This window comes from Anoxybacillus sp. J5B_2022 (genome assembly GCF_026847645.1).
GTDB lineage: Bacteria > Bacillota > Bacilli > Bacillales > Anoxybacillaceae > Anoxybacteroides.
Genome location: NZ_JAPSMC010000015.1, coordinates 1 through 57,272 on the forward strand (window position 1 = coordinate 1; position 57,272 = coordinate 57,272).

At 44.8% G+C, this 57,272-nt stretch carries 62 protein-coding genes, 1 riboswitch and 1 other annotated feature; of the genes, 21 read left to right on the forward strand and 41 right to left on the reverse strand.

The features are described 5' to 3' along the window. Positions 1–357: 357 nt before the first annotated feature. Positions 358–1,440, reverse strand: coding sequence for a bifunctional 3-deoxy-7-phosphoheptulonate synthase/chorismate mutase (locus M4I42_RS06130; RefSeq protein WP_268851348.1), 1,083 nt, complete (start codon positions 1,438–1,440; stop codon positions 358–360). A 164-nt stretch (positions 1,441–1,604) separates the two neighbouring features. On the opposite strand from M4I42_RS06130, the gene pilM reads away from it, so the two are divergent. Next, complete coding sequence (gene pilM / locus M4I42_RS06135) at positions 1,605–3,755, forward strand: pilus assembly protein PilM (RefSeq protein ID WP_268851349.1); 2,151 nt, start codon at positions 1,605–1,607, stop codon at positions 3,753–3,755. A gap of 13 nt (positions 3,756–3,768) precedes the next feature. Here pilM and ytxJ read toward each other — a convergent pair whose 3' ends face one another. Genes ytxJ through M4I42_RS06150 form a run of 3 tightly spaced genes read right to left on the reverse strand, consistent with a single transcriptional unit; the run spans position 3,769 to position 4,878 of the window. Continuing rightward, positions 3,769–4,095: a bacillithiol system redox-active protein YtxJ gene (ytxJ, locus tag M4I42_RS06140; RefSeq protein ID WP_268851350.1), complete on the reverse strand. Its 327-nt coding sequence runs from the start codon at positions 4,093–4,095 to the stop codon at positions 3,769–3,771. A 5-nt stretch (positions 4,096–4,100) separates the two neighbouring features. After that, positions 4,101–4,463, reverse strand: coding sequence for a YtxH domain-containing protein (locus M4I42_RS06145; RefSeq protein WP_268851351.1), 363 nt, complete (start codon positions 4,461–4,463; stop codon positions 4,101–4,103). Next, positions 4,450–4,878, reverse strand: coding sequence for a DUF948 domain-containing protein (locus M4I42_RS06150; RefSeq protein ID WP_268851352.1), 429 nt, complete (start codon positions 4,876–4,878; stop codon positions 4,450–4,452). Before M4I42_RS06150 ends, M4I42_RS06145 begins: the two co-directional genes overlap by 14 nt. 143 nt (positions 4,879–5,021) lie before the next feature. On the opposite strand from M4I42_RS06150, the gene M4I42_RS06155 reads away from it, so the two are divergent. Continuing rightward, complete coding sequence (locus M4I42_RS06155; protein WP_268851353.1) at positions 5,022–6,137, forward strand: aminopeptidase; 1,116 nt, start codon at positions 5,022–5,024, stop codon at positions 6,135–6,137. 81 nt (positions 6,138–6,218) lie between these two features. Here the strand turns inward: M4I42_RS06155 and murC are convergent, their stop codons facing one another. From murC to M4I42_RS06205, 10 genes are all read right to left on the reverse strand, one after another. Beyond that, a complete protein-coding gene (murC, locus tag M4I42_RS06160) occupies positions 6,219–7,520 on the reverse strand; it encodes a UDP-N-acetylmuramate--L-alanine ligase (RefSeq protein WP_268851354.1) in 1,302 nt (433 codons plus the stop codon). A 238-nt stretch (positions 7,521–7,758) separates the two neighbouring features. Further along, positions 7,759–8,856: a nicotinate phosphoribosyltransferase gene (locus M4I42_RS06165; RefSeq protein ID WP_183184394.1), complete on the reverse strand. Its 1,098-nt coding sequence runs from the start codon at positions 8,854–8,856 to the stop codon at positions 7,759–7,761. Positions 8,857–8,929: 73 nt separating this feature from the next. After that, complete coding sequence (locus tag M4I42_RS06170; RefSeq protein WP_268851355.1) at positions 8,930–11,035, reverse strand: DNA translocase FtsK; 2,106 nt, start codon at positions 11,033–11,035, stop codon at positions 8,930–8,932. Positions 11,036–11,129: 94 nt separating this feature from the next. Then, entirely contained in the window at positions 11,130–11,735 is a 606-nt protein-coding gene (gene ytpR / locus M4I42_RS06175; RefSeq protein ID WP_268851356.1) for a YtpR family tRNA-binding protein, read from the reverse strand. 21 nt (positions 11,736–11,756) lie between these two features. After that, positions 11,757–12,554 carry a DUF1444 domain-containing protein gene (locus M4I42_RS06180; RefSeq protein ID WP_268851404.1) on the reverse strand — a complete coding sequence of 266 codons (798 nt, stop codon included), beginning with the start codon at positions 12,552–12,554 and terminating at the stop codon, positions 11,757–11,759. Positions 12,555–12,574: 20 nt separating this feature from the next. Then, entirely contained in the window at positions 12,575–12,886 is a 312-nt protein-coding gene (locus M4I42_RS06185; protein ID WP_268851357.1) for a thioredoxin family protein, read from the reverse strand. 25 nt (positions 12,887–12,911) lie between these two features. Continuing rightward, on the reverse strand, positions 12,912–13,442 hold the full coding sequence (locus tag M4I42_RS06190; RefSeq protein ID WP_268851358.1) for a DUF84 family protein: 531 nt from the start codon (positions 13,440–13,442) through the stop codon (positions 12,912–12,914). Between the two features lie 23 nt (positions 13,443–13,465). Beyond that, the gene (locus M4I42_RS06195; RefSeq protein ID WP_268851359.1) at positions 13,466–14,539 is read right to left on the reverse strand and encodes a M42 family metallopeptidase; all 1,074 of its coding nucleotides are present in this window, start codon (positions 14,537–14,539) and stop codon (positions 13,466–13,468) included. Positions 14,540–14,585: 46 nt separating this feature from the next. Next, positions 14,586–15,002 (reverse strand): PIN domain-containing protein, encoded by a 417-nt coding sequence (locus M4I42_RS06200; RefSeq protein ID WP_268851360.1) that lies wholly within the window; start codon positions 15,000–15,002, stop codon positions 14,586–14,588. Next, the gene (locus M4I42_RS06205) at positions 15,003–15,314 is read right to left on the reverse strand and encodes an AbrB/MazE/SpoVT family DNA-binding domain-containing protein (protein ID WP_268851361.1); all 312 of its coding nucleotides are present in this window, start codon (positions 15,312–15,314) and stop codon (positions 15,003–15,005) included. A 217-nt stretch (positions 15,315–15,531) separates the two neighbouring features. Here M4I42_RS06205 and M4I42_RS06210 point away from each other — a divergent pair, with 217 nt between their 5' ends. Continuing rightward, a complete protein-coding gene (locus M4I42_RS06210) occupies positions 15,532–15,828 on the forward strand; it encodes a PepSY domain-containing protein (protein WP_268851362.1) in 297 nt (98 codons plus the stop codon). 23 nt (positions 15,829–15,851) lie between these two features. Here the strand turns inward: M4I42_RS06210 and M4I42_RS06215 are convergent, their stop codons facing one another. Together M4I42_RS06215 and trmB are read right to left on the reverse strand one after the other, a co-directional pair. Next, positions 15,852–16,697, reverse strand: a complete 846-nt coding sequence (locus M4I42_RS06215) for a YtnP family quorum-quenching lactonase (RefSeq protein ID WP_268851363.1) — start codon at positions 16,695–16,697, stop codon at positions 15,852–15,854. 84 nt (positions 16,698–16,781) lie between these two features. Next, a complete protein-coding gene (gene trmB, locus M4I42_RS06220) occupies positions 16,782–17,432 on the reverse strand; it encodes a tRNA (guanosine(46)-N7)-methyltransferase TrmB (protein ID WP_268851364.1) in 651 nt (216 codons plus the stop codon). Between the two features lie 151 nt (positions 17,433–17,583). Here trmB and M4I42_RS06225 point away from each other — a divergent pair, with 151 nt between their 5' ends. After that, complete coding sequence (locus M4I42_RS06225) at positions 17,584–17,853, forward strand: YtzH-like family protein (protein ID WP_268851365.1); 270 nt, start codon at positions 17,584–17,586, stop codon at positions 17,851–17,853. Here the strand turns inward: M4I42_RS06225 and M4I42_RS06230 are convergent. The 6 genes from M4I42_RS06230 to pepV form a co-directional block, all read right to left on the reverse strand. Continuing rightward, entirely contained in the window at positions 17,846–18,625 is a 780-nt protein-coding gene (locus M4I42_RS06230; RefSeq protein WP_268851366.1) for a phosphotransferase family protein, read from the reverse strand. The two genes, M4I42_RS06225 and M4I42_RS06230, sit on opposite strands and share 8 nt — an antisense overlap. 107 nt (positions 18,626–18,732) lie before the next feature. Next, entirely contained in the window at positions 18,733–20,874 is a 2,142-nt protein-coding gene (pulA, locus tag M4I42_RS06235) for a type I pullulanase (protein ID WP_268851367.1), read from the reverse strand. A gap of 155 nt (positions 20,875–21,029) precedes the next feature. Beyond that, a complete protein-coding gene (locus tag M4I42_RS06240; RefSeq protein WP_268851368.1) occupies positions 21,030–21,962 on the reverse strand; it encodes a nuclease-related domain-containing protein in 933 nt (310 codons plus the stop codon). A gap of 70 nt (positions 21,963–22,032) precedes the next feature. Then, positions 22,033–22,584, reverse strand: a complete 552-nt coding sequence (gene thpR, locus M4I42_RS06245) for an RNA 2',3'-cyclic phosphodiesterase (protein WP_268851405.1) — start codon at positions 22,582–22,584, stop codon at positions 22,033–22,035. Positions 22,585–22,625: 41 nt separating this feature from the next. Continuing rightward, on the reverse strand, positions 22,626–23,798 hold the full coding sequence (locus M4I42_RS06250) for an MFS transporter (protein ID WP_268851369.1): 1,173 nt from the start codon (positions 23,796–23,798) through the stop codon (positions 22,626–22,628). An 83-nt stretch (positions 23,799–23,881) separates the two neighbouring features. Continuing rightward, positions 23,882–25,294, reverse strand: a complete 1,413-nt coding sequence (gene pepV / locus M4I42_RS06255; RefSeq protein WP_268851370.1) for a dipeptidase PepV — start codon at positions 25,292–25,294, stop codon at positions 23,882–23,884. Between the two features lie 259 nt (positions 25,295–25,553). On the opposite strand from pepV, the gene M4I42_RS06260 reads away from it, so the two are divergent. Continuing rightward, positions 25,554–25,775, forward strand: a complete 222-nt coding sequence (locus M4I42_RS06260; RefSeq protein WP_268851371.1) for a DeoR family transcriptional regulator — start codon at positions 25,554–25,556, stop codon at positions 25,773–25,775. Between the two features lie 96 nt (positions 25,776–25,871). Here the strand turns inward: M4I42_RS06260 and M4I42_RS06265 are convergent, their stop codons facing one another. Further along, complete coding sequence (locus M4I42_RS06265) at positions 25,872–26,618, reverse strand: pseudouridine synthase (protein WP_268851372.1); 747 nt, start codon at positions 26,616–26,618, stop codon at positions 25,872–25,874. A gap of 105 nt (positions 26,619–26,723) precedes the next feature. Between M4I42_RS06265 and M4I42_RS06270 the strand changes: the two genes are divergently transcribed. Next, positions 26,724–26,978, forward strand: coding sequence for a hypothetical protein (locus M4I42_RS06270; RefSeq protein WP_268851373.1), 255 nt, complete (start codon positions 26,724–26,726; stop codon positions 26,976–26,978). 22 nt (positions 26,979–27,000) lie between these two features. Here M4I42_RS06270 and M4I42_RS06275 read toward each other — a convergent pair whose 3' ends face one another. Continuing rightward, positions 27,001–28,623, reverse strand: a complete 1,623-nt coding sequence (locus M4I42_RS06275) for a putative polysaccharide biosynthesis protein (protein WP_268851374.1) — start codon at positions 28,621–28,623, stop codon at positions 27,001–27,003. A gap of 117 nt (positions 28,624–28,740) precedes the next feature. Here M4I42_RS06275 and M4I42_RS06280 point away from each other — a divergent pair, with 117 nt between their 5' ends. Beyond that, entirely contained in the window at positions 28,741–30,009 is a 1,269-nt protein-coding gene (locus tag M4I42_RS06280) for an NAD(P)/FAD-dependent oxidoreductase (protein ID WP_268851375.1), read from the forward strand. An 11-nt stretch (positions 30,010–30,020) separates the two neighbouring features. Here the strand turns inward: M4I42_RS06280 and M4I42_RS06285 are convergent, their stop codons facing one another. The 5 genes from M4I42_RS06285 to M4I42_RS06305 all read right to left on the reverse strand — a co-directional run bounded on the left by M4I42_RS06285 (position 30,021) and on the right by M4I42_RS06305 (position 33,951). Next, positions 30,021–30,200, reverse strand: a complete 180-nt coding sequence (locus tag M4I42_RS06285) for a sporulation protein Cse60 (protein ID WP_268851376.1) — start codon at positions 30,198–30,200, stop codon at positions 30,021–30,023. Between the two features lie 84 nt (positions 30,201–30,284). Then, a complete protein-coding gene (locus M4I42_RS06290; RefSeq protein ID WP_268851377.1) occupies positions 30,285–30,596 on the reverse strand; it encodes a rhodanese-like domain-containing protein in 312 nt (103 codons plus the stop codon). Between the two features lie 49 nt (positions 30,597–30,645). After that, positions 30,646–33,063: a leucine--tRNA ligase gene (leuS, locus tag M4I42_RS06295; protein ID WP_268851378.1), complete on the reverse strand. Its 2,418-nt coding sequence runs from the start codon at positions 33,061–33,063 to the stop codon at positions 30,646–30,648. Between the two features lie 57 nt (positions 33,064–33,120). Then, positions 33,121–33,348, reverse strand: a binding site (T-box leader). 176 nt (positions 33,349–33,524) lie between these two features. After that, the gene (locus tag M4I42_RS06300; RefSeq protein WP_268851379.1) at positions 33,525–33,677 is read right to left on the reverse strand and encodes a glycogen biosynthesis protein GlgD; all 153 of its coding nucleotides are present in this window, start codon (positions 33,675–33,677) and stop codon (positions 33,525–33,527) included. A 10-nt stretch (positions 33,678–33,687) separates the two neighbouring features. Then, entirely contained in the window at positions 33,688–33,951 is a 264-nt protein-coding gene (locus M4I42_RS06305) for a YtzC family protein (protein WP_268851380.1), read from the reverse strand. Between the two features lie 415 nt (positions 33,952–34,366). Here M4I42_RS06305 and M4I42_RS06310 point away from each other — a divergent pair, with 415 nt between their 5' ends. Both M4I42_RS06310 and M4I42_RS06315 read left to right on the forward strand, forming a co-directional pair. Next, positions 34,367–35,329 carry a TIGR01212 family radical SAM protein gene (locus tag M4I42_RS06310; RefSeq protein WP_268851406.1) on the forward strand — a complete coding sequence of 321 codons (963 nt, stop codon included), beginning with the start codon at positions 34,367–34,369 and terminating at the stop codon, positions 35,327–35,329. Then, positions 35,326–35,898 (forward strand): class I SAM-dependent methyltransferase, encoded by a 573-nt coding sequence (locus tag M4I42_RS06315; RefSeq protein ID WP_268851381.1) that lies wholly within the window; start codon positions 35,326–35,328, stop codon positions 35,896–35,898. The genes M4I42_RS06310 and M4I42_RS06315 overlap by 4 nt, the downstream gene beginning before the upstream one ends. A gap of 31 nt (positions 35,899–35,929) precedes the next feature. Here M4I42_RS06315 and M4I42_RS06320 read toward each other — a convergent pair whose 3' ends face one another. Together M4I42_RS06320 and M4I42_RS06325 are read right to left on the reverse strand one after the other, a co-directional pair. Next, complete coding sequence (locus tag M4I42_RS06320) at positions 35,930–36,988, reverse strand: tetraprenyl-beta-curcumene synthase family protein (RefSeq protein WP_268851382.1); 1,059 nt, start codon at positions 36,986–36,988, stop codon at positions 35,930–35,932. 69 nt (positions 36,989–37,057) lie between these two features. Next, on the reverse strand, positions 37,058–37,849 hold the full coding sequence (locus M4I42_RS06325; RefSeq protein WP_268851383.1) for an alpha/beta hydrolase: 792 nt from the start codon (positions 37,847–37,849) through the stop codon (positions 37,058–37,060). Positions 37,850–37,932: 83 nt separating this feature from the next. Here M4I42_RS06325 and M4I42_RS06330 point away from each other — a divergent pair, with 83 nt between their 5' ends. Both M4I42_RS06330 and M4I42_RS06335 read left to right on the forward strand, forming a co-directional pair. Then, positions 37,933–38,451 carry a gamma carbonic anhydrase gene (locus M4I42_RS06330; protein ID WP_268851384.1) on the forward strand — a complete coding sequence of 173 codons (519 nt, stop codon included), beginning with the start codon at positions 37,933–37,935 and terminating at the stop codon, positions 38,449–38,451. Between the two features lie 84 nt (positions 38,452–38,535). Continuing rightward, complete coding sequence (locus tag M4I42_RS06335; RefSeq protein WP_268851385.1) at positions 38,536–39,381, forward strand: C39 family peptidase; 846 nt, start codon at positions 38,536–38,538, stop codon at positions 39,379–39,381. Here the strand turns inward: M4I42_RS06335 and asnB are convergent. Together asnB and metK are read right to left on the reverse strand one after the other, a co-directional pair. Then, on the reverse strand, positions 39,378–41,276 hold the full coding sequence (gene asnB / locus M4I42_RS06340; RefSeq protein WP_268851386.1) for an asparagine synthase (glutamine-hydrolyzing): 1,899 nt from the start codon (positions 41,274–41,276) through the stop codon (positions 39,378–39,380). The two genes, M4I42_RS06335 and asnB, sit on opposite strands and share 4 nt — an antisense overlap. Positions 41,277–41,448: 172 nt before the next feature. After that, positions 41,449–42,657, reverse strand: coding sequence for a methionine adenosyltransferase (gene metK / locus M4I42_RS06345; RefSeq protein ID WP_268851387.1), 1,209 nt, complete (start codon positions 42,655–42,657; stop codon positions 41,449–41,451). 159 nt (positions 42,658–42,816) lie between these two features. After that, positions 42,817–42,932: riboswitch (SAM riboswitch) on the reverse strand. A 222-nt stretch (positions 42,933–43,154) separates the two neighbouring features. Here metK and pckA point away from each other — a divergent pair. Continuing rightward, positions 43,155–44,741 carry a phosphoenolpyruvate carboxykinase (ATP) gene (gene pckA, locus M4I42_RS06350; RefSeq protein WP_268851388.1) on the forward strand — a complete coding sequence of 529 codons (1,587 nt, stop codon included), beginning with the start codon at positions 43,155–43,157 and terminating at the stop codon, positions 44,739–44,741. 41 nt (positions 44,742–44,782) lie between these two features. Here pckA and M4I42_RS06355 read toward each other — a convergent pair whose 3' ends face one another. Next, positions 44,783–45,025: a DUF2584 domain-containing protein gene (locus M4I42_RS06355; protein WP_268851389.1), complete on the reverse strand. Its 243-nt coding sequence runs from the start codon at positions 45,023–45,025 to the stop codon at positions 44,783–44,785. A 160-nt stretch (positions 45,026–45,185) separates the two neighbouring features. Between M4I42_RS06355 and M4I42_RS06360 the strand changes: the two genes are divergently transcribed. The 4 genes from M4I42_RS06360 (at position 45,186) to M4I42_RS06375 (ending at position 50,301) form a co-directional block, all read left to right on the forward strand. Further along, the gene (locus M4I42_RS06360; protein ID WP_268851390.1) at positions 45,186–47,579 is read left to right on the forward strand and encodes a trypsin-like peptidase domain-containing protein; all 2,394 of its coding nucleotides are present in this window, start codon (positions 45,186–45,188) and stop codon (positions 47,577–47,579) included. A 138-nt stretch (positions 47,580–47,717) separates the two neighbouring features. Then, positions 47,718–48,716 (forward strand): ABC transporter substrate-binding protein, encoded by a 999-nt coding sequence (locus tag M4I42_RS06365; protein WP_268851391.1) that lies wholly within the window; start codon positions 47,718–47,720, stop codon positions 48,714–48,716. 18 nt (positions 48,717–48,734) lie between these two features. Next, the gene (locus M4I42_RS06370; protein WP_268851392.1) at positions 48,735–49,508 is read left to right on the forward strand and encodes an ABC transporter ATP-binding protein; all 774 of its coding nucleotides are present in this window, start codon (positions 48,735–48,737) and stop codon (positions 49,506–49,508) included. Then, the gene (locus M4I42_RS06375; protein WP_268851393.1) at positions 49,492–50,301 is read left to right on the forward strand and encodes an ABC transporter permease; all 810 of its coding nucleotides are present in this window, start codon (positions 49,492–49,494) and stop codon (positions 50,299–50,301) included. Before M4I42_RS06370 ends, M4I42_RS06375 begins: the two co-directional genes overlap by 17 nt. On the opposite strand, the gene ytkD is transcribed toward M4I42_RS06375, so the two are convergent. The 6 genes from ytkD to M4I42_RS06405 all read right to left on the reverse strand — a co-directional run bounded on the left by ytkD (position 50,288) and on the right by M4I42_RS06405 (position 53,971). Then, on the reverse strand, positions 50,288–50,773 hold the full coding sequence (ytkD, locus tag M4I42_RS06380; protein ID WP_268851407.1) for an RNA deprotection pyrophosphohydrolase: 486 nt from the start codon (positions 50,771–50,773) through the stop codon (positions 50,288–50,290). The two genes, M4I42_RS06375 and ytkD, sit on opposite strands and share 14 nt — an antisense overlap. A gap of 91 nt (positions 50,774–50,864) precedes the next feature. Continuing rightward, complete coding sequence (locus tag M4I42_RS06385) at positions 50,865–51,860, reverse strand: sodium-dependent bicarbonate transport family permease (protein WP_268851394.1); 996 nt, start codon at positions 51,858–51,860, stop codon at positions 50,865–50,867. Positions 51,861–51,994: 134 nt separating this feature from the next. After that, the gene (locus M4I42_RS06390; protein ID WP_268851395.1) at positions 51,995–52,360 is read right to left on the reverse strand and encodes a DUF2294 domain-containing protein; all 366 of its coding nucleotides are present in this window, start codon (positions 52,358–52,360) and stop codon (positions 51,995–51,997) included. A 267-nt stretch (positions 52,361–52,627) separates the two neighbouring features. Continuing rightward, complete coding sequence (locus M4I42_RS06395) at positions 52,628–52,954, reverse strand: hydrolase (protein WP_268851396.1); 327 nt, start codon at positions 52,952–52,954, stop codon at positions 52,628–52,630. 62 nt (positions 52,955–53,016) lie between these two features. Next, a complete protein-coding gene (locus M4I42_RS06400) occupies positions 53,017–53,412 on the reverse strand; it encodes a phage holin family protein (RefSeq protein WP_268851397.1) in 396 nt (131 codons plus the stop codon). 121 nt (positions 53,413–53,533) lie between these two features. Next, positions 53,534–53,971 (reverse strand): Dps family protein, encoded by a 438-nt coding sequence (locus tag M4I42_RS06405; protein ID WP_328284592.1) that lies wholly within the window; start codon positions 53,969–53,971, stop codon positions 53,534–53,536. 153 nt (positions 53,972–54,124) lie between these two features. Between M4I42_RS06405 and ytzI the strand changes: the two genes are divergently transcribed. Continuing rightward, a complete protein-coding gene (gene ytzI, locus M4I42_RS06410; RefSeq protein ID WP_183256419.1) occupies positions 54,125–54,280 on the forward strand; it encodes a YtzI protein in 156 nt (51 codons plus the stop codon). 31 nt (positions 54,281–54,311) lie between these two features. On the opposite strand, the gene M4I42_RS06415 is transcribed toward ytzI, so the two are convergent. After that, on the reverse strand, positions 54,312–54,785 hold the full coding sequence (locus M4I42_RS06415) for an S-ribosylhomocysteine lyase (protein WP_268851399.1): 474 nt from the start codon (positions 54,783–54,785) through the stop codon (positions 54,312–54,314). A gap of 153 nt (positions 54,786–54,938) precedes the next feature. On the opposite strand from M4I42_RS06415, the gene yidD reads away from it, so the two are divergent. From yidD to M4I42_RS06435, 4 genes are all read left to right on the forward strand, one after another. Further along, positions 54,939–55,163, forward strand: a complete 225-nt coding sequence (yidD, locus tag M4I42_RS06420) for a membrane protein insertion efficiency factor YidD (RefSeq protein WP_268851400.1) — start codon at positions 54,939–54,941, stop codon at positions 55,161–55,163. A 250-nt stretch (positions 55,164–55,413) separates the two neighbouring features. Continuing rightward, a complete protein-coding gene (locus M4I42_RS06425) occupies positions 55,414–56,349 on the forward strand; it encodes a metal ABC transporter solute-binding protein, Zn/Mn family (RefSeq protein WP_268851401.1) in 936 nt (311 codons plus the stop codon). 114 nt (positions 56,350–56,463) lie between these two features. Then, positions 56,464–56,868: a hypothetical protein gene (locus M4I42_RS06430; RefSeq protein ID WP_268851402.1), complete on the forward strand. Its 405-nt coding sequence runs from the start codon at positions 56,464–56,466 to the stop codon at positions 56,866–56,868. 73 nt (positions 56,869–56,941) lie between these two features. Further along, a partial coding sequence (locus M4I42_RS06435) for a S1 family peptidase (protein ID WP_268851403.1) occupies positions 56,942–57,272 on the forward strand: 331 nt, incomplete at its 3' end.

The following is a 57,272-nucleotide window of genomic DNA, read 5'->3' on the forward strand; positions in this document are numbered from 1 at the left end:
AAGGGCTCTTCTTTTTGCACTTCGTTCGGAAGAGAAACGGTGTGGTCTTGGATAGGTTCTGTCACAGACGAAGAAGAGGCTTCCTCTGCCTTTACAAACGGCGTCCATGTCGAAATGGTTAACGTAAACGCAAGCACATACGAAAGAAATGCATAGCTTTTCCTTTTTTTCACCCGATGTCACCTCATAAGCTAGTAATATCCCATCGACGGAATATCGACGGCGGACATTATTATATTGGCAACTCCCACTTGAAAACGTCAATCCTTTTCTTCATGGTAAAATAACCCTAACATATTTCCTCACCGCCATTATAAAAACCCCCTCCACCTATGATACAAGTGGAGGGGGAAGAGGTTAGGCTCTTACCATTTGTCGTTGGAACGATTTTAGTTCTTCCATGAATTCGTTGAACTGACCGATGTCCATTTGTTGCGCAGAATCTGATAAAGCAACTGCTGGGTCTGGATGGACTTCGGCCATGACGCCGTCTGCACCGATTGCCAATGCCGCTTTCGCACAAGGAAGCAATAGGTCACGTCGTCCAGTGGAGTGCGTCACATCGACGAATACTGGTAAGTGCGTTTCTTTCTTCAAAATTGGCACTGCCGAAATATCAAGCGTATTTCGCGTCGCCCGCTCATACGTACGAATGCCGCGCTCGCAAAGGATGATTTGGTCGTTTCCTTGCGACATAATGTATTCCGCTGCATTAATAAATTCTTCAATCGTCGCCGCCAATCCGCGCTTTAACAATACCGGCTTTTTCACTTGCCCTGCTGCTTTCAATAATTCAAAGTTTTGCATGTTGCGGGCGCCGATTTGAATGACGTCAATGTAGTCGAGCGCAAGTTCAATATCTGCCGGCGTAACGATTTCGCTAATGACCGCTAACTCATACTCATCCGCGATTCGTTTTAAAATTTTCAATCCTTCTAACCCGAGCCCTTGGAAGTCGTATGGAGATGTTCGTGGCTTGTACGCGCCGCCTCGCAATAATTTCAGTCCGTGCTTTTTCACTGCTTTGGCAACTTCCGCTACTTGCTCGTAGCTTTCGACCGCGCATGGTCCCATGACAAAATATTGTTTGCCATCACCGATTTTTTCGCCTTTCACATCAACAATCGTATCTTCCGGTTTTTTCTTCCGCGAAACGAGGAGCGCTTTTCGATGGTCATCTTCTTGCAATTCTAACCCTGCTTTAAAAATTTCTTTAAAAATATGTTTCAATGTCGCCGTTTCAAACGGCCCATCGTTATGTTCGAGAATTAAATCAAGCATTTTGCGCTCACGAACCGGGTCGTACCGGTAAGTTCCTTGCGTTTCTTTAATTTTTCCGATTTCTTGAACAAGCCGCCCCCGTTCATTAATCAACTTCAAAATTTGCAAATTCACCTCGTCGACCCTTGCTCGTAACTCATCTAATCTTTCATTGCTCATGCTTTCTCATCCTTTCTTTATAAAAGCTGAAAAATATGATACATTTCTAATAATTAGACATTATTATAATGCAAACCATTTCGATTGTCACGAAAAAACTTTAATAATTAAACGCTTTTAAGCGATAAAGTATCATATGATATTTTCTAAAGAAGGTGAACGTGATGTCTACTATTTTTGCCCTCGACATTGGAACTCGTTCTGTTGTTGGAGTTATTTTACAAGAAATGAACGGAACTTATCAAGTAGTAGAAATGATACTCAAAGAACATCGCGAACGGGCAATGCTCGATGGACAAATTCATGATGTGCCGGCCGTTGCTTCTATCATTATGGACATGAAAAACGAATTAGAACAAAAATATGGCCCGCTAAAAAAAGTATCCGTCGCCGCAGCAGGAAGAGCGTTAAAAACCGTGCGGGCGGAAGCGACATTTTCCATTGCCGGCAAGCCAATGATGACGAAAGAAGATGTGACCCATTTAGAACTAAGCGCCGTGCAGCAAGCGCAAGCAATGCTCGCCGCACAACAAAACGAGCAAAGCCAACACTACTACTGTGTCGGCTACTCGGTCGTCCATTACATAATCGATGGCCAAGAAATTGGCAGCTTAATTGACCAACAAGGAACAGAGGCAACGGTTGAAGTCATTGCGACGTTTTTGCCAAAAATCGTCGTCGAATCGCTGCTAGCGGCTTTACAGCGAGCAGAGCTGGAAATGGAAGCGTTGACGCTTGAACCGATTGCGGCGATTAACGTCCTTATTCCACCAACGATGCGCCGCTTAAACGTCGCGCTTGTCGACATCGGGGCAGGCACTTCCGATATTGCCATTACCGACCTCGGCACTGTCGTCGCCTACGGAATGGTGCCAATTGCCGGCGATGAAATTACCGAAGCGATTTCCGATCAGTATTTGCTTGATTTTCCGCTTGCGGAAAAAGCGAAACGCGAACTTTCCGTCAACGAAACGGTGACGATTACCGATATTTTAGGATTTGAAACCGACGTACCGCGCGAAGAAATGATTGCGGCGATTTCGCCTGCCATTGACCGTCTTGCAGCGGCAATTAGTGAAGAAATTTTCGCATTAAATGGCGGAAAACCGCCAAAAGCAGTCATGCTCGTTGGCGGCGGCAGCTTAACGCCAGAACTTCCGAAGCGGCTTGCCCATCAACTTCAACTGCCAGAAAATCGCGTTGCCATCCGCGGCGTCGACGCAATTCAAAACTTAAACGTGACGCCAGAGCTGCAAGCGTATGGTCCTGGGTTAGTGACGCCAATTGGCATTGCTATTTCCGCTAAACAAAATCCAGTGCAATACATTAGTGTACATGTCAACGACCAACTCATTCGCCTATTCGACATGAAACAATTGACCATTGGCGACTGCTTGCTTGCGGCGGGCATTCCAATTCATAAACTGTACGGAAAACCAGGGATGGCGCTTGTTGTCACCGTCAACGGCCAACTTGTCACCATCCCTGGAACGTACGGCGAGCCGCCGCTGTTGCTGAGAAACGGAAAGCCGGCTTCTTTAGACACTCTGATTCAAAACGGGGATCAAATTATCGTAGAAAAAGGAAAAGACGGGGAGCAAGCCTCGATTCCGCTCAAAGAGCTAATCGACGAACTGCCGCGTAAAACGGTCACGATCAACGGGGAGAGATGTGAAATAAAAGCAACCGTTTACCAAAACGGACAGCCAGCTACTCTTGATCGCGAGGTGCATGACCGTGACATCATTGATATAAAAATGCCGGAAACGATTGCGGCGCTGCTAGAAGAATTACAACTTTCTCATTTATTGCAAACCGCTGTGCCGTATACGGTACATATCAACGGGACCACGACAGAAATCAAACCGTTTTCCGGCGCCCTTTATAAAAATCGAATGGAAGTCAAACCGTCTGCTAGTTTCGAAGATGGGGATGTTATTGAAGTTATTCCGCAAAAGACACCGACTGTTCAAGAGTTGGCTGACGCTAAACAGCTTCGTCTTACTTATTCCATCCCAGTTCGCTTTAACGGGGAAATCGTGACGCTTACAAAACGGGCAGTTCAAGTAATGAAAAACGGACAACCACTCAACGAGGACGACGTTATCGAAAGCGGGGCAACGATAGAAATCGTTGCGCAAGCAGAAGAATCCTTTATTTTCCAAGATGTTTTCAACTACGTGGAAGTCGATGTACCTTCTTCTGGAACATCGTTTCATTTATTAAAAAACGGCGAACGTGTCACGTTTTATGAACCGCTTGCGCCAGGCGATCATTTAGAAATTGTCTGGGAAAATGCCGTGCAAAAAGGCTGAACCATTTGTCGGTTCAGCCTGCTTGTTGTTTTAACGCTTCATACGTAATATTCCAATGCGACGCATGCCACACCACCGCTCCGTTTTCAAATAGAAGCGCCTGCGGAGATTCGTGCTTGACGCCCGACGTTTCTGCGATATAATTCGAAAGCGGTCGCGCTTCTTGCACAAATAAATAGTACGTCTCCATTTCCGGATGATCTTCTACAAATGCTTCATATTCCTCAAAAGCTGCGCGGCTAATCGGGCATGTCAAACTATGTTTAACCAGCAAAAAACGCGGTTTCCCAGCTACTATTTGCTCGAATTGTTCAATCGTTTCTAATTTTTGTTTCACCATCTGCCTCACTCCTCGTGCAACTTTTGTTCCGCCTCGTGAAACGCTGCTTCCGTTTCTTTCAATAGCTTTTCAATACTTTCTTTGTTGTCGATCGGAATCGGAATCGAGGTGATTTCTTCTTGTGGCGCTTCTTGTTTGTCTTGTTCTGTTTTCGATAGCGGAACGAATTTAGCGACTTCTTTCGTTTTTTCTCTTGCGATTTCTAGCCACTCGTTCGCTGTTTCCTTGATCGGTTCCAATGCTTCGTTTTCATTAAGCTCTGCCAGCCACTTTTTCCCTTTCTCACTCGTCAAAAAGATCGCTGTCGCCGCTCCAACAACGCCGCCAACAATCGCTCCGAATAAAAATCCGCCATTATTTTTTCCCATCTTCCACACCTTCCTTCGCTTTTCTTTTCTTTTTCTCTTTCCATTTTCCCCATATTTCAAAAAAAGCATTGCCCCATTGGATCGCTTGGATGAATTTTTGTTCGTTCGCAGTCCATTTTTTCGCTAATGCGTCGTTAAACGTTTGCACCGTCGAGCCAACTTGCTTGACCGCTTCAAACAGCACGTTTAAACTTTCTACTTTTTTTTGCACATCATCGGCAACCGCGTTCGTTTTATGAAGCAGCTGTGCCGTTTCCGTGCCGATGTCTTGAATTTGTTTTTCCATCCCTTCAATCGTTTTCGTCAAGCTTTGCAGCGTGCCTTGCACGGTTTTTAATGTTTTAATTAAATAGATGACTAAAATAAAAAAGGCAACCGCAATCAAGGCCACGCTTAAATACAAAATGATTTTCACGCCTTTTCCTCCTTGATGTAACATTCTAATCTACCCTATCATTCGACATGCGCTCGACAAATTCCTGCAAAAACATTTCATTCAACAAATCAAACGAAATCGGTTACAATAAGCTTGTACATAACCAATAGGAGGAAACATAGATGAAAGATCCGCGCATTGAACAATTAGCGAAAACGTTAATTCATTATTCCATCCGCCTGCAAAAAGGCGAAAAAGTATTAATCGAAAACTTCGGGCTGCAGCGTGAACTCGTGATCGCCCTCGTTCGGGAGGCGTACGCCGCTGGAGGCTTTCCGTTCGTGTTGTTAAAAGACCAGCAAGTCGACCGCGCCCTTCTTCTCGGCGCGCAAGAAGAACAGTTCGCCATGATGGCGGAATTCGAAGCGAACGTCATGGCGCAAATGGATGCGTATATCGGCTTGCGCTCAGGCGACAATATTAACGAATTAGCCGATGTTCCAGACGAAAAAATGAAGCTTCATGGCCGAACGATTATGCAAAAAGTGCACCGCGACATTCGCGTGCCGAAAACAAAATGGGTTGTGCTTCGTTATCCGAATCCGTCCATGGCGCAGCTTGCAAAAATGAGCACAGAAGCGTTTGAAGACTTTTATTTTAACGTATGCAACCTTGATTACAGCAAAATGGATAAAGCGATGGACGCGCTCGTCACCTTAATGGAAAAAACCGATCAAGTGCGCATTACTGGTCCGGGAACGGATTTGACGTTCTCGATTAAAGGCATTCCAGCGATTAAATGCTCTGGGCAAATGAACATTCCAGACGGTGAAGTGTATACCGCTCCAGTGCGCGATTCCGTCAACGGCACGATTTCCTTTAACACGCCATCGCCGTACCATGGGTTTACGTTTGAAAACGTCCAACTAACCTTTAAAGACGGGAAAATTATCAAAGCGACCGCCAACGATACGGAGCGCATTAACAAAATTTTTGATACGGATGAAGGAGCGCGTTACATTGGCGAGTTCGCGATCGGCGTCAACCCGTACATTCAACATCCGATGCAAGACATTTTGTTCGACGAAAAAATTGACGGAAGCTTCCATTTCACGCCAGGACAATGTTACGACGAAGCGTATAACGGCAACCATTCGAACATTCATTGGGACATGGTCATGATTCAACGTCCAGAGTACGGCGGTGGTGAAATTTATTTCGACGGTGTGCTCATCCGCAAAGACGGCCGCTTCGTCATTCCGGAACTTGAACCGCTCAATCCAGAAAACTTAAAATGATGCAAACGCCGGCCTAAAAAGGGCTGGCGTTTTTTGTGAGATGAACATGTTCACAAAAAACACCAAGGAGTAGCCTTGGTGTTACGAGTGGACAATTTGTTCGTATGCTTCTTGGAATTTTTGAATGTCGCCTGCTCCCATAAATACTAACACCGCATGCGGATGTTGTTTCAATACCGATGTATCGTTTTCTTCCACGAGGCGAGCTTGCGGAATTTTCGCCTGCAAGTCGTGAATGGATAGCTTGCCGTGATGCTCACGCGCAGAACCGAAAATGTCGCATAAGTACACGTGATCCGCCCGCTGCAAACTTTCCGCAAATTCTTGCAAAAACGTTTGCGTCCGCGTATACGTATGTGGTTGGAAAATCGCGACAATTTCTCGATCTGGATATTTTTGTCTCGCCGCTTCAATTGTCGCGACAATCTCGCGCGGATGATGCGCATAATCATCAATTAAAATTTGATCCCCGATTTGCTTTTCGCTAAAGCGGCGCTTCACTCCTTGGAACGTTTTCAGCCGCTCTTGAATAATGTGAACATCTATCTCTTCATAATGGCAAAGCGCAATAACCGCCAGCGCATTTAACACATTATGGTCGCCAAAGCGCGGAATTTCAAACGACGCAAAAAACGTATTGCGCACAAACACATCAAACGACGTTCCTTCCGTCGTTTTCACGATATTGCGTGCCTGGAAATCGTTGTCGTCACCCAATCCGTAAAACAATACCGGCACTTTCGCTTGAATTTTTTGCAAATACTCGTCATCGCCGCAAGCAATAATCCCTTTTTTCACTTGCAACGCCATCTCTTGAAACGCCGCAAACACGTCTTCAATATTGGCAAAATAATCAGGATGGTCAAAATCAATATTCGTCATAATCGCATAATCCGGAAAATACGATAAAAAGTGACGGCGATATTCACACGCCTCAAATACAAAATATTGGCTACCTTCGACTCCTTTTCCCGTGCCATCGCCAATTAAGTACGACGTCGGTTTCGCCCCTTGCATCACATGTGCTAAAAGCCCCGTCGTCGATGTTTTTCCGTGCGCTCCTGTCACCGCAATGCTCGTGAATTTTTGCAAAAATTCCCCTAAAAAGCGATGGTAGCGGATGACTGGAACCCCTAGTTCATGCGCTGCTTGAATTTCTTCATGTGTATCGGGAAACGCATTCCCGGCAATTACCGTCAAGCCCGGTCGAATATTTTCCTTGCGAAACGGAAAAATGGGAATTCCCCGCTCGTTTAACGCTTTTTCCGTAAAAAAGTGCTTTTCCACATCAGACCCTTGAACTGTATAGTTCATATCATGAAGAATTTGTGCTAATGCGCTCATTCCTGTTCCTTTAATGCCTACGAAATGGTAAACAGTCATAGCAAGACCTCCAACAATCGTCTATCTGTGGGGCTAGTACTGGAGAGTCCTCGTACGTAGAAGCCCCTTTTTTGACGCTTCTTCTGTAACACAGTATATGACATCGATGCAAATTTGCCATTTCCATATGTATTCTCACATTTCATCATTATATCATTGTTTTTCGTTCACGACTATGTGGAAAAAAGAAAACTGATATCTCTATCAGTTTTCCCGCAAATTGAAATTGTATTTCCGATTAGTCCACTTTTTCTAGTCGTGGATTCGGCCGGTATCGGCGTCCTGCTTTTGCTTGATGTTTGCCATTAAGCAAGACGTTATCCCCTGTGAAGCCGATATGAATTTTTAACAAGCTGCTTCCGACCCCGTACATATCGACCGGCACTCCTTGTTTTTCAAATTCAATGATGCGTTGCTCGTTAAAGCCGCCGCTCACCACAATTTTGACATGGTGGAAGCCTTCGCGGTCGAGCGCCTCGCGCAAGGCGAAAATAAGCGGAGGATTCACGCCGCGCGGATCGAACGTTCCGAGCACTTCCGGATGGCGAATAAAATATTGGTCGATCATCGTCCTTGATGTATCGACGCGCACCCCTTTCAATTTGTCGCCAAATTCGCGCGCTACTCGAAGCGCGTCGGTAATACAGTCGTTGTTATAATCAACAAGCACGATTAAATCGTCTTCTGGATATTTCGCATAGTACGCTTTCGCTGCCGCCACCACATCGCCATCAAACAGTTGAATGAGCGCATGCGGCATCGTTCCCATGCCTTGCTTACCCCACCATTCGTTCATCGCATGGGTCGCTTGTGCCGTTGAGCCGCCGATGAACGCCGCATATCCGTCTCCGGCTTGTTGCGTATAATGGTCATCGCGGTCACCCATAAAAATAATCGGTTTTTGCACGCCAGATAGTGCCGCTGCTTTCACAACGTTATAGACGTTCGTCGCCACCGACGTCCGGCGCGCTAAAATGCCGTCAATAATGCCTTCTAAATAACCAAAGTTTTGATAAGGTCCTGTAATCGTCAACACCGTTTCAAACGGGCTAATTTTATCGCCGTCTTTCAACGAATAAATTTCGAGCTTTTCTGGTTCGTCCGCAAATGTTTTCACAAGCGCAATCACTTCGTCCGTACCACATAACACCGCATGCTCTTTTTGGAAAAATTGCATCGTGACAATGTTGTTTGGACAAAATTCGCGCACAATTTCTCGCGTCTTTAAAAAATATACCGCAGAAAACCATCCGTCGCGAATACGTTCGTCAAATTTAAACGTTTTATTCGTTAACCGCTTAATTTTTCCTTGCAGCTTCAACTCAATTTCCTTCATATTCTCTGCTCCCTCGCCTATCAATGTCTTTCATCCCCACTTTGTTGTTTTTAAGAATACCACATTTTTTCATTTAAAGCGTACTATTTTCTTGCAGTTGTACTAGTTCTTCTTCGGTAATCAATACATCGCGCGGTTTACTGCCGCGGGCTTCAGAAATAATGCCTTGTTCCTCCATCATTTCGATAAGCCGCGCTGCCCGATTATAGCCGATGCGGAAACGCCGCTGCAAGCTCGACGTCGAGGCGCCTCCTTGCTGCACGACAAATTCGCACGCTTCATAAAACAGTTCATCGCCGTCATTCGCCAGCGCACTTTGCTTTAAAAAGTCTTCCTGCTCAAACAAATAAGCCGGTGGCATTTGCTCTCTCACATGCGCGACGACACGCTCAATTTCTTCATCGGAAACAAAATTTCCTTGGACGCGCACCGTTTTCGATGTGCCGTTTTCTAAAAACAGCATATCGCCTCTCCCGAGCAACTTTTCCGCCCCGTTTGTGTCGATAATCGTTCGCGAATCGACTTGCGATGAAACAGAAAAAGCGATGCGCGTTGGAATGTTCGCTTTAATTAAACCGGTAATAACATCGACCGACGGCCGTTGCGTCGCCACAATTAAATGAATGCCGCATGCCCTTGCTTTTTGTGCGATTCGGCAAATCGCCTCTTCCACATCTGCCGGCGCGACCATCATTAAATCAGCTAATTCATCAATAACGATCACAATATAAGGCAAATAATGCTCCGGTGTTTCCTCTTTTTTCACGAGCTCATTATATTTTTGAATATCGCGCACTCCGGCGTGGACAAACAGTTCATACCGCCGCTCCATTTCCTCGACGGCCCATTTTAAGGCCCCTGTTGCCGCTTTCGCATCCGTAATGACTGGACTTACTAAGTGCGGAATATGATTATATGGAGCCAATTCGACCATTTTCGGATCAATCAATAACAATTTGACTTCGTGCGGCGCTGCTTTATAAAGCAAGCTGACGAGCATCGCATTAATGCAGACGCTTTTTCCCGATCCGGTCGCTCCGGCGATTAATCCGTGCGGCATTTTCTTTAAATCCGTCACAACAGGCGCACCGGATAAGTCAAGCCCAAGCGCTACTGTGAGCGGGGAAGGATTCATTCGAAACGCTTCACTTTGCAAAATTTCGCGAATGAATACCGGCCGGCTATTGGCGTTCGGCACTTCAATCCCAATCGTACTTTTGCCTGGGATCGGTGCTTCCATTCGAATGTCTTTGGCTGCTAGGCTCAGCTTTATATCATCGGCGAGGCTCGTAATTTTACTTACTTTTACGCCCGGTGCCGGCTGAACTTCGAACCGCGTCACCGTCGGTCCTTGGGTAATGCCGACCACTTTCGCACCGATATGGAAGTTTTGGAACGTTTCGTCCAATCGTTGCCGTTGTTCATGTAACCATCGCTCGTCCACTTCTTTTCTTGCTTGCGGTGGCTGCAACAAATCAAGCGGCGGGAAGCGGTAGCGAGAATCCACTGCTTCTTTTTTCTTTTCTTCCAATTTTTTTCGGTCTTGTTTCAACATCATCACATTGTATGGAATGCGCGACGGCGTTTTTCGTTCTTCCGTTTTCGGTGCTTCTTGTTTTTGCGTCGGTGCTGCCAAACCGGCTTCGTTTTCTGGGGCGGTTTCTTCCTCTAGCGAAAGCGGTCGTTCTTCTTCACTTTCTTGTACCACTTCTTCGAAAAAGTGCTCCTCCTGTTGTTCATCGATCGTTGTTTCCTTCTCCGTTGGCAAGAGGTTCATTTCAACCTCATTTGGCGAGAAATCCATTTCGACCGAATCAGAAGAGAAAAGCCGCTCCGATTCGTCGTTCGCCGTTTCCGACGGTTTTGGACGCGCCTTATATCCGTAAACAGGCGACGGCACTTCTGTCGGCCGAAACGGGCGTTTCTCGGAGGCGGCCGTGCGTCGGTTCGGTGTTATTTCTATTGCTTCTTCTAACATAGCAGGCATATCATACGAACGCTGCGACGATAATTCGTCAGGAATAAGCGGGAAGCGAAATTTCCCAGACGGATATTGATATGCCACTTTTACGTCTAACTCTGGCGTCGATGTTGGAGGTGGCGAATCTCCTTGGTCCGGCAACTTCCTTTCCTCTTCTTCTTGGAAAAAATAACGAATAAGCCGTTTTAGCCATTTCATCTAAATTCCACTCTTTCTATTCTCTTTTCAACTCTCTATTTTACCAACTTTAGAAAAAAAGTCACTAGATTGGATTCTAGTGACCCTGTGATCGTTATTCCGTAAAAGGCTGCCCGACTTCGTATTCATCAGGCAACACGAGAATGCCTTTTTCTTGCGGAGCGTTTGGCAGTTCAAGCTCGCGGGCAGAGCAAATCATGCCGTACGAAGGAACGCCACGCAATTCCGCTTCTTTAATGACAAGACCGCTCGGCATGACTGCACCGATTTTTGCCACTACTACTTTTTGCCCCGCCTCTACGTTCGGCGCTCCGCATACAATTTGCAGCACTTCTGTTCCAACGTCCACTTGGCAAACGCTTAATTTATCCGCATTTGGATGTTTTTGTTTTTCCTTAACATACCCGACGACAAACTTTGGCGAAAAATCAGCTTCTATTTTTTCCGTAAAACCGTTTTTCACTAACAAATCGTTGATCACACCCACAAGTTCGTCGTTTGCCTCCACTGTACCAGTTCCAATGACAGCATCATATTGAGAAATATTAAAAATGTTGTATCCCGCTGTTTCATTCGTTGTTTCATCAAAAATGCGAACAACATCTCCCTTTCTCTCAAACGTACGTTTTTCTGGGTCAATTGGTTTTAAAGAAACAAGCAATACATCACCAATTCCATCGCGATTGTAAAATACGTTCATCGTTTTGCTTCCTTTCCCTGTTTATCGTTTGCGACGATTTTTGCCTAAGATGAAAATCGGTTCTAATCCACCGTCTTTATACAAAAAGGATAATGCGGTAATCGGCACGCGGCCGCTTGCGAAAAAGCTCATCGTCAGCTGCGCAAGCACATCATATCCCGTTTCATTTTGAATATCGGCAATCACTAGCACATCTTGATGAGGCACTGCGAGCACCATCGTTCCTTTGATATTTTTCGAAAATTTCTCCAAAAACGGCACGTTTAATATGCGGCTTGCATCATATCCGTCATTCGTATTGACAAAATAAAACGTGTTTCCTGCCACTGTATCTTCTTTAACCTTCACGTCGAGCGAGCGAACGTTAAAGCGGGCGATTTCTTTCATTCGGTGAACATCCCAATTTTCCTGTTCGACGAGCTTTTTGTCAATAAGCCGATAGGCACTTCCTAAATCAAGCGCATAGTAAATTCGCGTTTCCGCTGTATGTTCATCGTAAATAAGCGGAATGCCGTCGCTTGTTTCCGTCGGAAACGAGGTGGAGCGAATGACAGGATAAATATCTTTTTCTTTTCCGGATAACGTATGCGCCTCATGCATCGTGTGCAACGTTTGCTCGATGTAGTACACGACTTCTTGAATCGCCCCGTCCTTTTTTTCTTCCCATTTGGCAATAATGCCAGGCAAGGAAACGGTGACTCCTTTTTTTGTGCGGCGATCTTCAATGCGCAACGTATCTTTTTTGCTGTCGAAGCGAAACGTCCAATCGTTTCGCGCCAATCGTTTTTCGATTTCTTCCGCTATTCTTTTGCTGTCCAATTTCATGTACAGCTCCCTCGCTACAATCCGCGAATAAACTGCTCAATTTCTTCTTTCGTTTTTCGGTCTTTGCTGACAAAACGGCCGAGTTCTTTTCCGTTGTCGTAAGCGATAAAGCTTGGAATGCCAAAAACATTTTCTGCTTGGCAAACATCTAGCAATTGATCACGATCGACATAATAAAACTCGTAATCCGAAAACGTCTGTTCAATTTCCGGCAAAACCGGCGCGATAAACCGGCAATCTGGGCACCAATCCGCCGAAAAAACGAAAATAGCCTTTTTCGTATTTTTGATCTCTTCATATTGCGCTGCTGTTTCGATAGTTTTCATACATAGTCCCCTTTCTTTCTTTTTCCTAATCATAGCGCGAATCGTTCGCTTTGACAAAAAATTCGTATTGCCCTGCTAATAGTTTGACGATGTGACAAAACATATCTGTTCGATTGACATGCCCATTTGTAAAAACGCCGACTGCTCCTTCTTTTTGACGGATATTCCGCTTCCCAGTGTATTCATCCATAACCTCGCCCAACTCTTTGCCGTTCAGCACTTCTTCCGCTACTTCACAAGGCAAAGGAAAACGGGCGCCACCGGCACATATTACTGTACCGTTCCGGTCAACAAGTGCCCCCCAATTGCATACCCATAGCGCGCCGTCCATTTCGACGACGCCGCCCTCTAAACCGATGCCGACATCAGCCTGAGCTTTAGCGCACGCCTGTTTAGCACGGTGGATCGCCCCCATCCGCGTCTCTTCATCGGAAAACGGCTGCGCCGCTACTCCCGAATCGACGGCAACCGGCACGATCTGATCGCATTCATCGGCAAACACCGCTTCAACGGCCGCTACTTTCGCTCGGTTCGTCGTCCCTACGGCAATCATCATGCTTCTCATCCCTTCCCGAATCTTTAACTATTTTGGCGAATCGCCTCAACAGTCGAGCGATCGCATGCTTTAACAAGCTCGATTAAGAGCTGTTTCGCCGCTGCGTAGTCGTCGACGTGAATAATCGAAGCATGCGAGTGAATATAGCGGGAACAAATGCCGATGACTGCTGAAGGAATTCCGCTGTTGGCGATATGTACGCGCCCTGCGTCTGTTGCTCCCGGAGAAATAAAAAATTGGTATGGAATGCGATGCGTTTCGGCCATATCTAATACGAACTCGCGCATGCCTCGATGCGTCACCATCGAGCGGTCATAAATGCGAACGAGCGCCCCCTTGCCAAGATGACCGAATTCTTTTTGGCTCCCAGTCATATCGTTGGCCGGACTTGCATCGAGCGCAAAGAAAATATCTGGCTGAATCATGTTGGCAGCCGTTTGGGCGCCACGCAATCCGACCTCTTCTTGAACAGTTGCTCCGGAATATAAAATGTTTGGCAACGTTTCGTTTTTCAACTCTTTCAACAACTCAATCGCGAGCCCGCAACCGTATCGGTTATCCCACGCTTTCGCCAAAATTTTTTTCGGGTTTTCCATCGGCGTAAACGGACAGATCGGCACAATTTGTTGCCCTGGCTTAATGCCCATCTTTTGAGCGTCTTCACGGTCGTCGGCTCCGACATCGATGAGCATATGTTGAATGTCGATCGGTTTATTTCGCTGCTCTTCTTGAAGCAAATGTGGTGGAATGGAACCGATGACACCAATGACAGGGCCGTGATCGGTGATAATTTGTACGCGCTGTGCAAGCAGCACTTGATTCCACCATCCGCCCAGCGGCTGAAAGCGAATCATTCCATGTTCGGTAATGGAAGTGACCATAAATCCAACTTCATCCATATGTCCTGCGACCATCACCACCGGGCCGTTTTCATCGCCGCGCTTCACGCCAAAAATGCCGCCAAGTCGATCTTGTACGACTTCATCTGCATACTTTTCCAATTCTCTTCGCATAAATTGCCGAACCGCATGCTCATTACCAGGCGCTCCTGGCAATTCTGTCAACGTTTTAAATAACTGAAGCGTTTCCACGTTCATAGCTTCTACCCCTTTTTCTCATCGTTACTAACTACACGGAATTCCTTTACCAGTTCCTCGGTCGATCATGACGGATATCCAATCGTTTGAAGTGCTTATCCCATGTGACGACATCCTCAGGCGGATTCGCTTTCGCGTGTGCTGCGATATAGGCATCAATGAAGTCAACATTTTTTTCGGCGTAATCCTGAAGCGCTTGTTGAACGACCGATTTTTCTTCCGTTTCCACTCCGATACTATTCGTGAATTTGATCAGGGCATCCGAAATATCTTTAGGGTCTGCTTCATAAAAAGATGCTAATACCCAGCAGCATTCAGCTACAACCAAGGGAGTTAGGCGCAAAATCAATTCCCCATCCTCTACTTTTTGAATCATTTCTCCCACTTCTTCTGCTAACTCTGTTGGGTCGCCCGTTATAATCCGAATGATCACATTCGTATCTATCCAAAGCTTCCGCGCCAATTACCCTTCCTCCCTGTCCGTTAATTCCTTCTCCGCCATGTTCCGATACACTTCTTTTCGCACTTCATCAACTGGTTGAAATGGCTTATTCGTTTTTAAAATGCCGAATAATTCCGATAAACGTTGTTTCTTTAAGACTTCTACCTTAATTTCCCCATCTTTATTTAAAATGAATGTTAAATCATCGCCCTCTATGAGACCTAGCGTCTTCCGTATTTCAATCGGGATGACGATTTGTCCACGACTAGATAACTTGCTTGTTGCCTTTATCACAACATTTGCTTGGTCGTCTGCAAACCCCATCGTACCCATAAACTCATCTCCTTTCTCCCAAACATACTTGTTTCATTGTTCTTATTATATATTTTATTCTTACATTTTTATTCGGTCAAATTATTATAAAATTTCTTATCATACTCCAACATCTTATTCTGACTATGAACAACAGTTTCTAATGAATGAAAAGTCTATGCTATGATGGAAAATTAGGTATACTAAATGAAAAGCGATTTATTTTGGAGGGAAAATGATGAATTGGAGAGCATTTATCGCCGGTGCAGCTGCTGGGTTCACCGTTGCCTATGCGGTTCAGTCGCTACGCCAACACCAATTAATTTCATCCGAAAAAGCGCTCGCGCTGGCGAAAAAGGCGTTTGAACATGCTGGACCAATCAGCGGCTCATGGATTCAAACGGCTCCGGAAACGTACGAAAAAGACGGGATTGTATACAACGTGTATAAAGGTGGCATTTGCCGCAGCGAGGAGCAATATGAGTTTATCATCGACGCCTATACAGGGACGGTTATTGAAACGAGTAGGTTGTAAAAAAGGGCGTTTGAACCGCCCGTTTATTCCCGTTTTCGCTGGATGCTTTCCATGATCTCCCCATTCTCGTCCCATTTTAGCGCCCGATAATAGGCGTCGTGGTAGAACGTCAGCCATGCTCGTTTTTCAATCGCGTACGGAATCCATTTTTGCTTTTGGGCGATCGATGTCATCGGATAATCGTCAAAAGCGAGCACCCATAGCACGTTTTGATGCGCATGCGTCGGCATTAAGTCTGCTAAATGAACGACCGTTTCGCCTTTTGATTCGATCACGACGATCGAATGGCCATCGCTATGGCCGCCGGTATGCACCATTTTTACACCGCCAACAACCGCAAATTCCTCCGTAAACGTCACGACTTGGTCAACAATCGTTTCCCAGTTTTCTTTCCAATACGTGTTGCGCGAGCGAATATTTGGCTGCCGCATTTCGTCCCATTCCACTTGAGAGGTAACAATTCGAGCGTTCGGGAAAGCGGATACGAGCTTGTCCCCGACCCATTTCGTCAACCCACACGCATGATCAAAGTGCATATGCGTCATTAAGATCCAATCGATATCGTGCGGCGTTAATCCTACCTCGCGCAGCGCCTGTTCTACTTCGGATTCTTCTGTGACGCCAAAGTTGCGTTTTTGCTTATCCGACAGCTTTCCGTTGCCAATGCCTGCATCAATCAGTATGCAATGACCGTCTACTTGCAGTAAGAGCGGGTCCGTACGTAACTCAATTTGGTTGTTGTCATTGCACGGATATTTTTTCGACCAGAGCGGCTTTGGCACGACGCCAAACATCGCTCCACCGTCTAAATGCGTTACCCCTCCGTTTAACCATGTAATCGTTACATCGCCTACTTGCAATTGTTCCATTTCCCATCACCTCAAATAGTAGTGTATCATTTCCTCGAATATTTCGAAAATGAAAAAGAGATGCCTCTTCTTAAAGAGACATCTTTATCGTTTTTTCGCTGGATACTTCGCCTCACAGCGGTAAATTCGATTTCCTTTTGCCGCAAATTTTTCTTCATATTCAGTCATAATGTTTCCGACAAAATTGCTATGATGAAGGTCTAAACTCACGAACGTTAACACAAGCCCATATTGCGAGAAGCTGACGAGCGAATATTCAAATAACCCTTGGTTATCGGTTTTAAAATGAATTTCCCCTTCATCCACTAAAATTTGCTCATACAACTCTAAAAACGAGCGGTATGTTAAACGCCGCTTTTCATGGCGTTTTTTCGGCCACGGGTCGGAAAAATTTAAATAAATGCGCTCTACTTCGCCAGCCGCGAATACGTTCGACAAATCTTTCGCGTTCATATTCAATAGCCGCAAGTTCGGTAAATCATGCTCGATGAGTTTATCTAAAGCGGAAACAATGACGCTTTCGTAAAGCTCGATGCCGATGTAATTAATATGCGGATTCGCTTTCGCCATCCCCGTAATAAACTGTCCTTTTCCCGTACCGATTTCAATATGGATTGGCTGATGATTTCCGAATAGCCCATGCCATCTGCCTTTGTATTGTCCCGGATTCGGAATGATATATTGTGGATAAGCTGCAATTTTTTCTTTCGCCCAAGGTTTGTTTCGTAAACGCATACAGACACCTCAATTTCTTTATCATCGTTGTCAACGATATCATGAAGCATCATAGCCGCGCAAGCACGAAAAAGAAAAACAGCCGTGGCGACGACTGTTGGCATAAAACGATGATTTTTCACACATAGTAAAGAAAAAAGGGTGAGTGTATATGCCTTTAAATCATGAACATCAAATGACCGTGCTCAAAGACATTTTATCGAACCATCAAACCGATTGTTGCGGCACCGTGTCCGAGTGCGAACAAATCGAACGGCTTGCAAAATCGTTAATGGGAAACGGACAAGTTGAACAACAAGTAAAAAATGTATTACCTTCCATTTACGATTATGGTCAAGCAGGAAAATATAGCGCTGACTTAGATTCACATATTTCCGCCCATCAGCAACAACTATCTGAGTGGGTCGACCAGCTCACGTAGAAAATAGCACCGTTTTTAAGAAGTGTAGCGATTGCTGCACTTCTTTTTCCGTCTGTTTTTCTTTCTGCCACACAAGCGCATATAACGTTTGCACAATCGTATACCATTTCATGCGAAGATGTAAATCGTGCGTCAATTCCAAGCCGTAAAACTGAAGCCAATCTTCCCATTTTTCTTTCGGAATATAAGCATATAACAACATTCCAATATCAATCGCTGGGTCAGCAATTAACGCTCCGTCCCAATCAATCAAATACAGCCGGCCGTCCTCAGAAAGCAACCAGTTATTATGATTCATATCGCCATGACAAACGGCAAACTCATCGCAGCGAAGCGAAGGAAGTTGTTGCGTTAACCAAGCAAACGCTTGCGTGACCAACGGCTCATCACGCCATTGCTGCAACATCCGTTCTAGCTTTTCGATCATCGCCTGCGGCAAAAGTGGTGTTTTCCCTAGCCTTCGCAACATCTCTGCTAAATCTTGCGAACGGTGAATTTTCCGCAGTAAACTTGCGACTTGTTCGCTTCCCATATCGTGCGGTTTTAGTTCTCTCCCATTGAGCCATTGCTGGGCTGTAATGACATCGCCATTTTCCATTCGCTTTGTCCAGACGAGTTTCGGAACGATTCCTTCCGCTGACAAAACGGCGAGAAAGGGGGAAGAGTTGCGTTTTAAAAATAATTTTCGTCCGTCATATTCAGCAACATATGCATCTCCAGTAGCTCCACCAGCAGGAGTGATCTCCCACTCCTTTCCCAGTACCTGTTCCAAGCAAGTTCACCTTCAACTCATAAAAAAAATAAGAGACAGCAATCACCTGAGCGCGTATTCAGACAATAGCTGTCTTACTAGATTTTATATGCGATATGCTTTTCTCGTCAAGTCAGTCCTTTCACAAGCACCACCGTACCGATTCCTTGCAGCTCGATTTCTTTTTTTACGGAACGAAACGGAACAACCCCGCTTATTGTTTCATCGCATACGACGTGCCACATTTCCTCATCGGGAAGCGCAATCGCCACCTTTTTTTCTTCGTTATGATGCATGACAACTATGTCTCTCCACGGCCCGTACGCCTGCACCTCGCGAAGATGAAAGGCGATCACCGTTGGCGGCACTGGCTCGAGCCACAACAGATGATGGCTCACTTCTGCCGCCGTCCGCAAACGAAATGCGCCGTGCCATTTCCGTAAGCGAATCAAGCCTTGAACATAGCGCACATCTTCTTCGTGCTCGCTTTTTCGCTTCCAATCGATCCGGTTGATGTCATCCGAAGCGTTATAGCTGTTTTCCACTCCTTGCTTTGTGCGGTAAAACTCTTGCCCGCTATGCAAAAACGGAATGCCTTGCGACAATAACGTGATGGCCGTCGCTAATTTCTGACGCTTTTTTCGGACGTTTTCGCCTTCATGGCGATTGGCTACGCTCATTTTGTCCCAAAGCGTATGATTGTCGTGCGATTCAACATAATTGACCGTTTGCGTCGGATGCGAAAACAAATCGTTGCTTCCTTGAATGGCTTGTTTCATTTGTTCACGATGTGCATTGTCTCCGAGCGCAAATCCTTGTTCTGCGATGTTAAACGTGCTCCCCTTGACATGATCACGAAACCGGTCATTAAAATAGGCGATCGTCGGAAGGCTGCTCGCATTTTGAATCCTCGCTTTTTTCTCCGGTGGCAAAGGGGTCGGCAAATCCCAACCTTCGCCAAGCAAAAGAGCGGATTGATCGATAGCGTGGACAGCCGCTTCCACTGCCTGCATCGTTTCTATATCTAAAATGCCCATTAAATCAAAACGAAACCCGTCTACGCCATACTCCGTGAGCCAAAACCGAACCGAATCGACAATCAACTTCCGAACCATTTTGCGCTCGGAAGCGAGATCGTTGCCGACGCCCGTTCCGTTGGACGGCATGCCGTATGCGTCATGGCGAAAGTAGTAGCCAGGAACAATTTTTTCTAACGACGATTGCTCGCGAATGTAAACATGATTATAGACGACGTCCATAATGACGCGAATTCCTTCACGCTGCAGTGCGCGGATCGCCCGTTTTAATTCGTGAATGCGAACATAAGGGTCAGCCGGATTCGTCGCATAGCTTCCTTCTGGCGCGTTATAATGGAGCGGATTATAGCCCCAGTTATACTCCTTTTCCGGGGTTCGTTCGTCCACCCCGGCAAAATCGTTAAACGGAAGCAACTCAACATGGGTAATGCCAAGCTCTTTTAAATAGGAAAGCCCAGTAACCGTACCATTCGGCCCGATCGTGCCAAGTTCTGTGAGCCCTAAATATTTTCCTTTATGAACGACGCCGCTATGACAATCTACAGTAAAATCGCGAATATGCATTTCGTAAATGATCGCATCTACCGGCGCGAAAAGTGGCGGCAGCACCGGTTTCGGCAAGCGCGTTTTTTCAAGATCGACAACCACGCCATACTCCCCATTGAGCGAAACCGCAACGGCATACGGGTCGACCGCTTCGCGCCAAACGAGGTTGATGCACACTAAATACGTATAGTAAATGCCGTCAAGATCACCGGAAACCGTCACTGTCCATACGCCTTTTTCGCTGCGCTGTAACGGAATTTGCTCCTCTTTTCCTGCCTTTTCGTCGATGAGCTTTACTTTCGCTTCTGTTGCCGTAGGCGCCCAAAGCTTAAACGTCGTTGCATGTGCTGTGTAAGTAGCACCAAGGTCTTGACCGTCATAATAAAATTGTTCGTCAAATTCTTTCGTTCGGATGACAGCACCCATTTGCAAATCAGTAAACGCTCCATGCTCTTCATAAATCAAATAATTTTTTCCAATCTCAACGAGAAAATCAGGGGTGCATTCATATTTAATACTCGTCCATAAGTCTTCTCGTTTCGTGACCCGTAAACCGCATCGCTCCCCGTTCGGTTTTTGAATCGTAAACGATTGAACCATCCCTTGGCAATACGATTTCGGCACTAAAATCGTGATTGTTTCCATCGCATCTAAATATGCCTCAAACGTCCGATGAACCGTCAGCACCCCACCACCTCCATTGTTTCGTGAGCGTTCGCTATCATTGCATGTTGATTAACGAATAAAAACCAGTTAAAACAGCGATATTCCTCGCTTTTCTGCCGGAGTCGACTAAGCTCCACGTTCTGTGTTAAGATAAGCTTTTACCGATGTTCGTTCCATTACTCTTCCTCTTGCCATTGCCGTTCATAGTAATGGCTATAGCAGTGTTGAAGTAAATGAGAGGCCGCTTTCAGCTGCACGTGCTTTAATGGAGCGGTTAAACTTCTGAGCGAAGCAAACCATTGGTCGTAATGCCGCTTATCAATGAGCTGCACATCGCTCGGCGCATATCGGTAATCAAGATAGCCACCGCGGTTGAGCACGACTTTTTTTACTGGTAGCTCGATCGCGTATCGCTCGTATAAATCGGTGACAATTTTTTCTGTCCGATAAAGCGAAATGAGCGGATTCACGAGCTTTTTCTCTCCGTCTTTCGTCATTTCTGTCCAAAACCGATCCGCGGAGCCGACAATAATTTCGCCTTCGGCAAATGTCACACACCACGTCGCTGTCGGGCTTAACAAAATAATGTCAAGTTCCACCGGAGCACTTTTCACTAAAAAAACCGGCCTATATAAACATAAATACGTATCGGGAAACCGTTGTAGAAAATATTTAAGTGTTTCTTCGTAATAAAATTTTTTATCGACGATCGACTCATATTTGACGGTTGAGCTTGCCCATTTCATCTGCAACTGAAATACTTTTTCGAGAAATAACAATTTCAACTCGTCGACCGTTTTCGGCTCAGTGACAAACAAAAAGGAGAAAAAGCGATCTTCTTCGTGCAGTACAGGTTCACTTGCTTCTTCCTGTTTGTTCGTGTCGGACCGCTTCAGCCATCGTTTTACCGTTTGCAAAAACGAACGCTTCTCTTCCAACCATTCCTGTGATGAATCGAAAGGAGCAGGTGCGTCCACTTCCCCGCTTTCCCATTCTTCTTTTATTCTCTCCCATTGCTTTTTCTTAAGGCGAATAAATTCGCTTGCGTAGCGATAGACGTCCGTTTCATATCTAGAAATGTAATCTTGCAATTTGATGAGTTGACCCACGATCGTGACCCCCGAAATTAGTCTTCTTCCTTATCAAAACCACAAATCATGGACGAACAACAGCCTGCCATCATCGGTCAAGCGAAAAAGAAGCAATAACCTCATATTTCGGTAACCGGTCAAGATGCGTTTGATAAAGCACAATCTCGTTCACTAACATGCTTCCTTCCACCGCATTTGGCAGTTCGTTTAAACGAAACGGCTTTTCCTCTTCCCATTTACGGGCGATCGTAATATGCGGCGCAAACGGACGCGTATCTAACGAAAAGCCGATCGCCCGACACACCTCATATACGTCGTGCCGCAACGACCATAACGCTTCTTCTCGCTTGATTCCTTGCCATAAAATGCGCGGGGCAGACGGAACCCCGAACGTCCCTACTTCTTTTAACGTCAAAGAAAATGGCGCGTGGTTGTTACAGACGGCCGCCACCGCTTCACAAACCGCTTGCCGTTGCTCAGCAGAAGCCGCGCCTAAAAAGGCTAACGTAATATGATAATCTTCTTGATGCACCCACGCGCGAAACGGAAACCGCGGCGCTGCTTCATTGCGCCATTGTGCAAGCTTCTTTTTGATTTCCTCCGTTAACGGAACCGCAATAAAATAATGCGCTTGTTTCATCATTCTTCCCTCCAGCGATCACACCATCATTATCTCCTATTTTACGTTTTTTTCCGATGCGTCATCATTAAAACGCCTAAAATCGCTAGACCAATAAACGTTAATACGCTGAAAAATAAGTAAACCGCACCGATGTGGCTACGCTCTAAAATATAGCCGCCAACAAACGTGCAAAACCAGCTCCCTACACCGTTGCCCACTGCGGAATAGAGAGAAACAGCCGTTACCCTCACCCCACTAGGAGAAATGTCACGAACATATTGAAGCGCGGCTGGAATAAACAGCCCGACAGAAAATCCTTGAGCAATCGTTGTCGCGTAAACGAGCCCAAGCGACGGTTCAAAATAGTAAAACAGCCAGCGAAGGGCGGAAATCGTCGCTGCAAACGCTAAAATGGGAAGCATTCCATAGCGGCGAAGCAGACGATCAACCACTTTCATAAACGGTGCTTCGCTTCCGGCCGCGAGCAAAAAAGCAAGACCGACCCCCGTCAACGTTCCACCGATCTCTTTAACAAATACACCGAAATAAAAGTTGTTCGCATAAATCGGGCCGAAAACAAGAAACGTCACCGCTAAAAATAAGACAAAGGCAGGGATTTGGAACAATTGTTTGATCCCTCGCTTAATTTCGACCCGCATCGGCTGACTCTCACGCGGCAGCTTCCACGCAAGAATGGCGGAAAGCAGCAAAATAAAAGCAAATACGTAAAAAATGATGCCGAGCGAAAATGTTTCCGACAGCCAGCCGCCGACCAACACCGATACGGCAAAACCGATGGCACCCCATAACCGGATCGAGCCGTAGTTTCCTTCTGTTTTTTGGACATAATTTAACGTGATGCTGTCCGAAAGCGGAACGACAGCGCTTTGCATAAAGGATAATAGCGCAGCAGCGATGATAATCCACACATATTGCTGAACAGAAGCGTACAATAGTCCCGCTAGCGCTGTACCAACAAGCGCTGTGGCCAACACCGGCACTGGCTTTCTCGTATAGTCACTAATCATTCCCCAAAGCGGCTGGATGAAAATCATGATAATCGGGCTAATCGACATAATCGTGCCGATTTGTGTTCCAGACAAGCCCACCTCGCTTTTTAAATACACCGACAAAAGCGGAAAAAGCGAGCCAAATCCAAAAAAAGTAAAAAAATAAAAGAGCGTAAAAATTGTTTTTAGTGGTGCTTCGCCGCGGCGTACTACGATTTCCATTGGTCCCCACATCCTTTCAGAAAAAACACCGCCCGACATCGAGCGGTCCTTCGTTTCGATTGTAACATATTTTGGAAAGATTTTCACTTCGCAAGCTCATAAATCGCTTGCGCATAAATAGCGGTTGCCTTTAATAAATCATCGATGATAATATATTCGTCTTTTTGATGCGCGACATCCGGTCTCCCTGGAAACAGCGGGCCAAACGCGACGCCAGCTTGTAAAGAACGGGCGTACGTCCCGCCGCCAATCGACAACAGTTCCGCGCGTTCTCCCGTCCGCTCTTCGTAGACGCGTTGCAACGTTTGAATGAGCGGATGGTTTTTGTCGACGTGGTGCGGCTTGGAATAACTAAAATGCTTAGTTGAAAATCCATACTGCGCAGCAACAGCCTCAATCGTCTGCTTCGTTTCCTCTATGTTATTTGTGACCGGAATACGTAAATTGATCCCGATCGTTCCACCGTCTGCTTTCGTGTATGACATAATGCCGACGTTGACCGTAAGATCACCGGTAATGTCATCACGATACGCAATGCCAAGTTTTTTTCCGCGCGAATCGCTATGGAGGCGCTCTAGCAATTGCACAAACGACCGAGCATCTTCATCTAGCGAAAGAGTTGCTAAAAAACTTGCTGCATACAAACCAGCGTTTTTTCCGTGCTCCGGCTCCATCGCATGAGCAGAAACTCCCTCGAATTGAAGAGTGATTGTCTCCGCTTGCATAACCGCTTTTCCCTTGACATCATTTTCTGCTAAAAAGCGTTGAAATTGCTGCTCCACTGCTACTATACGTTCGTGTGTACCGTGCAATATAGCTTCCGCCGCATCCGGCACCATATTATATCGGCGGCCAGAACGAAAGGACTGCAACATGAGTTCTCCGCCATCGCTTCCGCTAGTTCTCGTTTGTTGCAGAGCAAGATCAACAATCCCTTTTTCGGCATAAATAATCGGAAAATCCGCATCTGGCGCAAAGCCCATCGATGGCATTTCTTCGTGCTGGAAATAATAATCAACGCAGCGCCAGTCGCTTTCTTCGTCAGTGCCGATAATCATGCGCACCCGCTTACTCAGCGGCAAGCCGAGTTCTTTTACGATTTTCATCGCATAAAATGCCGCCATCGTCGGGCCTTTATCATCAATCGCTCCGCGCGCATATATTTTTCCGTCACGAATTTCTGCGGCAAACGGGTCGCTCGTCCATCCGTCCCCCGGAGGAACGACATCGACATGGCATAAAATGCCGAGCAATTCTTCTCCACTTCCCATTTCTACATGTCCTGCAAAGCCGTCAACGTTTTTGACGCTAAATCCTTCTTCATGTCCTATTCTTAACAAAAATTGTAAAGCATCATCAATTCCTTTTCCAAATGGAGCTTTTTCGGTTGCGCTCGTTTCATCGAGCACGCTTGGAATTTGCAGCAATTGTCTTGTATCGCGAAGCAACGCTTCTTTTCGTTTCATGACTTCTTCCATCCAATGGATCGTCGTCATCCAATCCCTCCTTCTCGACTTTTCTCCTTTGCCAACGTACCATAGAAAACCGAAAAATGTCAAAAGCAACTAGGGTTTTTCTTTTGTTACAAATTCATTAAAAATGTTGAAATATTTCGTAAATCTAAGCGAAAGTGTAGCATTTTCTCTCCCTTTTCGTGTAAAATAGTAGTAAAAAGAAATAGCAAAATAATCTCTCATCTTAGAAGCAGCGATGATGTTGTGCCATGCGAATTACGTAAGGATAGGGAGTGGTCTTTTGAAACCTTCGACTCATCGGATGCTAACACGGATTAAGTCTGTTTACATGTTTATCAGCGAAAGAGGCACCGTGACAACACAGGAACTCGTTGATGAATTCGGCATCACTCCACGGACGATTCAGCGTGATTTGAACGTGTTAGCATATAATGACCTGGTTCGCAGCCCAAGCAAAGGCAAATGGACAGTAACCAACAAGAAGGTGAGAATGTCCTCTTAAAGTAGGTCATGAGAGAAAAAGGTGAGAGGTTATAGAGCAAACGGTTAGCCTCAACATACCGGAAAAAATCAGATTCGATATAGAAAAGGAACCTGTTCAAAGGTTCCCTTTTTTTGTGTCAGACGGCATGAATTGTTTTAAACATTCCACTTCTTCATCCGTCAACTCGCGATATTCTCCTAATTCAAGCGTTGGATCAAGCGACAACGGTCCCATTTGAATCCGCTTTAAATACACGACCCGCTTTCCAACCGCCTGAAACATCCGTTTCACTTGATGAAATTTCCCTTCTGTAATCGTCACTTCTACATCGGAACGGAGGCCGGATTTTAAAATGACAAGCTCCGCTGGCTTTGTTTCATAGCCGTCATCAAGAATAACGCCGCGACGAAATGCTTCCACATCCGCTTCCGTCACTTCCCCGTCAATGACCGCAAAATACGTTTTCGGCACGTGCTTTTTCGGCGACAATAATTGATGAGCAAGCTGCCCATCATTCGTAATCAATAACAGCCCTTCTGTATCTTTATCGAGCCGTCCAACTGGGAACGGTGCAAACACACGATCCTCTTCTTCTAATAAATCAATGACCGTTTCTTCTTCCACATCTTCCGTTGCCGAAATGACTCCCGGCGGCTTATTCATCATCAAATAAATAAACTCCTTATACTCGACTTCTTCTCCCCATACGATAACGACTTGTTCATTTGGATTGACTTGCGTTTTCGGGTCTTTAACGATGACATCATCAATTTTCACAACGCCCGATTTTAATAGCTTTTTCACTTCTTTCCTCGTCCCGTATCCCATGTTGGCCAGCAGTTTATCAATTCGCAAACTCAATGGAATTCCCCCTTACGAAAATTTTGTAGGTTGGGCATTTGTCTAGTCCGCATATTCCCTATAAGGCATACAATGCTTAAGAAAAAAACGAAAGGAGATTTGCCCATGTATGATTATCGTCCACAACAACCAAGTGGTGCATACCCAGGAGGTGTCCCAGGATATCCAGGTGGCGCACCAGGGGGCACGCCGAGCGGCTATCCAGGAGGTTACCCTAGCTATCCAGGAAACATTGAGCAACGTTTAAATCGTATTGAAAGAACGCTTGAGCGGCAAGGAGAGCGTATCAATCGCCTCAACCGCCGGTTGCAGCGCGTCGAGCGGCAGCTAGGCATTCCTTATACAACAGATGGATTTTAACACGAATGCAAAAGAAGGCCGGCTACGAAACCGCCTTCTTTTTTCGTTGCAAAAAAGCAAAACGGTTGCCAAATAACGAAGTAAGCAATCCGATCCGGTCGCTCATGAACCAATAAACACCGGCGCCAATTGCGGCGCTAATTGCGACAATCGCGATCGATTCGATTCGACCGCCACGATAGTGAAACAGCCACTCACATAAATGCCACACGACCGCTACCACTACCGACATGATCGTCGTAAAAATCCCAATTAACATCGTGCGGCGAATGACAAAACGATAGCGGTAGTTCGTATATTTTTGAATGATGAACAAATTAAACGTCACAGAAACGAAATAGCCAAACGTAGTGGCTAATACTGCTCCAACAGTCGCAAATCTCGTAATCAAAAATGTATTAAATAAAAGCTTCACAAACAATCCGAGCATCAAACTAACAACGGTAAACCGCTGTTGGTTAATTCCTTGCAATACCGCAGCCGTTACGGAAAATAGCGCAAATAAAATTGCTGCTGGCGCATACCAGCGCAACACTTGTCCTCCAAGCGGGTCATAGCTGTAAAACGCCGCATACACCGGCTCCGCCAAAATCGCCATTCCCACTACCGCTGGGACGGTTAAAAACATCACGACTTGAAACGTTTGATTTAAATATTTCCGCAACGATTTCCGATCACCAGCGACATACGCTTTCGTAATCGTTGGAATGAGAGTTAACCCGAAGGAAGTCGCCAACGTCACCGGAATAATAACAAGCTTTTGTGCCCATACGTTAAAAATCGAGTATGCTTCTTCGGATATTTTCGCAAGCCCGATCGCCGCCATCGCCCGGTTAAACGTAAACTGGTCAATGAGCTGATAAAGCGGTGTCGCGAGTCCAACAAACACAAACGGAGCCGCATACATAATTAATTCTTTATACATGTCTTTTAACGGCGGGTGAAGCTGCCCCCTGTCTTGTGCAAGCAGTTCTGTTAAATACGTTTTTCGTTTCCACCAATACCAAACGAGCACCGCAAGCCCGCCTAGCGCGCCGACGAACGCCGCAAACGTCGCCAAGCTAACCGCTGTCACAAGCGAACCGTGGAGCACACGCAAGACAATATAACAGCTCGCGAGCAAAAAAATGATGCGAATCAGCTGTTCCACCACTTGTGACGCCGCCGTTGGTCCCATCGATTCATGCCCTTGGAAAAACCCGCGAATTAAACTCATGACAGGCACGATAATTAAAGCGAAGCTGACAGCACGAATGACAGTGACAACATCGGCAACGGAATTTCCTTTTATCTGTTTGTCAATGACAAAAGGAGCAACCCATGGGGCGATCATATAAAGAATAGCACAAGCGGCAATACCGGTAATCGTCATTAACAATAATCCTGAGCGGAACAACCGGTAACCGGTGCGGTACTCCCCTAGCGCATTATATTTCGAGACAAATTTCGAAACTGCCAGCGGTACCCCCGCTGTGGCAAGGCTAATAAAAATTTGGTAAGGCACATATCCATACGAATAAAGCGCTCCGCCCTGCTTTCCGACGAGCGGATAAAATGGGATGACATACACGAGCCCGAGAATGCGCGATAGCAATACCCCTGCGGTCAATATAAACGTCCCTCGCAACAATTTTGAAGATGACATAACATCCCTTCCCTAGAATGCAACTTTTCATAACTACTGTATTTTATCACATTCACAATAAAGTCGAGAAATTTTCTTCTCTTGACTATAATAGAGAAAGAAAGGTTGGTGGAGCAAGTGAAGTATGATGTGATCGTCATCGGCGGCGGACCGTCCGGATTAATGGCAGCGATTGCCGCTGGAGAGCAAAAAGCGAGCGTGCTTTTGCTTGATAAAGGACACAAACTCGGCCGCAAGCTTGCGATTTCTGGAGGCGGACGCTGCAATGTGACAAACCGGTTGCCTGTCGATGAACTTATCAAGCATATCCCTGGGAATGGCCGGTTTTTATATAGCGCGTTTTCTGTCTTTAACAATGAAGACATTATTCGCTTTTTTGAGGGGCTTGGCGTTCAGCTCAAAGAAGAGGATCACGGTCGAATGTTTCCGGTGACAGACGATGCGCAATCCGTTGTCCGCGCATTGATTCATGAGCTTGAGCGGCTCGGGGTACATATTCGTCTCAACAGCCCTGTTGCCGATGTCGAATACAAAGATGGAAAAACGATCGGCGTCACATTAAAAACGGGAGAATTTATCGCTGCCACAAGCGTCGTTATTGCCGTCGGAGGAAAATCGGTACCGCATACCGGCTCAACTGGGGACGGCTACGCATGGGCGGAAAAAGCAGGGCATACCGTGACCGAGTTATTTCCGACAGAAGTGCCGATTATTTCGCATGAGCCGTTTGTGGAAGCACGCACGCTACAAGGGTTGTCGCTGCGCGATGTGGCGTTGAGCGTCCTTAACGAAAAAGGAAAACCGATTGTAACGCATCGCATGGATATGATTTTTACCCATTTTGGCATTTCTGGCCCGGCGGCGCTTCGCTGCAGCCAATTCGTCGTCAAAGAATTAAAAAAAGCAGATGCGGTGACGATGAGCATTGATGCGCTTCCTAATGCCAATGGAGAAGCGCTATTTCAAAAGATCATCGCCACGATGAAGAGCGAGCCAAAAAAGGCGGTCAAAAATGTATTAAAAAGACTGCTCCCAGAACGGTATTTATTATTTTTGCTAGAGCAAAACGACATCGATCCTCAAGCACCAGCAAGTACGGTTTCGCACGAAAAAGTGCGCGCGTTTGTCTTAAGCTGCAAGCAATTCACGTTTCACGTCCACGGCACGTTGCCGCTGGAAAAAGCGTTCGTCACCGGCGGCGGCGTGTCGGTAAAGGAAATACACCCGAAAGAAATGGCGTCGAAACGGATGGAAGGGCTTTATTTTTGCGGCGAAATTTTAGACATTCACGGCTACACGGGCGGCTATAACATTACTGCCGCACTCGTCACCGGAAGGCTTGCGGGAATAAATGCAGCCAAATATGCATTGAATAATCGAGCCTAGCCATTTTTTGGTTAGGCTCGATAAATGACCATCGCCGAGAAGCAATAAATTTGCTCACCTTCCGATTCCATTAAGGCGACATCATACTTAATGTCGATCAGCTGCCCTTCTTTCAATCCCGATAAAAACTTATTGACGGAAACTTCTAAATCTTTCTCGTGCTCTTCATCAAACAATTTTACTTTATACACGTTCCTCCCCCCTTAAACCTATATTTCTTTCCTTATCCATAAAACCCTGCAAATAAAAAACGAAGCCGTCAAAGCTTCGTTTTTTTATGGTTGAATGATGTCTCCGTCCCAGGCGAGCATGCCGCCGGCCATGTTGCATACGTTATAGCCCATTTCTTGCAAATAGTAACACACATTTCCGCTCCGTGCGCCGGAACGACAAATGAAAATGTATTCTTCTTCTTTATTGAACTCGTCTAAGCGGTTCGGAATGTCGCCCATTCGAATATGCTTTGCTCCTGGAATCATGCCGAGCGCCACTTCTTCCTCTTCGCGCACATCGATTAAATTTAGCTTCTCTCCACTCTCGAGTTTCTTTTTCAGTTCTTCAGCTGTAATCTCTTTTATTTCTTGCATGGTCCAATCCCCTTTCTTAAGCCCCCACTATTCATCGTGGGGGACTTTTTTAGTTCGCAACAATATTGACTAATTTTCCAGGAACAGCGATGACTTTACGCACCGTTTTTCCTTCAATTTGTTCTTTAATTTTGGCATCTTCCATGGCAATTTGCTCTAGTTGCTCTTTCGAAGCGTCCGCCGGAACGCTTACTTTCGCCCGAACTTTGCCGTTGACTTGCACAACGATCTCGACTTCGTCTTCAACGAGTTTCGCTTCGTCGTATGCCGGCCACGCTTCATACGCAATCGTATTCGTATGGCCTAGCTTTTCCCATAATTCTTCGGCAATGTGCGGGCAAACTGGCGACAACAATTTGACGAAGCCTTCCATATATGCTTTTGGCAATACTGGCGCTTTATACGCTTCGTTAATAAACACCATTAATTGCGAAATCGCGGTATTGAAGCGAATCGCTTCGTAATCTTCCGTCACTTTTTTCACTGTTTGATGATAAACGCGTTCAAGCGTGTCCGTTTCCGGATTTTCGACGATTTTCGGATTTAACTCGCCATTTTCTTCGACGAATAAACGCCAGACGCGATCTAAAAAGCGGCGGGCACCGTCAAGCCCTTTTGTCGACCACGCAATCGACGCTTCCAAAGGCCCCATGAACATTTCGTATAAACGTAACGTGTCCGCACCGTGGCTTTCGATAATATCATCCGGATTGACGACATTTCCTTTCGATTTGCTCATCTTTTCGTTGTTTTCGCCAAGAATCATGCCTTGGTTAAATAACTTTTGGAACGGCTCTTTTGTCGGCACAACACCGATGTCGTATAAAAATTTATGCCAGAAGCGCGCGTATAACAAATGAAGAACGGCATGTTCCGCCCCTCCGATGTAAATATCAACCGGAAGCCATTTTTTCAACTTTTCCGGATCAGCAAGCTGCTCACTGTTGTGCGGATCGATGTAGCGCAAGTAGTACCAGCAGCTTCCCGCCCATTGCGGCATCGTGTTCGTTTCCCGGCGTCCTTTTTTCCCTGTTTTCGGATCAACGACGTTGACCCATTCTTCAATGTTCGCAAGCGGTGATTCGCCTGTTCCGGACGGTTTAATTTCATCCGTCTTCGGAAGCACAAGCGGAAGTTCCTCTTCCGGCACCGGCGTCATCGTGCCATCTTCCCAGTGGATAATCGGAATCGGCTCGCCCCAGTAGCGCTGGCGGCTAAACAGCCAGTCGCGCAATCGATACGATACTTTCTTTTCCCCTTTTCCGTTCGCTTCGAGCCATTCGATCATCTTTTTAATCGCTTCTTCTTTATTTAATCCGTTTAAGAAATCGGAATTCACATGCTGCCCGTCGCCTGTATACGCTTCTTTTGTAATGTCACCGCCGGCAACGACTTCTTTAATCGGCAAGTTGAATTTTTTCGCAAATTCATAGTCGCGCTCGTCATGCGCCGGCACTGCCATAATCGCGCCTGTTCCGTAGCTCATGAGCACATAATCGGCAATCCAAATTGGCAATTTTTCGCCGTTAACCGGGTTGATCGCATACGCACCTGTAAACACCCCTGTTTTTTCTTTTGCTAAATCGGTGCGTTCAAGATCGCTTTTGCTTTGAATTTGTTGTAAATATGCTTCTACTGCCCCTTTTTGTTCTGGCGTCGTAATTTTTTCGACGAGCGGATGCTCAGGGGCAAGCACTGCGTATGTCGCGCCAAACAACGTATCTGGACGGGTCGTAAATACCGTGAACGTTTCCTCATGTCCGTCGATCGCAAAGTGGACGTGCGCCCCTTCTGAACGGCCGATCCAGTTGCGCTGCATTTCTTTAATGCTTTCCGGCCAATCAAGTTCTTCCAAATCTTCAAGCAAGCGGTCCGCATATGCGGTAATGCGAAGCATCCATTGTTTCATCGGTTTACGAATGACCGGGTGCCCGCCACGCTCGCTTTTTCCATCGATCACTTCTTCATTGGCAAGCACCGTTCCTAACGCTGGGCACCAGTTGACCGGTACTTCATCGATATAGGCTAAGCCTTTTTCATACAACTTTAAGAAAATCCATTGTGTCCATTTGTAGTAGTTCGGATCGGTCGTATTGACTTCGCGATCCCAGTCATACGAAAAACCGAGCGATTTAATTTGGCGACGGAAGTTGTCAATATTTTTTTTCGTAAATTCGGCCGGATCGTTGCCAGTATCAAGCGCATACTGCTCCGCTGGCAAACCGAACGCGTCCCACCCCATTGGATGCAATACGTTATACCCTTGCATCCGTTTCATGCGCGCCAAAATATCGGTCGCCGTGTACCCTTCTGGATGGCCGACATGGAGGCCAGCGCCGGACGGATACGGAAACATATCAAGCGCATAAAATTTTCGCTTTCCATCCTCTTCGGTCGTTTTAAATGTCTTATTCTCTTCCCAATACTCCTGCCATTTTTTCTCAATCTCGCGATGATTGAAGCTCATATTCTTTCCTCCTCTTTCATGCAGTACAAAGCTAAACAAAAAACCTCACGCCCTTCTTAAAGGGACGAGAGGCTATTTTCCCGCGGTACCACCCAATTTAGCACGCAAAAATGGCGCGCTCGCTCGTTTCCTTAACGCAGATTCACGGCGAACATTACTAGGCACAAGACCGTTCACATCCGCAACTCGAAGGCGAGTTCGTGAACAAACTTCGGTTGACTCGCACCAGCCGTCAACTCTCTGTAGTCCGTTATGCCCACTACTACTCCTTTTCACCGTTATTTGGCAATATTTTTATATTTTATATTTTAAAAAATTTGTCGGTTCATTGCAAGTAGGGGACGGCAAAATCACTTTTCGCTAAAAACGATACGATTGCTTTATCATTATTATGCAATTTCCATTGCGCGGTTACTGTTATACAAAAAAGAGCTTTCTATCGTAGAAAGCTCTTTAAAACATTACTGCTCGATATGTTGTTTCGATTTTTGCGGCTGTCCGCCGGTCTCTTCGTATGCTTCTTTCGCTTGCTTCACTGGATCAAAGTCATCGGCGTTGTTGATCCCGTTTCTCGTTTTTTGTTCCGGATTGTTTTGCTTTGAACGTTTTTTCATTATATCCCCCCTAATGACCTAGTAAAATCATGTCATTTTGCAATTGTTCCAGCTGTAAACGCATGCGATGCAATTGCTCGCGCTGCTGGGCGTTGCAGCTTAACGCGAAATGGGCTAAATCATTCACTGCATTTTCGAGCATTTGCTGCGCATTCGTATACGCCTCATCATTGTAATGCTCTTGTCGTTGCGCTTCTGTGTATTGCTCTTTAGCGTACCGAATCACATCTTCACAATGTTGTAAAAACTCATCCACTGATTGCCGCGTCGCCATCTTATTCCCTCCAGCTGAAAAATAATCGTTGTCCATTTTTAATGTGCGCACTTCTTCTTCGTATTATGACGCTAATGATTGGAAACAGTCGATTTTTCCGCTTAATCGTGCTACAATGCTAAAATGACAACTATCGTAATTAACAAGGAAAGCCAATAAGGCGGAACGGTTTGTCAAAGGGTTTCAGCTATTTGACAAAGTTCTGTACAATCGTCAAGAATGTTTTGTGTTTGGCAGAAGAAGTAGCGGATATTTCGACTTTCGGTTGTTAGATGGCACAAGAATCCATGCTTCGGCAAGTGATAAGAAACTAAAAAAAGTGGAGCATGCGAGCACATTATTGATTGAAAGGAGGAAGGGCGATTCCTCCCCGACTTTCGCTCTCGCTTAGAAGTCGGGGTCTCCTCGCCCGATGATGATGAATATGAACCCTTTTCCATATAGCAATGACAATAAACGATATCACACATGGAATTACCACTTGCGACAAACGTTCGGTCATAAAGTATTTAAAGTCGCCCTTGACGGCGGCTTTGATTGTCCGAATCGCGACGGCACGGTCGCATACGGCGGCTGCACGTTTTGTAGCGCAGCCGGCTCTGGCGACTTTGCTGGCAACCGCGCCGATGATTTAGTGACCCAATTTCATGACATTAAAGAAAAAATGCATGCGAAATGGAAAGACGGAAAATATTTAGCGTATTTTCAGGCGTTCACAAACACGCATGCGCCAGTGGAAGTGTTGCGCGAAAAATATGAAACCGTCTTAAAGCTAGACGACGTCGTCGGTTTATCGATTGCGACACGTCCTGACTGCCTTCCAGACGATGTCGTGGAATATTTAGCGGAACTAAACGACCGCACATATTTATGGGTCGAGCTTGGCCTACAAACGGTTCACGAACGAACCGCACTTTTGATCAACCGCGCCCACGACTTTGAATGTTATGTGGATGGTGTAAACAAACTTCGCAAACACGGTATTCGCGTCTGCTCTCATATTATTAACGGACTGCCGCTTGAAGACTATGACATGATGATGGAAACCGCAAGAACAGTCGCAAACCTTGATGTGCAAGGCATTAAAATTCATTTATTGCATTTGTTAAAAGGCACGCCTATGGTGAAACAATACGAAAAAGGAATGTTACAGTTTTTATCGTTCGATGAATACGTCCAGCTTGTTTGTGATCAGTTAGAAATATTACCGCCGGAAATGGTCGTTCACCGCATTACCGGCGATGGGCCGATTGATTTAATGATTGGCCCAATGTGGAGCGTGAACAAATGGGAAGTGTTAAATGCCATTGATGCAGAATTGGAACGACGCAATAGCTATCAAGGAAGATATTACAAAAAAGAGGCGATCCACCGATGAAACTTGCCCGCATTCTTCCGTTCGCCCGCTCGTTGCTTGACCTCGCCGTCCAACCGGGAGACATCGCTGTCGATGCCACCGTCGGCAACGGGCACGATACGCTTTATTTAGCAGAACGAGTAGGAAAAAACGGTCACGTATTCGGCTTTGATATTCAGACACAGGCGATCGAAAATACAGCGAAACGTTTGCAAGAACACGCGGTATATGAACAAGTGACATTGTTTCATGCGAGCCACGACACGCTCATCGAAAAAATTCCAACGCACGTTCACGGGCGCATTACAGGCGCAATTTTCAATCTTGGCTACTTGCCGGGGGGCGATAAACAAATTGTCACTAAACCAGCGTCCACCATTCGCGCCGTCGAGCAACTGCTTGATATCATGGTTCCAGAAGGAATCATTGTACTCGTGATTTACCATGGGCACCCAGAAGGGGCGATCGAACGGGATGCGGTGCTTTCGTACGTTGCAACGATTGACCAGCAACGTGCCCACGTATTGCGCTATCAGTTCATCAACCAAATCAATCACCCGCCGTTTATTGTTGCGATAGAAAAAAGATAAAAAGCTGCCTCTCCAAAAACGAAGGCAGCCTTTATTTTTGCCACGCGCGATACATGCGTCCATTCCAGTAAAAAAAGCGGGAAACGACACCGCCAGCGCGAAGCAAACGCTTCGCTAACCGACGAATGTTCGAATGGTTTCTTGCCTTTTCATCTGATAAATACAATCCTAATAATCCGCGATGAATGAGGCGATGGAACGTTCCGTGCGGCAATTGCCCTACATGGCGATCGGCTTCTTCGATAAAATGGCAAAGCCGCTCCAATAGCACTAAATCGTTCGGATAATAAAAACAAAAATTTAAATCCCCGCCAAGTCGGTCTTCTTCTTGGTCAATGAAATAATCAAGCAAAATATGTAAGCCTTGGATGTATGGGAAATAACCGTTACGCACTTTCAACGCCATTTCCTCATTAAATGATTCCGTAAACGCATAAGCAATCAAACAAAAAATGCCTAGCGTCGAACCGGAGCATGCCGAAAATTCATACCATTCCATTGGTGGAAGATGATCTTTATATTGCTTAAACCATTGCTCCAACCGCGGAACGCGTTCATCTACTCGCACATGCTTATGCACTTGCAAATCGCAATAATATCCCGCTAACTCTTGCAAAAACGGAGCAATGATTTCATAGTGCTTCACTTGCTTTAACACTTCTTGACATGTACGAACAAGCTCGTGAAGATAGCCGCCATCGTTTTGTTCTTCACGATGACGATAATAATTGGAAGGAGTTGCATCGATGCATAAAGCATCTGGCATTGAGTTATGTAATGTTCGAAAATCAAGAGGGTCAAGCGATGTGCTACGGTCACATAAATTATCAAGATAGTCGCTAATCGTTTGATAAGCGACAATAAAACGAATGCACAATTCCATATCCGCTTCCGCTAGCAGTGACAGAATGGCTCCACCCTCGCAATGAAACGTTTTTGACTGAATGCTAGCAAGCGCCTGTTTCCGCAATTCGTCATCCGGAATAGATTCGGCTTTTTGCTTCCAATAGGCCAATTCACGATGCACAATCGGAAGCACATTACGATATACATTTTTCATTAAACTAATAGGATGAGTAGGAATGTTCAACAAGCTCACCTCAGCTACGTTTATTACAATGACTTCCGTTGTTGTTCTAAAGGCATTACGCCACACCTTTTATCGTTGTAATTGCAACTGTGTATCTAAAAATGTTTTCGCATACAAAAACACATGATCTCGTTCCGGTTCATTAAAAATTTCATGGTACAACTTGTTCCACTCTTTATACACTTTTTCCGATATTGGTAACCGGTCAAACCATTCTTTTACAACGACTTTATCAACAATTTTATCGTCTCCGCCTTGCATGAGCAACAACGGAATGTCGGGAAATTTGTTAATATTTCGATACGCCAACTGCATCGCTTTGACAAGTTCACGATACCATCGAACAGACACTTTTGTCACATACAGGGAATCATTTTTGTCCATTTCGCGAACTTCTTCATTTCTTGTCGCCACTTCTACAGACAACCGTGAATCGAACAACATCGATGGTGCAACATAGTTTAATACTTTTGATAATAAATCTAACCCTTTCGACGGATATGTCACTAATCCTAAACACGGAGAAGAAAGAATCACTCCGTCTACCGGAAGGCGTTTTTCCTGCAACGTTCGAATCACGACAAGACCGCCCATGCTATGGCCAAGAAGAAAGATCGGCAGTTGAAATTCTTTCGCCGCTGCGACCCAATCCGCTACTTCATTGATATATTCATCAAACGACTGAATATGTCCTCTTTTTCTTCTTGTCGTCGTTCCTTGCCCCGGCAAATCCCCCATCACAACATGAAAGCCGCTTAAACGAAACATTTCCATGAGCCATCTGTAACGTCCATGATGTTCCGCCGCTCCATGAACGATGACCACAACTCCTTTCGCACAGTCCGCTTCCCATTTCCACATTTAAAAATCCCCCCATCGCATTTACGAATATAAAAAAAGTTTGTACACTTATAATACATACTTCAAAAGGAAGGAAGAAAGCAATGATTTACCCTTATAAAGACAAATATCCAAAAATTGCTGAATCAGCATTTATTGCAGATTATGTCACCATCACAGGCGATGTTATGATCGGGGAAGAAACGAGTATTTGGTTTAATACGGTCATTCGCGGTGATGTAGCGCCAACTATCATCGGCAACCGCGTCAATATTCAAGATAACTCGGTTTTGCACCAAAGCCCAAACAATCCGCTCATTATTGAAGACGATGTCACCGTCGGCCATCAGGTCATTTTGCATAGTGCCATTATCCGAAAAAACGCCTTAATCGGCATGGGATCGATTGTGCTCGACGGAGCGGAAGTCGGCGAAGGAGCGTTTATCGGTGCAGGAAGCCTTGTTCCTCAAGGAAAAAAAATTCCGCCGCGCACCCTTGCCTTCGGACGTCCTGCCAAAATCGTACGGGAGCTAACGGAAGAAGATGAGCGTGAAATGGAGCGCATCCGCCGCGAATACGTCGAAAAAGGGCAATATTACAAATGGCTCCAAAAACATCAATAAACGCCCCTTTTCCGCTTGCAATATTTTTCACCGGCTATATGATTATGATAGGATAGGGAATTTATAAAATAGGGAGTTCGCCGTATGTCGATTCATATACTTTTCCTATTAATCGCCAGTCTCATGGGCGTTGGTATCGTTTATTGGCTTAAACCGATGTGGAAAGCTACTGTCGTTTCCTTTTGTTTAACGATTTTAGTCGTCCCGCTCTTATCGCATCAGCAAATGAAAAGCGCGATCGAGCAATGGGGAAAATTAGATTTCATAAAAAAAGAGGCGCAGCTACGTCAAGTCGTATCTTCCTTTGTAGACGGGAAGATTAAGCCATTTGTGCTGCTTGATGTTCCACTCATTCAACAGCTACCGGAACTTCCGCGCGGCTGTGAAGTAACGAGTTTAGCGATGCTTCTTGAAGATGCAGGGGTGCAAGTGGATAAAGTGACACTCGCCAAACAAGTCAAAAAAGACCCGACGCCATTTCAGCGCCGCAACGGAAAAGTGTATTTCGGGAACCCTCATAACGGGTTCGTCGGCGATATGTATTCGTTGACGACTCCAGGACTTGGGGTATACCATGAGCCCATTGAAGAACTGGCCGAACAATATTTGCCGAACCGAATCGTCAATTTAACAGGGAGCGACTTTAGCGCACTGCAAAAATATCTTTCCAACGGCTCGCCGATTTGGATTATCACCAACAGCACGTTTCAAAAGCTTCCCGAATCCGCGTTTCACGAGTGGGATACACCGAGCGGTCCGATTAAAATTACGTATTACGAACATTCTGTCGTCATTACCGGCTATGACCACGACTATATTTATTTTAATGACCCTCTTTCTGATCAGAAAAATAAAAAAGCACCCAAAGACGACTTTGTAGAAGCTTGGGTGCAAATGGGAAGACAGGCGATTACGTATCAATCGAATTAGAGCGATACGGGTTGCTTGTCTTTTTTATATAAATACGAGAAATCATATTTTTTTTCGATATACACTTGATGCCAGATCATGAAAGCGAGCACCGTCCAAATTTTTCGGCTATGATCGGCTTTGCCAGCGCAATGCTCGTCCAGCAGGCGATATAGTACGTCTTTCCGGAACAAATGATCTGTATCGCTTTCTTTGATGATCGTTTTCGCCCAGTCGTGCATTTCATTTTTCAACCAATGGCGAATCGGAACCGGAAAGCCGAGTTTTTTCCGGTGCAGGACATGATCAGGAACAATGCCTTCTGCCGCTTTCCGCAAAATATATTTTGTCGTATTGTGAGCCGTTTTCCACTCCGGCGCAATTTTAGCAGCTACCGCAAATACTTCTTTATCGAGGAATGGAACGCGCAATTCTAGTGAATGCGCCATCGTCATTTTATCCGCCTTCAATAAAATATCGCCGCGTAGCCATGTATGGATATCGACATATTGCATCCGGTTAACCGGCGGGTAGTGGGTCGTGTCTTCATAAAGAGGGCGCGTAATGTCAGTATAGTACAACCCATCGCGATAGCTTTTCAGCAACTTCCTTTTTTCCGCTTCGCTGAACATTTTCGCATTGCCGATATACCGCTCTTCTATTGGCGTTAAACCGCGCTCAATAAAGCTTTTTCCTTTCACACCTTCTGGAAGCATACGAGCGATCACGCGCAATGCCGATTTGGCCGCATTCGGCATCCGCTCAAACACCTCAAGCGACTGCGGTTCGCGATAAATGTTATAGCCTCCAAACAGCTCGTCCGCCCCTTCCCCTGAAAGAACGACCGTGACATGCTTTCTCGCTTCGCGGGCTACGAAATAAAGCGGCACAGCTGCTGGATCGGCAAGTGGATCGTCCATATGCCACATAATTTTCGGCAATTCATCCATATATTCTTGCGGAGAAATGACGTAACTAATATTTTCGACGCCAAGTTTTGCGGCCGTTTCTTTTGCTACATCAATTTCACTAAACCCTTCCCGTTCAAAACCGACCGAGAACGTTTTAATATTCGGGTGAAACTGCTTCGCAATCGAGGCGATCAGCGATGAGTCGATTCCTCCTGATAAAAACGACCCAACCGGTACGTCGCTGCGCATATGCACTTTCACGGAATCAAACAAGACGTCGCGAATTTCTTTCACCAGTTCGTCTTCTGATTGAACGATCGGGTGAAACGTTGCTTTCCAGTATTGCTGAATCGTTAACGGTTCACCGACTTTCTTTTTAATATAATGGCCTGGCTCTAATTTTTGAATGTCAGCCGACATTGTTAACGGTTCAGGAACATACTGAAACGTTAAATAGTGCTGCAATGCATCATAGTGAAGGGAATCATGCCCGAGCGCATGCAAGATGCTCTTTTTCTCCGATGCAAAAAACGTACGACCATCTTGTTGGAAATAGAAAAACGGTTTAATGCCAAACGGGTCACGCGCCGCAAAAACAGTTTTTTCTTCTTTATCCCAAATGACAAAGGAGAACATGCCGCGCAGCTTTTCAACCGCTTTTTCTTTTTCATGGCTGTAAAGGGCAATGATGACTTCTGTATCCGAATGGGTCGCAAATTCATAGCCTTGCTGCAATAGTTCCTCGCGCAATTCAACGTAGTTGTAAATTTCCCCATTAAAAATAATCCAATATCGCTCGTTTTCATAAGAAAGCGGCTGATGGCCGGCCTCTAAATCAATAATGCTGAGCCGTCGGAAGCCGAAATGGACGTAATCATCAAAAAAATACCCGTCATCATCCGGTCCGCGATGTGTAATCATATTGTTCATTTCTTCAAATGTTTGTTTCCATTGTTCGTCAATCACTTTCGGTTGGTCATGAACACATCCAATAAAACCGCACATGCCGTTCACCTACTTCTCTTTGTATTCAACTTGAAAATTATATCATATATTTGGACATTGAAACATTACATTTATTTTAGCCATTGATTCGTCGAAAATTTCTCTCATTCGTTTCACCTTTCCCGTGAAAAAAGAAAGAGAGCTACGACATGTAACTCTCTTTTGATCCCCATTACTTCGCCAACGCAAGCGCTTGTTCTTTTAACGCTTCCGCTTTGTCCGTGCGTTCCCATGGAAGGTCGATATCCGTACGGCCAAAATGACCATAAGCTGCTGTTTGTTTGTAGATCGGACGGCGTAAATCTAACATTTTAATAATTCCCGCTGGACGAAGGTCAAAGTTGTTGCGTACTACTTCAATTAAAATGTCTTCTGACACTTTGCCTGTTCCGAACGTGTCGATCGAAATGGATACTGGTTTCGCCACACCGATCGCATACGCTAATTGCACTTCGCATTTATCGGCAAGGCCAGCCGCGACAATGTTTTTCGCTACATAACGAGCAGCATATGCGGCAGAACGGTCCACTTTTGTCGGGTCTTTTCCAGAGAAGGCGCCACCGCCGTGACGAGCATAGCCACCGTACGTATCGACGATAATTTTGCGGCCAGTTAAGCCTGCATCCCCTTGCGGACCGCCGATGACGAAGCGGCCTGTCGGGTTGATAAAGTATTTCGTATTTTCGTCGATCAATTCCGCTGGAACGACAGGTTTAATGACATGTTCTTTAATGTTGCGCACAATTTGGTCTTGCGTAATTTCCGGATGGTGTTGTGTTGATACAACGATCGTATCGATGCGGACTGGTTTGCCGTTTTCATCGTACTCAACCGTCACTTGTGTTTTTCCGTCTGGACGCAAGTAAGGTAAAATGTCTTCCTTGCGAACTTCTGCCAATCGGCGTGCTAATTTATGTGCCAATGAAATTGGCAGCGGCATTAGCTCTTTCGTTTCATTGCAAGCAAACCCGAACATTAACCCTTGGTCACCGGCACCGATCGCTTCGATTTCTTCGTCGGTCATCTGACCTTCGCGCGCTTCTAGCGCTTTATCTACACCCATCGCAATGTCCGGGGACTGTTCGTCAATCGAGGTTAAAACCGCGCATGTATCGGCGTCAAACCCGAATTTCGCACGCGTATAGCCGATTTCACGAATCGTATCACGAACGATTTTCGGGATATCGACATACGTCGATGTTGTAATTTCTCCGCTCACTAGCACTAGACCAGTTGTCACGCTCGTTTCGCATGCGACGCGCGCATTCGGGTCTTTTGCTAAAATGGCATCTAAAATCGCGTCGGAAATTTGGTCACAAATTTTGTCCGGATGGCCTTCTGTTACAGATTCCGAAGTAAATAAACGGCGTTTTGCTGACATTCGTCGATTTCCTCCTCTTTATTCTGTTCATCATCGAGAGGCTTGACTTGTGCCCCTTGTAAAAAAGTTGATACGGCACTCATTTTCCCACTTCTATCAACGAAAAAACCTTTCCTTCAACTCCGAGGAAAGGTGATTGCATTCATATCGAGCCTTTCACTCTTATCGTTCAAGGGCATTGCCTTGCCACAGGTTAGCACCATTTCACATGTACAATTGTTGTGACGGTTGCTGGGTTTCATTGGGCCTGTCCCTCCACCAACTCGGGATAAGAGTAACCGTTCAATATGTTATCATAGCTTAAATCATAAAAAAAAGTCAACAACGTTTCGCAAATTTTTCGCGGATCCAATTAGAAAAAAACTCCTCTATGTTTGTGAAACAAAATAGACAAAAATAAAAACAAAAATTACATCAAATAGTATGGACTAATTATTTAAATGTGTTATACTTTTTTTCAAGGGTATAAATTAACAAAAAAAAGGTAGGTTTTGTATATGAGCATTGTTGACGTCACAAATAAATTGGCTGTATTGCTTCATCATTCAAACGTACGGGAAAATTTATCTGTTCCTCAATTAGTGGAAAAAGTTCTTGCCCGCAAGGAAGGGATGTTGACGCTGACAGGTGCCGTCGCAACAACAACAGGAAAATATACCGGGCGTTCGCCAAAAGATAAGTATATTGTCGAAGAAGCTTCCACAAAAGAAAAAATCGATTGGGGCTCCGTTAACCAGCCGATTGCTGAAGAGGTGTTTGAAAAATTATATAATAAAGTTCTCGACTATTTAATGGCGAAAGACGAAATTTTCGTCTTTAAAGGGTTTGCTGGCGCTGACCCAAAATATCGTCTGCCAATTCAAGTGATCAATGAATTTGCATGGCATAATTTGTTCGCCCATCAGTTATTTATTCGTCCAACAGAAGAAGAATTGGCGGAACATCAGGCGGAATTTACCGTTATTTCCGCACCAACCTTTAAAGCAGACCCTGCCTTAGACGGAACGAAGTCAGAAACGTTTATCATTATTTCCTTTGAGCGTCGCGTCGTCTTAATCGGCGGAACAGAATATGCCGGCGAAATTAAAAAATCGATTTTCTCGGTCATGAACTATCTTCTTCCAGAACAAAATATTTTATCAATGCATTGCTCGGCTAACGTTGGCCAAGAAGGCGATGTTGCATTATTCTTCGGGCTTTCTGGGACAGGAAAAACGACGCTTTCCGCTGATCCGAAACGCCGGTTAATTGGCGATGACGAGCACGGCTGGTCGAACAGTGGCGTGTTTAATATCGAAGGGGGTTGCTATGCGAAATGCATTAACTTGTCGCGGGAAAAAGAGCCACAAATTTTTGACGCCATTCGTTTCGGTGCCGTGTTAGAAAACGTCGTTATTGACGAGCATACGCGCATTCCGAACTATGATGATGGTACGCTCACAGAAAATACACGGGCGGCTTATCCAATTCAGGCAATCGACAACATCGTCGATCCAAGCGTCGCCGGCCATCCGACGACGATCATTTTCTTAACAGCCGACGCATTCGGAGTGTTGCCGCCAATCAGCAAATTAACGAGAGAGCAAGCGATGTACCATTTCTTAAGCGGCTATACGAGCAAATTGGCCGGCACAGAACGCGGCATCACTTCGCCGCAAGCGACGTTCTCGACGTGCTTTGGCGCACCATTCTTGCCGCTTCCAGCAACGCGCTACGCGGAAATGCTCGGCAAAAAAATCGACGAGCACAATGTGCAAGTATTTTTAGTGAACACCGGCTGGACGGGCGGCGAATACGGCGTCGGCAGCCGCATGAAGCTACAATATACGCGCGCGATGGTGCAAGCGGCGCTTGAAGGCGAGCTCAACAATGTGGAAACGGTAAAAGATCCGATTTTCGGCTTAGAAATTCCGGCGCACGTTCCAGGCGTACCAGACGAAGTGTTGCAGCCGAAAAACACATGGGCCGATCAAGAAGCGTATGAACGGAAAGCAAAGGAGCTTGCCGAAAAGTTCCGCGAAAACTTCAAAAAGTTTGCGAACATCGATCCGAACATTGAGAAACTAGGCGGGCCGATCGTTTAAATGTCAAGGGATATCTTTCCGCTAGGAAGATATCCCTTTTATTAGTTAATCGAATGAAGTGAAACAAGTTCATATGTCACAATCGTGCGGTTGTTTGCCAGCTCAATTTTTTTCACAATCGCCTGCCCGCTCGTTTCGCTTTGCAGCGTCCGCTTCACTTCAAGCGGGATATCGATCGGATAAATGCGGTACCCTTCTTTTTCAAGCAGAAACAAATTATCTTTCACGCGCTGCTCTTTTCCTTTTGTCACAATCATCGTTTGAAACTCTAACGGCATGCCCATCATCTTCACCTCTTTCATAAAACCATTACTATTTTCATTGAACCATATTTGGCGCGATTTCTCAAATCACCCCCAAAAACCCTATATTCTCTCCTGCCCATCTTTTTGCTATAATAGAGTATATGTTTTATAGAAAAACAGCTAGAATAGGAGGACAACGATGAAAAACAAACTTCTTTTCTTCTTATCCGCTATGTTGTTCGCCTTCTTTATCGGACAAGCTCCGGCAACAGCTAAAGGAACGAATGCAGACGCATTAGTCCAGCAAGCAGAAAAATATAGCGAACAATTGAAGCGGTACATTTATGTGGAATATGCAAAAAAAATTGTTGCTGTACCACCTCAACTGTTAAACAACACTGCCAAAACGATTCAACAAGCAAAAACAGCAACCGCTAAAACAAAAGGAACAAAGCGAGCAAAATTATTTGCACGTTTAAAAGCAGTCGATACCATGTATAGTCGAGCAGTCACTTACAATAATGCCGTTCGGATCGGAACAAGCTTAAAAGACAAAACAAATCGACTAACCGTTTCTTTTAAGCAAAATCCAGCAAGCGACCAAATGGAATCGATGTATGTTTCCGTTCAAACCGAACTGAAAAATTTCGATAGTGCCTATCAACGAGTATATGGGGCACCGACGCGGACAGCGCTCTATCGTACATATCGCGCACCAGCAGAGCAAGCAATCAATCAAACAAAAACAGCATATGCTTTAAAAATGGAGTTTAACAAACTTCGCCAAGCGATTCGCTACAGTAAAAGCGAAGCCACTATTTTCAATCAAATCGACAAATTTGAAGCACGTCTGATGGGTGTAAAAACCAATCGTCCCTTGTTCACTGCCTTTTCCAATTCTTATGAAGATGTTTTAAAAGCACAAGGAACGTCACAAGGAATTTCAACGTTAATCTTAAAAAAGATTATTGCCCAAGAAAAAAGCGTTCTTTTCTTAGAGATGTTTAACGAAGCGAACGAGCCGATCGCTCAAGCAAGTGGCTTTGTTGTCGGCAAAAGTACGATTTTAACGAACTTCCATGTCGTGCAAGGCGCAGCGAAAATTGTAGCATACGACGAAAATGGAAATGAAATTCCGATTCGCGGAGTTGTTCAATACGATGAAACAACAGATTTAGCACTTCTCGCGACGAAAACGGATTTGGCGTTACCTGCGCTTAAAATAGGGGATACTTCCTTGCTTGAAAAAGGGGATCCAATCGTCACGATTAGCAGTCCAGAAGGGCTGATGAACACCGTATCGACAGGGATTATTAGTAATCTTCATTTAATGGAAGATGAATCAGGAAACGAAGTCCGACTTATTCAAATTACCGCGCCGATTACACACGGAAGTTCTGGAGGAGCGTTGTTTAACGAATTCGGGCATGTCATCGGCGTTACGTCTTCGGGATTTGACGTCGAGAATATTAACTTTGCCGTAGACATTGTTCATGCAGCACATTGGATTTCGTTTTATAAGGAAAAAACAGCCGCATCTCTCACGGTCATTCCTTATCAGTTATTGCCTGCTCCACAAGATGGAAACACACCTCCATCCGAAACAGGTAGTACGATACCAACAACCGGGACAACCACATCGCCGCCAACTATGCCAATAAGCACAAGTAAACTATATCTCGATTTTCAAGCAGTCGAAACGGTGATGCACCCGACGAAACCGATTTTATATGCGCTTGATGGCAATAAAAACGTCGTCGAAGTTAACTTAGAAACAAAAACAGCGAAAAAAATTTCTTTGCCGCTAGCACCCGAACGGCTATATTTCGCAAATAACGAGCTATATGTTACACTGCCAAAAAATGAGCATAGCGGCACATGGTGGGAGGATCAACAAGAAGGCGCGTTCGCTATTATTGATGCAGAAACGTTCTCATTAAAAGCAGTCGTTGATATTCCGCTCGATCCGTGGGATATCGTCGCAGATAGCCAATACATCTACATTTCCAGCGGGTCTGGTCAATGGACGTACTTAAAAGTATATTCCCGCCAAACGCTATTAGAGGTCGCACGCGTATACGGCATTTACCAACAGTCGTTTTTAGCGATGCATCCAGACGGCGGAAAAGTGTATGCTATTACCACCGGATTAAGCCCGCGAGATGTAGAAACGTACGTATTTAACGATGGAAAAATGGTTTCACACTATGACTCCCCGTACCATGGCGATTACAACTTAAATACGAATATGACGATTTCACCAGACGGACAGTTTCTTTTTAATGGCTCGGGCGTCATTTGGCAAGCAGCTGCCGGGCAAAAATTTGATATGACGTATGTGACAACGCTCTATAATTCATATCAACATATCGCTTTCTATCTTGCGAAAAATGTGTTTTACACAAGCAAAGGAAAAACGATTGATGTTTACGATTATACTACTTTTCAACGCGTGAAAAGCTATCCATGGAATCAAGAGCTTCAAAAGCTATACGTACAAAACAACCAACTTATTACGTTATACAAAGAAGGAGCTCGGTATGTCGTCCAAACATATCCGTTGAACGAGCAAGGAATGCTTATTTATCAGTAGCAAAAAAGCATGGGAAAGGGAAAACCTTTTCCATGCTTTTTCATTTCTTTCCCCTTGCCACAGGTGCTTCTTAGGCATTCACACATTTTTTTCACCAGCATACGATAAGGTAAATTCATGAAAAGGAGGTAGGAGCGGATGAGAAAATGGCTACGCATCGCTCTTATGTCATTGCTTACGATCTTTTTAGCCATTCCAGTTGCCTGCACGAAACAAGAAACAATAAAAACTATTCGGGTGGCGGAAGTGACACGTTCGATTTTCTATGCTCCGCAATATGTTGCCCTCGCCAAAGGATTTTTTAAAGCAGAAGGGCTCAACGTCGACTTAACGACGACATGGGGCGGGGATAAAACGATGACGACCCTTCTTTCCGGGGGGGCTGACATCGCCTTAGTCGGTTCAGAAACAACGATTTACGTTTATAGCCAAGGAACGAGCGATCCGGTCATTAACTTTGCCCAGCTAACCCAAACAGACGGAACGTTTCTCGTTTCCCGTAAAAAAATCGACAACTTCTCATGGGAGATGTTGAAAGGAAGCACTTTCCTCGGTCAGCGGAAAGGCGGTATGCCACAAATGGTCGGGGAGTTTGTCTTAAAAAAACACGGCATCGATCCACACAAAGACTTAAACTTAATCCAAAACATCGATTTTGCCAACCTTGCCAATGCTTTTGCCAGCGGCACCGGTGACTACGTGCAGCTATTCGAACCAACGGCTAGCATTTTTGAACAGCAAGGAAAAGGCTATATCGTCGCTTCGTTCGGAACAGAATCCGGTCACGTCCCGTATACGACATTCATGGCGAAACAAAGCTTTATGAAAAACAATCAAGACACTGTCGAAAAATTCACTCGCGCCCTTTACAAAGCACAACAATGGGTCGATGCACATAGTGCAGCAGAAATCGCTAAAGTCATTCAACCGTATTTTAAAGATACAGACATCAACCTAATCGAAACGGTCGTTGATCGCTACAAGCAACAAGGTTCTTATGCAACCAATCCTATTTTAGATGAAAAAGAATGGGAGAACTTACAAAACATTATGAAAGAAGCTGGCGAACTGCCGAAACACGTTGATCACGACATCCTTGTCAATACCTCATTTGCGAAAAAAGCAATGGCGAAATAATCGTGGCAGGTGAAACCCATGAACTTTTTAGTCGTCCATCGCATCAGTCATACGTACTTTACGGAAAAAACAGCAATCACTGCATTAGACAATGTGTCGCTTTCCATTGAGAAAGGAGAATTTGTCTCCTTTCTCGGCCCAAGCGGCTGCGGAAAAACGACGCTGCTTTCGATCATTGCTTCCCTCCTTCGTCCAACAGAAGGAACGGTTACATTGGAAGGGGAAAAAATTCAATCGATGCATCCATCTGTCGGCTACATGCTGCAACAAGATTATTTATTCCCGTGGAAAACGATCGAAGAAAACATTTTGCTCGGACTAACTATTATGGGCATCGACACACCGGAAGCACGGCAACAAGCGATCGATTTATTGAACCACATCGGTCTGAAAGGGACAGAACATTATTATCCGAACCAACTGTCGGGAGGAATGCGCCAACGGGCAGCGTTAGTACGGACAATGGCAACCAATCCGAAAATATTGCTACTAGATGAGCCATTTTCCGCGTTAGATTACCAAACGAAATTAAAATTAGAAGAGCTCGTTTGGCAAACGTTGAAAGACTATGGAAAAACAGCATTACTTGTCACGCACGATATCGGCGAAGCGATCGCGATGAGCGACCGTATTTTCTTATTCTCAGCAAAACCAGGACGGCTCGTTCGCACCTTTCTCGTTCCGAGCGAATTGCGGCAACTGTCACCATTTCACGCCCGACAACATCCTTCGTTTTCCGATTTGTTTCAATTTCTTTGGAAGGAGCTTGATTCCCTTGAACCTAATCAATAACCGCCTTCAAGACCTTCATGCCCAATATGTCGCGTCGCTCCGCAAAGAAAAACGGCTCATCCGATGGTATCAGCTTCTCATTTGCATCGCATTTTTCGCGCTTTGGGAAACGGCGAGCCGAAACCAATGGATCGATCCGCTCTTATTTAGCTCGCCGTCAGCGATTGCTGCATTATTTATACAAAAACTGAAAGACGGTTCGCTTTTTGTTCATAGCAGTGTTACGTTGTTCGAAACCGTGCTCGGCTTTCTGCTCGGAACGTTGCTCGGTACATGTTTGGCTGCTTTGCTCTGGTGGTTTCCACGCTTTTCGAAAATCGCCGATCCGTATTTAGTCATTTTAAACGCCATGCCAAAAGTAGCACTTGGACCAATTCTCATTGTCGCATTAGGACCGAATTTTTCTTCCATTATCGCCATGGGGACGCTCATCTCCGTCATCATTACGACCATTGTCGTCTACACATCTTTTCGTGAAGTCGACCCCAATTACTTGAAAGTGTTAAAAACGTTTGGTGCCAGCCGCTTTCAATGCTTTAAAGAAGCGGTATTGCCGGCATCGTTTCCGACCATTATCTCGACGTTAAAAGTCAACGTGGGACTGTCTTGGGTCGGCGTCATCGTCGGCGAATTTCTCGTTTCGAAACAAGGGCTTGGCTATATGATCATTTACGGATTCCAAGTGTTCAATTTCACACTTGTCTTATTGAGCTTACTCATCATTGCCTGCTTAGCCACCGTGATGTATCAAGCCGTTGCGTGGCTCGAAAAAAAGCTCATTAAAAACCGCTAAAGGCGTTCGGGCATAACGAACGTCTTTTTATTTCCGCGAACGTGTAAACAAGCACTTGATCTTTCATAATAAAACTGAACCGATCGTTCTCCAACAAATCCAGTGGCAATTCGTCCAGTAAGACAGGCCCGTTCGTTTCCAAATAATTGATGCGAGGCTGTAGCGCTTTTATTTCGGCAAAATAAATATTTTTCACTAACGCTTCGCCGACTTTGTATTGCCCGATATATGTAAGTTCGTCCACTGCTCCCCCCGTTTCCTCAAAAACCTCGCGAATAGCCGCCTGCTCCGCCGTTTCCCCTATTTCTATTTTCCCTCCTGGAAACTCGAGCCCACGCTCCCGATGATCGGTCAAGAGCCACCTTTCTTGATAACGGCACACGACCCACACATGATCTGGCGTTTTGGCAAAAGGATGATCTGTAAAAGACAAACACACATCATTTCCATAATAGTCTTGAAAAATAAACATATTCATCCAACCTCATCATTGTAATGTCCTTATTAATTATAGCATTTTCCTTCTCAACAAAAACAAAGATGCCTTTCTTTGAAAGGCATCTTCACGAATGTAGCCATTGCGCTAGTTGGTAATACAAAGGCAACCCAACCGTTAAATTAAATGGAAATGTAAGTCCTAGCGACATTCCTAAGTAAATCGACGGGTTAGCTTCTGGAACAGACGCACGCATCGCAGCAGGGGCTGCAATATAAGAAGCGCTCGCAGCTAACACTCCCATCAGAACGGTTCCGCCTAAAGAGAGATGCGCATAAAAACCAACGGACACGCCGATCAAGCCATACAACATCGGAAACCCAACGCCCAACATGACTAACTTTACGCCATATTTTCGAATGGCGGCAAGCTGGCTTCCTGCCGTTAATCCCATTCCTAGCAAGAAAAGAATGAGTACACTTGGGTACAAATCAATAAATAATGGTTTTACAACCGAAAGGGCATTCTTCCCTCCAAGCAACCCAATCAATAAACTACCTAACATGAGAAGAACGCTTTTTCCGAATAAGCTTTCCTTTAAAACCGGTGTGTATGCTGCGTAGGCAGAAAAATAATGGTTCATGCGATTAAGCGTATATGTCTCTTTTTCTAAAAGCTGCAAAAGAAGTAACGATACGATAATCGCCGGACTTTCTAACAACACAACAAAGGCGTTCATATAAGGTTCATAAGACGTGTGGGTCAGCTCAAGAAATGAAATTGCTGCACCGAACGTCACAATACTTACTGATCCATAGGTCGCGGCAATAGCCGTAGCATTTTTCCGATCAATTCCTATGCGACGGCAAATAGCAAAGGTAACAATAGGGATAAATATGCCAAGAAATAATGTCCCGACTAATGGACGAACGAGTTCAGTAAACGAATGTTGTGATAATTCAATTCCTCCTTTTAATCCAATCGCAATTAACAAATAAATGCTTAACGTTTCACTTAATCCTTTTGGGAATTTTAAATCTGATTTCACGAATGCTGCTATTAACCCAAGTAAGAAAAATAAAATAGCAGGGGATGTAAGATTACGAACGACAATATCCATCATCTGGATCCTCTCCTTTTTGATATAGTTTTCCATAAAAAAACCGGAAACACTCCTCGACTGATTCACCAATCGAAAAACGTTTCCGGTTTATCTTTTACTGACCGGCACTCGGCCCTTAAAAGATCGACCTATTTTCATTTTGGGAACTCCTCTTCTAAATTTTCCGTTAACAAAAATACGATGATCCGCTCTCCAGTATGAGTACTAATATCTGTATGAATGCTCGCAACGTTTTTTCCAGTCATACTTGAAATCATTTCTCTTAACTGCTCGCTGCCCGATTCGATTAATTCGGAGCGAATTCGTTTAATCGATAGCATTCCTTCTTTTGTTTCCGCTAATTTTTGTTCAGCTGGAGTTAAAATTCCTCGTAATTGAACAATAATCATATTGCGAACAATATCGGTTTTAACAGATATTGGGCCCCTTCCTAAATACTCCTTCTCCCATTGCGTCAGGGCTCGGCTAATTTGATCTTCCATCTCTCCTTTAGACTTCACTTACAATCCCCCCTTTGAAACAAAAACGGCATGCCTCACCATTCTTCCGAAGTGAAACATACCGATCCATCCTCAGCTTAAATCATCGAACAGCCGGCAAAGCTTTTTCGTTTTTGCCGCGTTTCCGCCCCAAAAACGCTAAAGCCGTCCGTCGCTATGATTTAGCTATCAATCTCTCGGTTCAATTTATTTTTTATTATAACGAACCGCTGTCTTCTGTCAAGAGAAATAATGAGATTATACAAAAAAGCCACCGAATTTGGTGACTTATCCTTCGCTTTGAATGAATCCCATCGAACGAATATGCTGTTTCGCTTCCTCATTTCCAAGCTGGTAAATAAGTTGGTAAATTTTTTTCAATGTTTCATCGTACGCATCGTTTTCACGATCATAATGGTATTGAATATAAGGGACATGCGCGCGAAAAAAATTTTGAATATCGGTCGAATAATTTTGATCGAAATATTCGCGCAGCTGAATGATTTCATCATCGGTCGCTTCAATTTGAAAATCCCATGGAGATGCCGTTTTCACTTGCGAAATTTCACCATGGGCCATTGATACATAATACGTTTTCTTTTTCTGTTCTGCCACACTATCCATCCCCTTTATTGCTCGTCTTATTTTTAGTGTGGATGAAAGCGTAAAAATTATGCTTATTTCGACTGATCTTTTAGCAACTCAATCGCCTTTTTTAAAAAATCAGGAACAGGCAATCCTGCTCTCCCGACATTTTCTACAATGGAAATAGCTTCGTTCATCATGTAGAAAAACACCGTTGCATCGCGAATAAAATGGTTACTCCAACCAATGGCAAGATCAAGGAGATGAGACACCCCAACTAAAACAAAAATGAGCAATTTTCGCACAATTCCGCGAAAACCTGCTTCGCTCGACAATTTTCCTTCGAAAGCACTCGCAATAATCCCTGTTACATAATCAATAACAACAAAGCAAATCAAAATAATGACCAATAAATCCATGCTCCCGAACATCGTTGAAAGGAGTGAACCGATCAATGAAGCCCCAAGAAAAAATGTATATTTGTTCACATTCTCCCCTCCTCCCAATTTTCCTTGCATACATTTTATGCAAATAGGAAGAAAGGAGTATAGACGTTTCCCTCATCACAAAAAAATCACTCCCGCCATGAGAGTGATCTTTGCAAAAAACTTATTTACCGAGAAACGATTTGAGCATCCACACGTGTTTCTCTAAACTTTGATGAATGCCAAGCAGCATATCGCCTGTCGTTTCATCGCCTACTTCATCAGCGAGTTTCATTCCTTCTTTCAGTTCGTGAATCATCGTTTCAAAATCGCTGACAAGCGTACCAACCATTTCTTCTGCCGTTTCATTTCCGACCGCCTCTTTGACAGACGCTTGTTCCAAACAGCCCTTCATCGTCGCTACCGGTGCTCCCCCAAGCGCCAAAAGACGTTCTGCCAACTCGTCAATATGCAATGCTGCTTCGTTATACAGCTCTTCAAATTTCGTATGCAATGTAAAAAACTGAGATCCTTTCACATACCAATGATAATGATGGAGCTTAATGTACAATACGCTCCAGTTGGCAATCTGCCGGTTGACAATGTCCGTTAATTTGCTCATGGATACTCCCTCCTCCTTCATAATATTTTCCCTCTTCACGACTGATACACTACTAATTATTCCCTTTACACTTACATTGTACACGAAAACGAAGACGCGCTCAATTTATACGTTTTATGTTACAATAGAGTCAAAAAAGAAAGTTGGAGGGTTATGTTTACAATCTTAGTGATTTCGCTCATTATTATTATCGTCGTGCTTGTGTTGGCAGTCGCAACAACATCAAAAGCATATCAGTATAAACATACCGTCGATCCAATTGACAACAATCCACATTTGTCTGAAACGGAACAAAAAGAGAAAGAGTAAAGCGACCATGTTTCGATGGTCGCCTCATGATTTATCCAAACACTTTTTTCAAGTCTTCTTTATCCTGTTCCAACCAAAAGCGCATGAGCTGTTTCGCGCCTTCTAAGTCATGAAGTTTTGCCTGCCCACATTGCTGCTCGGTTGCCGCAGGAACTTCTGTCGCATGTAGTGCATCTTTCATCGTTTCTTCTAATAAATCAATAATTTCTTCGACCGTAGGAGAGCCGCTGACGACTAAATAATACCCTGTTTGGCATCCCATCGGCGAAATATCAATAATGTCAAAATGATCATATTTTTCTGCATGTTTACGAATGTTAAACGCGAGCAAATGCTCGAGCGTATGAATCGCCTCTGGCTTCATCGCCTCTTTGTTCGGCTGGCAAAAACGAATATCAAATTTATTCACTACGCCATCGCTGCCGACTTTATGGACACCGCAATGTCTCACGTACGGTGCTTTTACGGCGCAATGATCGAGTTCAAAGCTTTCTACTGAAGGCATCGTATCACTCCTATTTGTTTTTTCATTACTTATCATACACATCTATCCGATTTTTTTCATCTGTTTTGTTGTGATAAAAGCAACAAACGTGAGAACTTGTCCGCTTTATGGTACAGTATGATTAGTATCCTTCGTTTGTTAGGTGTGATATACATGAAACAACTATTCATTGCGCTCATTCGTTTTTATCAAATCGTGATTTCTCCATTGAAGCCACCGACATGCCGGTTTTACCCGACATGTTCACATTACGGCCTAGAAGCCATTCGACGTTTCGGGGCGATGAAAGGCGGGTGGCTAACGATAAAGCGCATCGTCAAATGCCACCCGTTTCATCCCGGCGGCTTTGACCCCGTTCCAGAAAAAACAGAAAAATAAGCGCTCGGGCATGCTCTACGCATGTCCAGCCGACAAGTTAAACTTAGTCGACTACAGCAGAAAAGTCATCACTAGTTTTTATTAGTTAACGAATATATCTGGAAATAACATAACGGTTGTACTTTTCCTATTTTTCTTGTATTATTAATGTTGTTAAATCGTAATCGTTTCGATTTAATAACCATCATTTTTAAATCGTAACCATTTCGATATCGCAAAAAAACGCTTTACATAAGAAAGGGGAAAAACGATGAAATCCAAGCCGCTCTTATCTGTTCTTCTTGCCGCAACGTTCACATTGTTCGGCTGCAATAAACAAGAAGCAACAGAAACAGCAAAAAACAAAAATGTATTGACGGTTTACACTACCGTCTATCCACTGCAAGACTTTGCCGAAAAAATCGGGGGCAACTATGTCAAAGCAGAAAGTATTTACCCTCCTGGGATCGAAGCGCACACGTTTGAACCGACAACCGAAACGATGAAAAAACTAGCCGATGCCGATGCGTTTATTTATGTCGGTGCAGGCATGGAAGGGTTTGTTGATCAAACGATACAAGCGTTGCAAAACGAACATGTAACGTTTATTGAGGGGGCGAAAGGCATTCAGTTCTTGGATTCAACCGATGAACACGAAGCTAGCACAGAAGAACACGACGATGGTAACAAAGACCCTCACGTCTGGCTCGATCCTATCCTTTCGATTCAGGTCGCTGAAAACATTAAAAATGCTTTTATTGAACTGAAACCAGAGGCAAAAGACACGTTTGAAAAAAACTTTGCTTCATTAAAACAACAACTACAACAGTTGGATAAACAATTTCAAACGGTCGTAAACAACGCACCGAAAAAAGAAATTCTCGTTTCCCATGCCGCTTACGGATATTGGGCGAAACGATATGGCATCCGTGAAATAAGCATCGCTGGCCTTTCGCCAAGCAATGAGCCATCGCAAAAAGAATTGGCACAAATCATCGATACCGCAAAAAAACATCACATTCGCTACGTCATTTTTGAACAAAACGTCACACCAAAAGTAGCGGATATTGTAAAAAACGAAATCGGAGCCGAGCCACTTCGCCTCCATAACTTAGAAACACTAACCGAAGAAGATCGAGAAAAAAAGAAAGATTACTTTTCCATCATGAACGAAAATATCGAAGTGCTTAAAAAAGCATTACAATAACACCACTCTTTATGAGTGGTTTTTTTTATGTTTTGTGTTCCGACAACCTTCTATACGAATACAATGTATCAATGCGTGAAAAAAATTAATTTTTTAAACACAAGGAGGCTTTCAATGATGAAAAAACGAGCAATGATTGCTATTCCGGTAAGCGTCCTGTTAGTCGCATTAATGGCTTGTTCTTTTTTCTTGCTGAGTATCAAACCCGACACATCCCACATCTCTAAAGCACAAAAACTTGCGGAATATTCGAAACCAGCTGTTGTCCGAATCGTCGACTATGCGGTCGTCGAATGGGAATTTCTCGACTACAATCCGAACGTTTCCGATTATTTGAAACAAACAGGCTCTAAAACAATTATCGGCGGGGCGGGTTCTGGTGCTATTATTAGTTCCAATGGCTACATTGTCACAAATGCCCACGTTGTCGAATTTTCTAAGATGGATGACCAACAAATTGCAAATGCCGCTTTTGAACAAATAAATGGTTCAAGGTATTTCCGATCATTTCCAAGTTGACTTCGATGTAGCGTATGACTATATGGTCGAATACACACATTACGTAACTATCAAAAGAGGACTAAAAGTCATATTGCCTAGTGGAGACGTGCTCGATGGAGACATTAAAAGCTATGGTGCACCAATTAATGAAGGAAAAGACGTCGCTGTATTAAAAATCGAAGGAAGAAACTTCCCAACATTAAAGCTTGGAAACTCTGAGCACGTACAAAATCAAGACGACATCTGGGTAATCGGCTATCCAGCAGCTGCTGACTCCGATTTGCTATCCCCTGATTCCTCACTCGTTTCCTCGATGAATACTGGTCACATCTCTGCTGCTTCCAAAAAGACCGAACAAGGGAGTCCAGTGATTCAAATTGATGCTGCGGCTACACACGGAAATAGTGGTGGACCTGTCATTA

Excerpts from the sequence above, each read along its gene's own strand:
- leuS (WP_268851378.1), bottom strand. The coding sequence starts at position 33,063 with ATGAGCTTCAATCATCGCGAGATTGAGAAAAAATGGCAGGAGTATTGG.
- M4I42_RS06385 (WP_268851394.1), bottom strand. The coding sequence starts at position 51,860 with ATGATGGATATTGTCGTTCGTAATCTTACATCCCCTGCTATTTTATTT.
- M4I42_RS06370 (WP_268851392.1), top strand. The coding sequence starts at position 48,735 with ATGAACTTTTTAGTCGTCCATCGCATCAGTCATACGTACTTTACGGAA.
- M4I42_RS06405 (WP_328284592.1), bottom strand. The coding sequence starts at position 53,971 with ATGAGCAAATTAACGGACATTGTCAACCGGCAGATTGCCAACTGGAGC.
- pckA (WP_268851388.1), top strand. The coding sequence starts at position 43,155 with ATGAGCATTGTTGACGTCACAAATAAATTGGCTGTATTGCTTCATCAT.
- M4I42_RS06270 (WP_268851373.1), top strand. The coding sequence starts at position 26,724 with ATGTATGATTATCGTCCACAACAACCAAGTGGTGCATACCCAGGAGGT.
- M4I42_RS06165 (WP_183184394.1), bottom strand. The coding sequence starts at position 8,856 with ATGAAGGAAATTGAGTTGAAGCTGCAAGGAAAAATTAAGCGGTTAACG.
- thpR (WP_268851405.1), bottom strand. The coding sequence starts at position 22,584 with ATGAAACAAGCGCATTATTTTATTGCGGTTCCGTTAACGGAGGAAATC.
- M4I42_RS06145 (WP_268851351.1), bottom strand. The coding sequence starts at position 4,463 with ATGGGAAAAAATAATGGCGGATTTTTATTCGGAGCGATTGTTGGCGGC.
- M4I42_RS06130 (WP_268851348.1), bottom strand. The coding sequence starts at position 1,440 with ATGAGCAATGAAAGATTAGATGAGTTACGAGCAAGGGTCGACGAGGTG.
- M4I42_RS06225 (WP_268851365.1), top strand. The coding sequence starts at position 17,584 with ATGCCTTTAAATCATGAACATCAAATGACCGTGCTCAAAGACATTTTA.
- M4I42_RS06330 (WP_268851384.1), top strand. The coding sequence starts at position 37,933 with ATGATTTACCCTTATAAAGACAAATATCCAAAAATTGCTGAATCAGCA.
- M4I42_RS06210 (WP_268851362.1), top strand. The coding sequence starts at position 15,532 with ATGAATTGGAGAGCATTTATCGCCGGTGCAGCTGCTGGGTTCACCGTT.
- M4I42_RS06315 (WP_268851381.1), top strand. The coding sequence starts at position 35,326 with ATGAAACTTGCCCGCATTCTTCCGTTCGCCCGCTCGTTGCTTGACCTC.
- M4I42_RS06415 (WP_268851399.1), bottom strand. The coding sequence starts at position 54,785 with ATGCCTTCAGTAGAAAGCTTTGAACTCGATCATTGCGCCGTAAAAGCA.
- M4I42_RS06310 (WP_268851406.1), top strand. The coding sequence starts at position 34,367 with ATGATGAATATGAACCCTTTTCCATATAGCAATGACAATAAACGATAT.
- M4I42_RS06360 (WP_268851390.1), top strand. The coding sequence starts at position 45,186 with ATGAAAAACAAACTTCTTTTCTTCTTATCCGCTATGTTGTTCGCCTTC.
- murC (WP_268851354.1), bottom strand. The coding sequence starts at position 7,520 with ATGACTGTTTACCATTTCGTAGGCATTAAAGGAACAGGAATGAGCGCA.
- M4I42_RS06275 (WP_268851374.1), bottom strand. The coding sequence starts at position 28,623 with ATGTCATCTTCAAAATTGTTGCGAGGGACGTTTATATTGACCGCAGGG.
- M4I42_RS06300 (WP_268851379.1), bottom strand. The coding sequence starts at position 33,677 with ATGAAAAAACGTTCAAAGCAAAACAATCCGGAACAAAAAACGAGAAAC.
- M4I42_RS06365 (WP_268851391.1), top strand. The coding sequence starts at position 47,718 with ATGAGAAAATGGCTACGCATCGCTCTTATGTCATTGCTTACGATCTTT.
- ytpR (WP_268851356.1), bottom strand. The coding sequence starts at position 11,735 with ATGAACGTATTTTACAATCGCGATGGAATTGGTGATGTATTGCTTGTT.
- metK (WP_268851387.1), bottom strand. The coding sequence starts at position 42,657 with ATGTCAGCAAAACGCCGTTTATTTACTTCGGAATCTGTAACAGAAGGC.
- M4I42_RS06290 (WP_268851377.1), bottom strand. The coding sequence starts at position 30,596 with ATGCAAGAAATAAAAGAGATTACAGCTGAAGAACTGAAAAAGAAACTC.
- M4I42_RS06170 (WP_268851355.1), bottom strand. The coding sequence starts at position 11,035 with ATGAAATGGCTAAAACGGCTTATTCGTTATTTTTTCCAAGAAGAAGAG.
- trmB (WP_268851364.1), bottom strand. The coding sequence starts at position 17,432 with ATGCGTTTACGAAACAAACCTTGGGCGAAAGAAAAAATTGCAGCTTAT.
- M4I42_RS06190 (WP_268851358.1), bottom strand. The coding sequence starts at position 13,442 with ATGATGATTGCCGTAGGGACGACGAACCGAGCGAAAGTAGCGGCCGTT.
- ytkD (WP_268851407.1), bottom strand. The coding sequence starts at position 50,773 with ATGTTTATTTTTCAAGACTATTATGGAAATGATGTGTGTTTGTCTTTT.
- M4I42_RS06430 (WP_268851402.1), top strand. The coding sequence starts at position 56,464 with ATGATGAAAAAACGAGCAATGATTGCTATTCCGGTAAGCGTCCTGTTA.
- M4I42_RS06325 (WP_268851383.1), bottom strand. The coding sequence starts at position 37,849 with ATGTGGAAATGGGAAGCGGACTGTGCGAAAGGAGTTGTGGTCATCGTT.
- M4I42_RS06215 (WP_268851363.1), bottom strand. The coding sequence starts at position 16,697 with ATGGAACAATTGCAAGTAGGCGATGTAACGATTACATGGTTAAACGGA.
- M4I42_RS06425 (WP_268851401.1), top strand. The coding sequence starts at position 55,414 with ATGAAATCCAAGCCGCTCTTATCTGTTCTTCTTGCCGCAACGTTCACA.
- M4I42_RS06185 (WP_268851357.1), bottom strand. The coding sequence starts at position 12,886 with ATGAAAACTATCGAAACAGCAGCGCAATATGAAGAGATCAAAAATACG.
- M4I42_RS06250 (WP_268851369.1), bottom strand. The coding sequence starts at position 23,798 with ATGGAAATCGTAGTACGCCGCGGCGAAGCACCACTAAAAACAATTTTT.
- ytzI (WP_183256419.1), top strand. The coding sequence starts at position 54,125 with ATGTTTACAATCTTAGTGATTTCGCTCATTATTATTATCGTCGTGCTT.
- pepV (WP_268851370.1), bottom strand. The coding sequence starts at position 25,294 with ATGACGACGATCCATTGGATGGAAGAAGTCATGAAACGAAAAGAAGCG.
- ytxJ (WP_268851350.1), bottom strand. The coding sequence starts at position 4,095 with ATGGTGAAACAAAAATTAGAAACGATTGAACAATTCGAGCAAATAGTA.
- M4I42_RS06355 (WP_268851389.1), bottom strand. The coding sequence starts at position 45,025 with ATGGGCATGCCGTTAGAGTTTCAAACGATGATTGTGACAAAAGGAAAA.
- M4I42_RS06195 (WP_268851359.1), bottom strand. The coding sequence starts at position 14,539 with ATGAACGTGGAAACGCTTCAGTTATTTAAAACGTTGACAGAATTGCCA.
- pilM (WP_268851349.1), top strand. The coding sequence starts at position 1,605 with ATGTCTACTATTTTTGCCCTCGACATTGGAACTCGTTCTGTTGTTGGA.
- M4I42_RS06155 (WP_268851353.1), top strand. The coding sequence starts at position 5,022 with ATGAAAGATCCGCGCATTGAACAATTAGCGAAAACGTTAATTCATTAT.
- M4I42_RS06335 (WP_268851385.1), top strand. The coding sequence starts at position 38,536 with ATGTCGATTCATATACTTTTCCTATTAATCGCCAGTCTCATGGGCGTT.
- M4I42_RS06305 (WP_268851380.1), bottom strand. The coding sequence starts at position 33,951 with ATGGCGACGCGGCAATCAGTGGATGAGTTTTTACAACATTGTGAAGAT.
- M4I42_RS06205 (WP_268851361.1), bottom strand. The coding sequence starts at position 15,314 with ATGGGTACGATGGGGTTTGCAGACGACCAAGCAAATGTTGTGATAAAG.
- yidD (WP_268851400.1), top strand. The coding sequence starts at position 54,939 with ATGAAACAACTATTCATTGCGCTCATTCGTTTTTATCAAATCGTGATT.
- asnB (WP_268851386.1), bottom strand. The coding sequence starts at position 41,276 with ATGTGCGGTTTTATTGGATGTGTTCATGACCAACCGAAAGTGATTGAC.